Source organism: Sphingomonas sp. (genome assembly GCF_035714405.1).
Taxonomy (GTDB): Bacteria; Pseudomonadota; Alphaproteobacteria; order Sphingomonadales; family Sphingomonadaceae; genus Sphingomonas.
This window is the reverse complement of record NZ_DASTMA010000023.1, coordinates 1-54,744: the sequence shown is the minus strand read 5'-3', so window position 1 is coordinate 54,744 and position 54,744 is coordinate 1. Positions and strand designations below refer to the sequence as shown.

Below are 54,744 nucleotides of genomic sequence, written 5' to 3'. Positions count from 1 at the left end.
CTCGTCGTCCACATCATTTGACAGTCGGTTTTCGCGCCCATACCCAAAGGCGGTGATTGGATGTTCTTCCGTGCCGCGCGGCGGTGCCACCACCTCATGAACCGGATCCGGTTGGGTACTCGCGGGTCTCCGCTCGCGCTCGTGCAGGCGAACATCGTCCGCGACGCCCTGATCGCGGCGCATGCGGTCGACGTCGAGATCGTGGTTATCCGCACCACCGGCGACGTGGTCCAGGACCGGCCGCTGGCGGAGATCGGCGGCAAGGCGCTGTGGACCAAGGAACTCGACCGGGCGCTGCTCGGCGGCGCGATCGACTGCGCGGTCCATTCGATGAAGGACGTGGAGACGATCCGGCCGACGGCGATCGCGATCGTGGCGATGCTGCCGCGCGCCGATGTGCGCGATCGACTGATCGGCGCCGCGTCGATCGCCGACCTGCCGCAAGGTGCAACGGTGGGCACCAGCTCGCCGCGCCGCCGCGCGCAGCTGCTTCGGCTTCGGCCGGACCTGCACGTGGTGTCGTTCCGCGGCAATGTCGACACGCGGCTCGCCCGGCTGGCGGCGGGCGAGGCCGACGCCACCTTGTTGGCTGCGGCCGGCCTCGCGCGGCTGGGACGCCCGGATGTCGGCACGGCAATCGAACTCGACATCATGCTCCCAGCCCCGGCGCAGGGCGCGGTCGGCATTGAGGCCCGGAGCGACGACGCTGGATTTCGCGCGATGCTGGGGGTCCTAGATCACGCGCCCACCCATGCCGCCGTGCTGACGGAGCGAGCGTTGCTGGCCGCCCTCCACGCCGGCTGTCACTCACCGGTCGCGGCGCTGGCGGGCGACGACGGCCTGATCCGCGCCGAGTTGTTCACCGAGGACGGCCGCGATCATGTCGCCGGCACCGGCGACGACCCGGCGGAGCTCGCGCGCGACCTGCTGGCGCGCGCGCCGCATACCGTTCGGGAGTTGTTCGCAGCGTGACCATGCCGCCCTTGGACTCCGAGCAAGCCGCCGCGCGCACCTGGTTCGAACATCTGCGCGACCTGATCTGTGCCGAGTTCGTTGCGATCGAGCGCGAGAACGGCTCGGCCGCCGCGTTCGGCTACACACCCTGGGACCGCACCGACCCGTCCGGAGTCCCCGGCGGCGGCGGGGTGCGCGGGGTGATGAAGGGGCAGGTCTTCGAAAAGGTCGGGGTCAACGTCTCGACGGTCGGCGGCACCTTCGAGGGCGATTTCGCCAAGTCGATCCACGGCGCGGCCGAGGACCCCGGCTTCTTCGCCACCGGCATCAGCCTGGTCGCGCACATGGCCAATCCGCACGTCCCGGCGGTGCACATGAACTGCCGCTTCCTGGTGACGACGAAGCGGTGGTTCGGCGGTGGCGCCGACCTCAACCCGCCGCTGCCGCGCGACGAGGATACCGCCGAGTTCCATGCCCTCCTGAAGGCGACCTGCGACCGCCACGATCCGACCTATCACCCGCGCTTCAAGGCTTGGGCGGACGAGTATTTCTACATCCCGCACCGTCAGGTCCACCGCGGCGTCGGCGGCATCTTCTACGACCACCTCGAGGGCGACTTCGGCGCCAACTTCGCCTTCACCCAGGATGTCGGGCGCGCGTTTCTGGAGGCCTACCCGCGGATCGTCCGCCGTCGCATGCACGAGCCCTTCACCGACGCCGACCGCGCACAGATGCTGTCATGGCGCGGCCGATACGCCGAGTTCAACCTCGTCTATGATCGCGGCACGTTGTTCGGCCTGAAGACCGGCGGCAATATCGACGCGATCCTGATGAGCCTGCCGCCGACCGCCACCTGGGCCTGACCGCCCGGCGCGATCTTACAACTTCGGCGAGTGATCCGGCGCCTTGCGGCCGGCGTCGAGGTCGGCCGCGACGTTGCGCTCCTGCCGTCCGTCCAGGGGATGCCGGTTCGACCGCTTGCGCAGAAAATAGGCAAATCCGATCGCCACGATCGCGGCGACAAGCACCAGCGTCATGAGGTTCTGCGAAGCGAGAAAGCCGGTGGAGGTCATATCGTAACTCTTTCTATCAGAGCCCCGAGCGTTAACCCCTTCAATCGTGCGCTTGTTCCCACCGTTCGCGCGGACCGACCGAACCTAGGCCTTCTCCAGCGTGCATTGCAGCGGATGCTGGTTCTGCCGCGCGAAATCCATGACCTGGCCGACCTTGGTCTCGGCGACTTCGTAAGAAAAGGTGCCGCACACCCCGACGCCCTTCTGATGAACGTGGAGCATCACCCGCGTCGCCGCCTCCATGTCCATGCGGAAGAAGCGCTGGAGGCAGAGCACGACGAACTCCATCGGCGTATAATCGTCGTTGAGCATCAGCACCCGGTACGGCGTCGGCTGCTTGGTCTTGGCGCGCGTCTTGGTGGCGACGTTGAGGCCGGTGCGGCCACCATCGGCGATGTCGCCGTCATCGCCGCCGTTGTCTCCGGACCGACGCTCGGCTGCTGTGATCGGGTCGAACTGCATGCGAGGTCAAAATATGGGAACAGGCGGAGTCGAGGCAAGGGCTTAATGCGAAAAGGGCGGCGATCCGAAGACCGCCGCCCCATGTCGTTCGGCAGGCCGTCACGGAAGTAAATCCCATGACGTCGAAGCTCGGCTGATGCCGAGCCCGGCCGGCCTGGAGGCGCGCGACTCAGCGTGGCTGAGCCGTCTCGCCTCAGGCGGCCTGCTTGATCTTCTCGACGGCGACCGCGACGCGGTTGGAGATCGGCTGCGCGACCTCGCCAGCGAGCTTGAGCACCGCCTCGGTCGAGTGCGAGGTCTGGGCGACCATCGCGTCGAACTGCTGGCGGATATAGTCGCCCTGCAGCTTCACGAACTCGGTCGGCGACTTGACGGTTGCCATGGTGCGTGCGGCCTCGGTCGCGCCTTCGAACTGCTTGCGGACATAGGCGGCCTGCTCCTGCGCCATCGACTGCATACCGGCGAACGCCAGCTTGCCCGACTCGACCAGCGCCTCGACATTGCCCTTGGTGAAGCCGTTCATCTCGGCGAACAGCTTGGTCGACTTCTCCATTGCATCCTTGGCGCGGCCATTCATGTCGCCGAACATCGCCTGGGCGGTGTTGGCGCCCTGCTGCGTGCTGGTGTCGGTCATGTTCTCGATCGTGGTAGCCATGGTGGGTTCCTCATCTACGGTGTCCGCCGGCAGGGCGGAGGTGGGTTGAACGGCGACAGCGGCGTCGGAGAATGTCGCGGGCGCGGCCACGAAACCCTCGTCGTTCTTGTAACCTTTGCCCTTCTTGGGCTTGGGCGCGGCAAGTGCCGCCGGGATCGACTCGGCCGAGCCGAGATCGGTCAAAGTGGGAAGATCCGACATCAACGCTCCTCTGTTGCACTGCAACATAGGGCATTGGACCCTTCGGTCAAGCGAAATGCTGCGATGCAGCAAACGTTAGATACCGGCGAGCACTTTACCTGGCGCGCACATACTCACCTGGCGCTTCCCCCAACGCCGGCAACGCTCCGGCGCCCGGCACCCGTGCGCCGTCTGCCGCGACCTCGTCCGCATCCAGCCCGCGCAGCCACCCGATCCAGTCCGGCCACCAGCTGCCCTTGGTCTCGCTCGCGCCCGCGACGAACTCCGCGAGCGTGTCCGCCCTCGCGTCGTTGGTCCAGTATTGATACTTCCCCGCCGCCGGAGGGTTGACCACGCCCGCGATGTGCCCGGAGCCCGCGAGAACGAACCGAAGCGGCCCGCGAAACAGATGCGTGATCTTCCACACGCTTTCCGCCGGCGCGATATGATCCTCGCGCCCGGCCTGGACATAGGTCGGCGTTTCGACCTTGGTCAGGTCGATCGGCGTGCCGTTCACCGACAGCCGGCCCGGCTCGATCAGCAGGTTGTCGCGGTACAGATCCTTCAAATAGCTCTGGTGCCACGCCGCCGGCAGGTTGGTGGTGTCGCCGTTCCAGTGGAGCAGGTCGAACGCCGGATACTCCTCGCCGAGCAGATAATGGTTGGTGACGTAGTTCCAGATCAGGTCGCGCCCGCGCAGAAGGTTGAAGGTCGCGGCCATCACCCGACCGTCGACATAGCCGTCGGTCGACATCCCCGCGATCAGCTCCATCTGCCGGTCGTCGACGAAATGCTTGAGCTCGCCGGGATCGGAGAAATCGACCTGCGCGGTGAAGAAGGTAGCACTCCTGACCTTCTCCGCCGCGCCCTTGGCCGTCTCCACGGCCAGCGTCGCGGCCAGCGTCGTCCCCGCGACGCAATAGCCGATGGCGTGCGCGGCCGGCACACCCAGCAGGTCGCGCACCGTGTCAATCGCCTCCACCTGCGCGGCGACATAGTCGTCCCACTTCACCTCCTTGTGGCTGGCGTCGGCCGACTTCCACGACACCATGAACACGGTCAGCCCCTGTTCCACCGCCCAGCGGATGAAGCTCTTCTCCGGCGTCAGATCGAGGATGTAGAAGCGGTTGATCCAGGGCGGAAAGATCACCAGCGGCGTCGCCAGGACGCGCTCCGTCGTCGGCGCGTATTGGATCAGCTCGTATAGCGGTGTGCGCTTAACCACCTTGCCCGGCGTCGTCGCGAGGTTGCGGCCGAGCTCGAAGGCATCGGGCGCGGTATGCGTCAGCTGCCCCTTGCCCATGTCGGCGAGCATGTTCTGCATGCCCTTGACCAGGTTCTGCCCCCCCGTCTCGACGGTCCGCTGCAGCACCTGCGGGTTGGTCAAGGGAAAGTTGGACGGACTCATCGCATCGGCCAGCATCCGCGCGGTGAAGCGCAGCCGCTCGCGCTGCGGCTCGTCGACGCCATCCATCTTGTCGATGCTTCCCATCAGCGCCGCGCTTGCCTGATCGTAGGCCTGCCGGATCGCCGCGAAGCCCGGCTGCGACCAGGCCTCGTCCTTGAAGCGCTTGTCCTTGGAAGCGGCGACGGGTTCGGCGGGGGTCAGGAAGCGCTGCCACAGCTGCAATCCGTCGCGCCAGAACTGCCCGACCCGCTCGACCGTCTCCGGATCGTTGACCCCCGCAACGGTGCCGCCCGCCTCCTTCATCGTCGCAATCGCGCGCTCGAGCAGCTTTTCCTGCTCCGCCCCCACGGTCTGCAGCCACTGCATCGGATGGGTCGGGGGTGTCGGTGCGTCGGCCATCTCGGATCCTTCTCGTCACTCTGCCTCGGCCGGGGTGACGTGCGTAGCAGAAACGCTGTAAGCGACGAACATGTCCGACGACTTCTACCGCATCAAGCGGCTGCCGCCCTATGTCATCGCCGAGGTCAATGCGATGCGAGCGCAGGCGCGGGCATCGGGCGAGGACATCATCGACCTCGGCATGGGCAACCCCGACCTGCCGCCGCCGCCGCACGTCATCGCCAAGCTGGTCGAGGTCGCGCAGAAGCCCGACGCGCACGGCTATTCGCAGTCGAAGGGTATTCCGGGCCTCCGTCGCGCCCAGGCCAACTATTATGGCCGCCGCTTCGGCGTCGATCTCGACCCCGAGACCGAGGTCGTGGTGACGATGGGGTCCAAGGAAGGGCTGGCCAGTCTCGCCACCGCGATCACCGCGCCCGGCGACGTCGTGCTCGCGCCCAATCCGTCCTACCCGATTCACACCTTCGGCTTCATCATCGCCGGCGCCACGATCCGTGCGGTGCCGACCACCCCTGACGAGGCCTATTTCGAGAGCTTGGAACGCGCGATGGCGTTCACCGTGCCGCGCCCGTCGGTGCTGGTGGTCAACTATCCGTCCAATCCGACCGCGGAGGCGGTGGACCTCGCCTTCTACGAGCGCCTTGTCGCCTGGGCCCGCGACAACCAGGTTTGGGTGATCTCCGACCTCGCCTATTCCGAGCTTTATTATGATGGCGTGCCCACGCCCTCGATCCTGCAGGTGCGCGGCGCCAAGGACGTGGCGGTCGAGTTCACCTCGCTCAGCAAGACCTATTCGATGGCCGGCTGGCGGATTGGCTTCGCGGTCGGCAACGCCAAACTGATTGCCGCGATGACGCGGGTGAAGTCGTATCTCGATTACGGCGCCTTTACCCCGATCCAGGCCGCCGCCTGCGCCGCGCTGAACGGCCCGCAGGACATCGTCGAGACCAACCGCCAGCTCTATCACAAGCGTCGTGACGTGCTGGTCGAAAGCTTCGCGCGCGCCGGTTGGGACATCCCCAGCCCCCGCGCGTCGATGTTCGCCTGGGCCCCGCTGCCGCCGGCGCTGAAGCACCTGGGCAGCCTCGAATTTTCCAAACAGCTCCTGACCGAAGCCAAAGTCGCGGTCGCGCCGGGCGTCGGCTATGGCGAGAACGGCGAAGGCTTCGTCCGCATCGCGATGGTCGAGAACGAACAGCGCCTGCGCCAGGCGGCGCGCAACGTGAAGCGGTATCTCGCCAGCATGGGGGTGAATACGCCGGCGCAGGGGACGGGGTAGAGATACGGCTCGCCCGATGGCTCATGCAGCCAAAAACCGACCGCTTATGAGACACTCACGTGGCGCCAAAGTCGTCAGTCCGCCTTAACGGCGGCAAGCTCGTTTCCGCTCGGATCACGGAAGTGGAAGCGTCGACCACCTGGAAAGGCAAATATCGGCTTGGTGATGACCCCTCCCGCCTTGCCCACCGCTTCGAGGGAGGCCTCGAGATCATCGACGGCAACGACCGCCAGGGGCGCGGAAGTGGCCTCGCTTGCGTCTGCCTGCAAGCCGATGTCCACGTCACCCGTCATCATGCAGGAGTAGCTTGGGCCGAAATCGGTAAAGGCGAGGCCGAACGCATCGGTGTAGAACGAGCGAGCTGAAGCCAGGTTGGATGCCGGCAATTCTACGAAGCAGATACGAGACATCAGTTGCTCTCCAGAGGTTTTTTGCGTGGCTTCTTGGCCGTCGGTTTCAGGCCTGCTGCACTGCGCGCCATCCACGACCGAAGGCTTCCGGGATCGGCCAGCATCGCCTCCGGCAGCAGGAGGTAACTCTTGCTCGGCGGATCGTCCGGTTGGTACCGTAGCGGCTTCACGTCGGGCACCGCGCTCAACGCCGCGTGATCCGCGCCAGTCATCTTGAGCGCAAGCCCCACATTCGAGAGTGAAGCGAACGCCTGCCCAGCGGCATAGCCGAGAATCCCGCCGAACATAGGGCGGAACCCAAGTTCAAGGTCGCGCGGACTCGCCGCCTCCATTACGGCCTGCAACTCCTTTGGATCGTGCTCCACCCCGCGCCTCACCGTTGTTCAATCAACCCTATGCCTACACGCGGGCTCCTGCCAACGTGGTGTCAGCATGACGCGCCGAGCCGATCGCCTCCTTGCCCTGCTCGAACTGCTCAGGAGCCTTCCGGTTAGCACGGCGGCGAACCTCGCCACGACGCTCGAAGTGTCCATCCGCACGGTATACCGCGACATTGATGCTCTCGTCGCAACAGGCGTTCCGGTGCGCGGCGAAGCAGGCGTGGGCTACATGCTGGAAGCCGGATATCATCTACCCCCGCTGAATCTCACGGCCGAAGAAGCCGAAGCCTTGGCGCTCGGTGCGCGGGTGCTCGCCACCTGGAGCGACGGGGCCGTCGCCGGGCAAGCCGCTGCAGCGCTGGCAAAGGTACGAGCCGTCTTACCCGCGTCGGGTCAGGCGGGGGTCGATCAGGACATATTCTGGGCACCGCAATGGGTGGAACGCCATGCGCCCAGGGTCGACCTGCTCGAACTGAAGCGCGCCGCGCAACGTCGGCGCGTGCTGGTGATCGAATATGAGGCGCTGGACGGCGCTCGCACCACCCGCACCGTTCGCCCGCTCTCCATCAACTTTTTTGGCCCTGTCTGGCTGCTGGCTGCCTGGTGCGAGCTAGCGGGGGACTTCCGGTGTTTTCGGCTCGATCGAATCGATTCCGTGACGCTGACCGGCGCGATATTCCGCGATGAAGACGGCAAGCGACTTGCTGATTTCAAACGGATCAAGGGTGAGGAAGCGCGCGTAGCGGAGTTCGATACCAGCGTCACAACCGAAGGAGGCTGTTGAAAAAGGAGGCGGTCGGCGGCTGGGGCTGCGAGCGATATCGTCGGCATGCGGTTGAGCGAGCCGCCTGGCTCAGGCGGGGGCCGCCCGGCTGGCGAGGAGCTGGAGGTTGTAGGCCGCAGCCGCCATGGTGAACTCCTCGGCGGCTCCGGCGAGGCCTCTTAGCTTCAGTGTTCGCAGTTTCAGGTTGCGTTTGAGGTGCCCGAACACGCGCTCGATGCGCTTTCGCCGTTCTCTGGCGCGGGTGTAGGCGTCGGTTCCGGCGAGCGCGCGGACCTGGTCACGCGCGTCCTCGTCCACGAGGCGGGTGACGGCGCGTCGCTTGGCCGTGGTGCATCGCGGCTTGAGCGGACATCCGGCGCAGTCGGCCGCATGGCTGCGATAACGGCGCACCTGGCTGGCGCGGACCGTGCCGCGGTAGGTGAGGGGCTTGTCGGCGGGGCAGCGGTACGTGTCGGTATCAGGGTCGTAAGTGAACGCGTCTCGGGTGAAGAAGCCGTCGCGTTGGCGGGTGCGGTCGATGACCGGCACGTACGGCGTGATACCCCGGCCGATGAGCCAGCCGAGCAACGGGCCGTTGCCGTAAGCCTTGTCGGCCGCGAGGCTCGTGGGCGCGATGCCGAGCCTGGCCTTAACGCGGTCAACCAGCGCCCGGGTTGCCGCGACCTCGGCCGAGAAGCGCGCGGGCGTCGCCTCGACGTCGAGGATGCAGTCGGTGTCCAGGTCGAGCAGCGGGTTGATCGCGTAGGCGAAGCGCCCCGGGCCGTGCTTGCACGTGAACGCGGCTTGCGGGTCGGTCGGCGACACGTGGGTCGGCTCGATGGGCGCGGGCTCGTCGGGATCGGGTGGCAGCGCCGCGTCCAGCGCGGCCAGGTACTCCGCCACGGGCCGCAACACCGCCTCGCGTGCGCGGAGTGCGTCGGCCGCAGTGGCGCCCGGAAGCTTCTTCTCCCAGCTCGCGTCCGCCTGGATCGTGCTGCCGTCCACCGCCAGCTCGCGGCCCGCGACCAGCCCAGCCGCAGCGCAGCGTGCGACCACCTCCTCAAACAGCAGACGGTGCAGGTCGCACTGGCGGAAGCGGCCGTGCCGGTTCTTGGAGAAGGTCGAGTGGTCGGGCACCCGGTCGCCGAGATCGAGCCGGCAGAACCAGCGGTAGGCGAGGTTGAGGTGTACCTCCTCGCACAAGCGTCGTTCCGAGCGGATGCCGAGCAGATAGCCGACCAGGAGCATCCTGAGCATCAGCTCCGGGTCGACCGACGGGCGCCCGCTCGCGCTGTAGCTGCCGGCCAGCGCCTCGCGTACGAAGCCGAAGTCGAGCAGACCATCGATGCGGCGCAGCAGGTGGTCAGCCGGAACGTGGTCGTCGAGCCGGAACCCGTAGAACAACGACCCTTGCGCGACCTGCCGACCCATCATCGCGCGTGCTCCCCGTCGCCTTACGGCAGGGAATCACGACCGCACACCCACCGCAAGTACGAGTTTTTCAACAGCCTCGAAGGGTTTTAACACCGTTCAGTGGCGCAGCTTGAACAACGCAAGTTGAGCGTGACGGGACAAACCCGCTAATCCGCTGAGGTCGGCTTCGAACCAACCTTCCTCCGAATGCCGCCCGCCTACTCCGCCGCGATCGCCTCATCCGGGTCGCGCGCGATGTCGGCGGGTAGCGCCCAGTGGAGGTCCGACAGCCCGAGGACGCGGCCGTCGTGCGACAGCACAGACACCGGCTGGATCGGCCGCGTGTCGCGCATGTCCACCAGCACCGGGAAAGCGGGCATGCAGGTCTCCCACCGCTCGCCCCATTGCCGCATCGCGATCATCGTCGGCAGCAGCGCCGCGCCCTTTTGCGTGAGGCTATACTGCACCTTGCGCCGGTCGTCGGGCATCGGCTCGCGTTGGAAGATGCCGTACTGGACCAGCTTGGCAAGGCGGTTGGCCAGGATGTTGCGCGCGATGCCCAGCTCCGACTGGAACTCCTCGAAATGGTGCAGCCCGTTGAACGCGGCGCGCAGGATCAGGAACGACCAGCGCTCCCCCACCGCCTCCAGCGCCGCGGGCAGCGAGCATTCGTCCAGCTTTTCCCGGAGCTTGCCCATCAATCCATCCTCTTCCTGCCATAGCGTAACGCAAACGCGACCGAGATGCCGCACGAAAAGTTAGTTTCTCGTTGCAACTAGAAACCTACTCGGATAGGTAGTGATTCGCAACGCATCTAACAGGAGGTTCTCATGCGCCAGGTTCTCGCTCTCGCCGCCGCCGTCCTCGTCGGCTCCACGATGATCGCCGCCACTGCCGATGCGCAGAGTGCCGCTGCTTCACCCGGCGCCTACTACGTCGCGGTCCCCGCCGCGCAGCCCGGCAAAACGACGCTGATCACCCGCTCCACCCCTTGGGCGCTGCGCGGCAACGCCTATGTCGCCGCCCGCGCGCCCGAGCGCGACACGGTGCTGTGTCAGCTCGTCGCGAAGAACACCGGCGCGCTCGCGTCCTTTGCGGCCGGCGGCAAGACCTATGACGCCGACCAACTCGCCAAGTGCAATTCGGTCGCGAAGGGCGGCAACGGCGGAACCGCGATTGTTGCGCGCTAATTCTGTTGCATAGCAGCACGCCGCCCCTGCAAAGAGGCGGTGTGCTGCGGCAATATGAGCTCGTCGATCGCGTCCTCGACTACGATCCACAAGCCGACGAGGCGCTCCTCAACCGCGCCTATGTCTTTTCGATGAAGGCGCACGGGTCGCAGAAGCGCGCGTCCGGCGACCCATATTTCTCGCACCCGATCGAGGTCGCGGGCATCCTCACCGACCTGCGCCTCGACGCCGAGACGATCGCCACCGCCATCCTCCACGACACCGTCGAGGATACGGTGGCAACGCCGGAGGAGATCGAGAAGCTGTTCGGCGCCAACGTCGCGCGGCTGGTCGACGGCGTCACCAAGCTTTCCAAGATCGAGGCGCAGTCGGACAATGAGCGCGCGGCGGAGAACCTGCGCAAGTTCCTGCTTGCCATGTCCGACGACATCCGCGTGCTGCTGGTCAAGCTCGCCGACCGGCTGCACAACATGCGCACACTCCACCACATCGTCAACCCGGACAAGCGCCGCCGCATCGCGCGCGAGACCATGGAAATCTATGCGCCGCTCGCCGAGCGCGTCGGCATGTACGAGTTCATGAAGGAGATGCAGACCCTCGCCTTTCGCGAGCTCGAACCGGAGGCATATGAGTCGATTACCCGCCGGTTGGATCAACTGAAGGAAGGCGGCGGCAATCGCATCGCCAAGATCGCATCCGGCATAAAGCTGCTGCTTTCCCGCACCGGCATCGACGCCGACGTATCGGGTCGCGAGAAGCATCCGTATTCGATCTGGCGCAAGATGGCCGAGCGCCACATCTCCTTCGAGCAGCTGTCCGACATCATGGCCTTCCGGGTCGTCGTGGCGTCCGAGGAGGAATGCTACCGCGCGCTGGGCGCCATCCACCGGCGCTGGCCGATGGTGCCCGGCCGGTTCAAGGACTATCTCTCCACCCCCAAGCGCAACGGCTATCGCTCGCTCCACACGTCGGTCATCCACGCCGAGAACACCCGCGTCGAGATCCAGCTCCGCTCCAAGACGATGCATGCCGAGGCGGAGTACGGGCTCGCCGCGCACTGGGCGTACAAGGAGGGCAAGAGCCGCGCCGACGCGGACCACAGCTGGATCCGCGATCTGGTCGAGATCCTCGACACCGCCGCGACGCCTGAGGAACTGCTCGAGCACACCCGCATGGCGATGTACGCCGACCGCATCTTCGCCTTCACCCCCAAGGGCGAGCTGATCCAGCTGCCCAAGGGCGCGACGCCGATCGACTTCGCCTATGCCGTCCATACCGATTTGGGCGATCAGGCGGTGGGCGCGAAGATCAACGGCCGCGTCGTGCCGCTGTCGACGGTGATCGAGAATGGCGATCAGGTCGCTATCCTCAACTCCAAGGGTCAGTCGCCGCAGCCCGCCTGGCTTGACGTCGCGATCACCGGCAAGGCGCTGGCCGCGATCCGCCGCCACCTGCGCCACGAGGAACGCGACGAGCAGCTGAAACTCGGCCGCAAGCTGCTCGACGACATCATCGGGCGCCTGCCCGCGCCGCTCGCCGCCGATGCGGTGACGCAAGGTCTCAAGCGGCTGAAGCTCCCCGACGAGCCCGCGCTGCTGACCGCGATCGCGCGCCACACGCTCGCCGACGGCGCGGTGATGGAGGCGCTGATGCCCGGTTCGGCCGGCGCGGACGTGGCGATGGTCGCCCCCCAGACCCAGGCGATCTCGATCAAGGGCCTGACGCCCGGCGTCGCCTTCGAGCTGGCGGAATGCTGCCACCCGGTGCCCGGCGACCGCATCGTCGGGCTGCGCCGGCCCGATGCCGGGATCGAGGTCCATGCCATCGAGTGCGGCGTGCTGGCGGAGCTCGCCGAGCGCTCCGCCGAGGAGACCGACTGGATCGATCTCGGCTGGGGCGACAAGGCCGACGGCGCCGTCGCGCAGATTTCGGTGATGGTCAGGAACGAACCCGGCGCGCTCGGCCTTGTCGCCACCATCATCGGCCAGCACAAGGCGAACATCATCAACGTCCGGCTGGATACCCGCGACACCCGCTTCCACACCAACACCATCGACGTCGAGGTCCACGACCTAGCGCAGCTGCTCCGCCTGATGGCGGCGCTGCGCGCGGCGGACGCGGTACACATGGTGGAGCGGATCTAGGAGAGAGAGACATGGATCGCCGTCAATTCATCGCCGGCGGCACCGCCGCCGCCACCGTCGCGCTGCTGCCCGCCACCGCCGCGACCCAAAAGGGCGACGCGGCCCTCACCGCCGCTTTCGACACGATCTTCGCAGACGGCGTCCGTGCAAGTCCCGAAGGCGCTACTTCGCTCGGGCTCGACAAGGGTGCGAACGCCGCCCTGCGCCGCCGGCTCAACGACAATGGTCCAGGCGCGCTGGCGAAGGATCTGGCCATGTCGCGCCGGCATCGCGCTCTGCTCGCCGCGGTCGATCCCGCCACCCTCTCGCCCCAGGCCAGGATCGACCGCGAGGTCGTGCTCTATTCGATCGACCAGCAGATCGTCGGCCCCGAGCGTTTCGGGCTGGGCTCGCCGCAGGGGCCGTATCGGATCACCCAACAGGACGGCGCCTATTTCGGACTGCCCGACTTCCTCGATTCGACGCATCCGGTCGCCGACGCGGCCGATGCGGACGCCTATTTGGAGCGGCTGTCGCAGGTCGGCCGCGCGCTCGACAACGACACCGCCGTACAGCGCGAACAGGCGGCCAAGGGCCGGCTCGCGCCCGACTTTTCGCTCGATCTGGCACTCGCGCAGATGGCCAAGCTCCGCGCGCCCGCCGCGGCCGAGAACGGGCTGACGCGTTCGCTGACCCGTCGCGCGGGCGAGGCGAAGCTGACCGGCGAGTATGGCCCGCGCGCCGTGCGGCTGGTCGAACAGTCCGTCTATCCCGCGCTCGATCGCCAGATGGCCGCCGTGCGGCAGCTCCGCACCCGCGCGCGCAGCGCGGCAGGCGTCGGCGCGATCCCCGGCGGCGAGGCGATCTATGCCGCCGCGCTGGCACAATCCACCACCACCAACTTCTCCCCCGACGAAGTGCACCGCATGGGACTGGCGCAGGTCGCCGATCTGACCGCGCAGCTCGACACCATCCTCAAGGGGCAGGGTTTGACCCAGGGCACGGTCGGCGCGCGGCTGGCGGTGCTCAACAAACTGCCGGCGCAGCTCTATGCCGACACCGACGCCGGCCGCGCCGAACTGTTGCGCGGCCTCAACGAGGGCAATCGCGCCATGCAGGCGCGGCTGGGCAAGGCGTTCAGCAACGCACCCAACGCGCCGCTGGAGATCCGCCGCGTTGCGCCCGAGATCCAGGACGGCGCGCCCAACGGCTATTACTATCGCGCGCCCTTGGACGGGTCACGTCCGGCGATCTACTGGATCAACCTGAAGTCGGTCGGCGACTGGCCGAAATACACCCTGCCCTCGCTGACCTATCACGAAGGTGTGCCGGGTCATCACCTGCAGATCTCCACCGCCCAGCGAGCGCCGACCCATCCGCTGCGCAAGATCGCCTTCTTCAACGCCTATCTGGAAGGCTGGGCGCTGTACGCCGAGCAGCTCGCGGACGAGCTGGGCGGGTATGCCACCCCGGTGGAGCGCGCCGGCTATCTGCAATCCTTCCTGTTCCGCGCCGCGCGCCTGGTGGTCGATACCGCGATCCACACCAAGGGGTGGACCCGGGAGAAGGCGACGGACTATTTCGTGGACACCGTCGGCTTCGCCCGGCCACGCGCGCAACGCGAGATCGAGCGCTATTGCGTGTCGCCGGGTCAGGCCTGTTCATATAAGATCGGCCACGCCGCCTGGCTGCGCGCGCGGGCGGAGGCGCAGCGGATCGCCGGCGATCGCTTTGACCTGAAGCACTTCCACGACATCCTCGAAGCAGGCGCGATGCCGCTCGTCATGCTGGAGCGGCTGACCACCGAGCGCGCGCGTGCGATCTGATCACCGGAGACGTCCCATGCGCCCCACCGCCCTCGCCGCCCTGCTGCTGGTCACGGCGCCCGCCACGCTGCCGGCGCAATCGCGCGGCATTTCGGCATCCGACAAGGCGACGGGCGCGCAGGCGCACCCTCAGCTCCTGGCCCAATATGGCGGCGCCTATCGCGGGCCGCAAAGCGCGCTCGTCGCCCGTGTCGACCAGCGCGTGGCGGTGCAATCCGGACTGTCGAACGCAGGCGGCGACTTCATCGTCACGCTGCTCGACTCACCCGTGGAGAACGCCTTCGCCATCCCCGGCGGCTATGTCTATGTCACCCGCCAGCTGCTGGCGCTGGTCAACTCCGAAGCCGAGCTCGCGTCCGTGCTCGGGCACGAGGTCGGCCATGTCGCCGCGCGGCACGCCGCCAAGCGCAACACCCGCGCGCAGCTCGGCGGGCTAGCGGCGGCGGTGGTTGGCGCGGTCACCGGCAGCGATCTGGCCGGGCGCGCGGCGGGCTATGGCTCGCAGCTTTATACGCTCGGCTTCAGCCGCAAGCAGGAGTATGAAGCCGACGGTCTCGGCGTCCGCTATATCGCGGCGGCCGGCTACACGCCGCATGCCGCCGCCGACATGCTGGCGGAGCTGAACGAGTCGAGCCAGCTGCAGGCGGCGGTCACCGGCCGCGGCATAGGTGGCCTCACCTGGATGTCGACGCATCCCAACGGCGCCGACCGCATCGCGCGCGCGGCCCGGCTCGCCGATGCGACACGCCGCCCGGACACCACCGGAGTTCAGGATACAGGCTTCCTGCGCGCGCTCGACGGCCTGCCTTATGACGACGGCAGCAAGGTGGTGCGCATCCACACCGTCCGTGTCGACGAGACGGCGCGCGGCCTGGCGGCGCGCATGACCTATCCGAGCCATCAGCTCGACCGGTTCAGCGTCCTGAACGCCATTGATCCGGACGCCCCGCTCAGGCCCGGTACGCTGGTCAAGCTGATCGTCGCGCGCTGAGGCTTACCAGAGACGAGGAACCTCGTAGCGGTCGAACTTGTCGTCGATCGACACCAGCGTGAGGCCTTCCACCCGTGCCTGCGCGATGAGCAGGCGATCGAACGGATCGCGATGGTGCATCGGCAGGTCGGCGACCGCGACCGCGTGGCGCATCTCGACCGGCAGCGGAGCAAAGCGCTGCTCCGCCAGCATCCGGTCGAACCCGGCGAGCAGTGGCGCCATACCGCCGAGCTTACCGGTCGCGTGCTTGGTTGCGATCTCGAATGCGGTGACGCTGCTGACCAGCACTGAGCGGGGCGCGGCGCTTGCTATGGCGGCGCGGGCGGCTGAGCTGAGGGCCGGAAGCTCGTCGAACCACCACAGAAGGGCGTGCGTATCGAGAAGCAGCCGCAACTAGAGCAGTCCCCATTCCGCCAGCTCTTCATCAGTAAGAGCATCGAACGCGTCGGGCGCATAGGTGAATTGACCCTTCATGCTCCCCGGCACACGCGGCGGGTGCACCGAAGCATTTTCCACCGGCACCAGCCGCACCTTCGGCACGGTGCCGCGCGCGATCACCACGTCCTCGCCCTCCAGCGCGCGGGCGATCAGCCGAGACAAGTGCGTTTTCGCCTCATGCACCGTGACCGTGGTCGCCATCGCCGGTCTCCTTAGTCAACTCACTTAGCTAAGGCAGCTCCGGCGCTCAAGATCGGCGATGACGCCCGGGACTACGCGCGCTACACCGCACCCATGCGCCGTCCCGCCTTATCCGTCGTGATCCCCTGCTACAACGAGGCGGCCTGTCTCGACATGCTCCACGCGCGGGTCGCGGCTGCGGCGCGCGCGGCGGTGGGCGACGATCACGAGATCGTACTGATCAACGACGGCAGCCGCGACGACAGCTGGGCGGTGATGCGGCGGCTGGCGGCGTTCGACCCGCGGCTGGTGGCGATCAACCTGTCGCGCAACCATGGACATCAGCTGGCGCTGACCGCTGGGCTGGACCTGTGCGCGGGTGAGCAGATCCTGATCATCGACGCCGACCTGCAGGATCCGCCGGAGCTCCTGGTCGGCATGCGCCGGACGATGATCGAGCACGGCGCCGATGTGGTCTATGCGGTGCGTCGCAAGCGGCAGGGCGAGACCTTGTTCAAGAAGGCGACGGCGGCGATCTTCTACCGGCTGCTGGACCGGCTGACCGACACCGAGATCCCGCTCGATACCGGCGATTTCCGGCTGATGAGCCGGCGGGCGCTCGATGCCTTCCTGGCGCTGCCCGAACAGGCCCGCTTCATCCGCGGCATGGTGGCGTGGGTAGGGTTCCGCCAGGTGCCCTTCACCTATGATCGCGCAGAGCGCGCGGCGGGCGAGACCAACTATCCGTTCGCGAAGATGCTGCGGCTCGCCTTCGACGCGGTGACCGGCTTCTCGACCGCGCCGCTGCGCTTCGCCAGCCATGCCGGGCTGGCGCTGACGGGCGTGTCGCTGCTGCTGTTCGTGTATATCGGCATCGGCTGGCTGACCGGTTCGGCGGTCGAGGGATGGACCTCGCTGATGGCCGTTACCGTGTTCATCGGCGCGGTGCAGATGTTCGTGCTCGGCATGATCGGCGAGTATCTGGGCCGCATGTATGTCGAGGTGAAGCGGCGCCCGCTGTACTTGGTCGCCGATATCGCCGGGCCGGTGCAGGGGACGCCCAGCATCGGCTTCGTCGCCGATCAGCCGGGAATGGCGAGCGTGACCAGCGAAACTCCCGGGGTCATGGGCACCCTGCCGACCAGGTGACGCTCGAGCCGGAAGATGCGCTCGAACAGCGCGTTGATCGGCGCGGGCGGCGGTGAGTCGTCGCTGTCCTCCCGTCCCGTCGCCTTGCCCGCCAGCCGGGCGGCGGCGGCGAGGGGAAACAGCAGCGAGTTGAACCAGCGCAGCTTGACCGGCTTCAGCCCCGCCGCGCCGATCGCCGCGCGCAACGTCGCCTTGGTATAGCGGCGGTGATGGTGGTTGACGACATCGTGCGCCGACCACATCCAGGCATGCGCCGGCACCGCGATCAGGATCTTGCCGCCGGGTTTCAGCAGCGTCTTCATCGCCGCTAGTGCTGCGACATCGTCGGCGATGTGCTCGACGACATCGAGGACCGCGACCAGATCATAGGCGCCGCGCTCGACCCCCGGCAGTTCGGGCAAGGGCGCATCGCCGACCGGTCGGCCCAGCCGCTCCCCGGCAATGGCCCGCGCGGCGGGGTCGATCTCGATCGCCTCCACGCTGCCGAAGGCGCTCAGCATCGGCAGATTGTGGCCGGTCCCACAGCCGATCTCCAAAATGCGCGCATCGTTCGGCAACGCGCCGTAGCGGTTCAGGTAATCGCGCAGGATATCGCGGCGCGCGCGATACCACCAATGAGTGGAGTCATGGGCCGCCATGCGGTCATAAACGACGCGGTCCATTCAGGCGTACACCCAGTTGCGCTGCAACCAGAAGGTCGCGAGCGGCGTCACCGCGATCGCCGGCACCAGCGGCCACCAGGTGGGACCACCGACCAGCGGCCCGGTCAGCACCCAGGTGAACAGCGCGTTGAGCCCGAACCCGAACAGCTGCACGCAGAAAAAGCGATGCGCGGTACGCGCGGACCGGGTGCCGTGCCCGCGGAAGCTGATCCGGCTGTGCGCGACATTGCCGACCGCGGTCGCCGACAGGAAGGCGATCACCACCGCGATCAGCGGCCACACCGCACCGCCGCCAAGGTCGACGAGACGGTCGCCGAAGGTCGCGATCGGCCAATAGACCGCTGCATAGAACGCCGTGACGCCGAGCCCCGTCACGCCGAAGCGCAACAGCTGCCCCAGCACCTCATTGTCCCGCAACTGGCGCAACACCGCCGTCACTTGCCCTTCACCCCACCACCGTTAGAGCGGCCGCGTGTAGGGCGGGGACGGGCGTGAGGGAAGCTGCTTCGGATCGTTGGTTGCGGGATCTCGACCGCCATTGGGTGGCGTGGGTGCTGATCGCCTGGGTCGCGTTCGCGGCGTATCAGATCGCCAGCGACTGGAACGCGATCCGCTGGCTCTCGCTCGGCGACACCGACGACAACATGCGGCTGATGCAGGTGCGCGCGCTGCTCGACGGGCAGGGCTGGTACGACCTGCGCCAGTACCGGATGAACCCGCCCGCCGGCTTCGACATCCACTGGAGCCGGCTGGTCGACCTGCCGCTCGCGGGCCTGATCCTGTTCTTCGACCTGTTCACGACGCGGGAGTGGGCGGAGCGGCTGGCCTGCGGGGTCGCGCCGCTGCTGCCGCTTGCCATCGCGCTGCTGGGGCTGGGCGCGACCGTCCGGCGGCTGGTGCATCCGCTCGCCTGGACGCTGGCGACGCTGGTGTTTCTGACCGCCTATATCCCGATGCTGATGTTCGGGCCGATGCGGATCGACCATCATGGCTGGCAGCTGGCGATGCTCAGCCTGACGCTCGCCGGCCTGTCCGATCCGCGCCGGTCGCGCGGCGGCGTACTGGTGGGCATGGCGAGTGCGCTCAGCCTCACGATCGGGCTGGAGATGCTGCCCTATTGCGCGATGGCGGGCGGCATCCTCGCCTTGCGGTGGGTCGCCGACCGCGACGAGGCGACGCGGCTCCAGGCCTATGCGCTGACGCTGGGGGGCGGCAGCGCCGCCGGCTTCGCGCTGTTCGCGTCCAACGCCAACTGGGCGCCGCGCTGCGACGCGCTGACGCCGGTATGGCTGAGCGTCACCGTCGCCGCCGGCGGGCTGCTGTTCGCGCTCGCGCGGCTCAGCCCCGCCACGGCGCGGACGCGGCTGATCCTGGCGCTGCTGGTCGGCGGCGGCATTGCGATCGGCTTTGCCAGCCTGTTTCCGCAATGCCTGACCCGGCCCGAACAGGTCTCGGACGAACTGGCGCGCGAGTGGCTCAACAACGTCAAGGAAGCCAAGCCGATCTGGGGGCACCCGCTCCGCATCGCCTTTCCGATCGCGGCGCTGCCGGTGGTGGGGCTGCTCGGCGCAGGTCTGGCGATCTGGCGCGCCGAAGCGGACCGGCGCGCCGCCTGGTGGCCGGTCGCGCTGTTCAGCGCCTTTGCGGTGTTCATGCTGACCTGGCAGGTCCGCGCCGGACCGGCGGCGCAGCTGCTCGCGGTGCCGGGCGTGACCGCGCTCGGCTGGGTCCTGCTCCCCTGGGCAAGGCGAAGCCGGTCGATGCTGCTGCGTGTGCTCGGCCCGGTGGCGGTGCTGGTTCTCGTCATGGCCGGGCTGTTCGCGTCGACGGCGGTGAACTGGTTTCAGGTCGACCGTCCCAGCCCGAACGCCACGCGCGTCAACACCGCGACGGGCGAGTGCATGCGCACCTCGCGCCTGCTGACGCTCAACCGCTATCCGCGCGCGCGCATCTTCACCTTCGTGGATTTGGGCCCGCGCATCATCACGGTCACCCATCACGACGCGATCGCCGGCCCCTATCATCGCAACGGCGACGCGATCCTCGACGTCAAACACGCCTTCGGCCGCTCGCCGGAGGAAGCACGTGCGATCATCAAGCGCCACGGCGCGACGCTGATGCTGCTGTGTCCCTACATGGCCGAGTCGACGATCTACCGTGCCCGCAACAAGGGCGGCTTCTACGACCGCCTCGCGCGCGGCGAGCGCTTCCCCTGGCTGACGCGGCTGCCAATGCCGCAGCGATCGCCCTATGCGATCTACCGGGTGGACTGAGGAATCGTCACCGCAGCGAGACCTGCAACCCGTCCATCACGAACTGCACCGCCAACGCCGCCAGCAGCACACCCAACAGCCGCGTGATCACCGCCTCGATCCGCGCGCCCAGTCGCCGCATGATCGGCCCCGCCGCGAGCAGCGCCACCAGCGTCAGCAGCAGGATGGTACCGAGTGCCGCCAACACGATCGCGGAATCCCGCAGCCCGTCGTTCCTCGCCATCAGCAGCATCACCGACGCGATCGAGCCCGGCCCCGCGATCATCGGCATCGCCATCGGAAAGATCGACACGTCTTCGACATGCTCGGCCTGCACCTTGGCGGCGCGGTCCTCGCGGCGTTCGGTGCGCTTCTCGAACACCATCTCCAGGGCGATCAGGAACAGCATGATGCCGCCGGCGATGCGAAAGCTGGCGAGGCTGATGCCCAGTCCGCGCAACAGGTCCTCGCCGACCAGCGCGAACACCAGCAGGATCGCCGCCGCGACGCCCACCGCGCGGAACGCCATCGCGCGGCGATGAACGTCCGATGCGCCCGCGGTCAGCCCGGCATAGATCGGCGCGCAGCCGGGCGGATCGATCACCACGAAAAAGGTGATGAGCGAGGAGATGTAGAGCTCGATCACAGCCCCGCCTCCACGCCCTCGCGCCGGCATGCCGACACCAGTGTGTTGCGCAGCAGGCACGCGATCGTCATCGGCCCGACCCCGCCCGGCACCGGCGTGATCGCGCCCGCGACCTCCACCGCGCCCGCGAAGTCGACATCGCCGACCAGTCCCATGTCGGTCCGATTGATGCCGACGTCGATCACGCAAGCCCCCGGCTTCAGCCATTCGCCCCGGATCATCCCCGCCACGCCCACCGCCGCGACGACGATATCGGCACGGGCGAGGTGCGCGGGCAGGTCACGGGTGCGGCTGTGCGCCACGGTCACCGTGCAGCTCTCCGCCGTCAGCAGCGCCGCCATTGGCTTGCCGACGATGTTGGAACGGCCCACCACCACCGCCTCCAGCCCGGCGAGCCGCGGATGCACGTCGTGCAGCAGCAGCAAGCAGCCGTACGGCGTGCACGGCACGAAGCCCGGCAGCCCCGTCGCCAGCCGGCCGGCGCTGACGGGGTGGAAGCCGTCGACATCCTTGTCCGGGTCGATCGCCAGGATCACCGCGTTCGCGTCGATCTGTGGCGGCAGCGGCAGCTGGACGAGAATGCCGTCGACCGCCGGGTCCACGTTCAGCCTTGCGACGAGCGCCAGCAGGTCCGCCTGCGAGGTATCTACGGGCAGGCGGTGCTCGAAGCCCGCCATCCCCGCCTCGCGCGTCGCCCGCCCCTTCGATCGGACGTAGACCGCAGACGCCGGATCCTCGCCGACCAGCACCACGGCCAGCCCCGGCGCGCGACCGCTCGCCGCGCGGAAGCGCGCGACCTCGGCCGCTACGTCCGCGCGGAGGGCGGCGGCGCGCGCCTTGCCGTCGATGATGGTGGCGGTCATGCCTGGGCCTTAGCGGCAAGCGCCCGCGCTCGCCACCCGGGCAACAGACCGGCTAGAGGACTTCCGGCCCCGCAGCCAGCGCCAGATAGGGCAGCGCCCGGCTGCGCAGGAACGACACCACCAGCAGCACCACCAGTGGGGCCAGGTCGATCGCGCCGAAGTCGGGCAGGATGCGGCGAATCGGGCGATAAAGCGGCTCGGTCAGGCGATCGAGCCCCTGCACCAGCCCGCCGACGAACTGGCTGTGCCGGTTGACGACATTGAACGCGAGCAGCCAGCTGAGGATCACCTGCACGAAGATCACGACCTGCAGGATCATCAGCAGATAGTCGGCGAGAAGGAAGATAAGGCCCATAAGGGTGACTTAGGGGGGCAGGCGACGGCGGGCAATGGCGCATCGGGTTCCCTTCCCGCTTGCGGCAGGGGCGTCTGGTCCTCCCCTCCCGCCAGCGGGAGGGGAGCTAGTCCGCCTGCCGCCGCACCAACGTCCCCGCCCCCCGCCGCGTGAAGATCTCCAGCAGGATCCCGTGCGGCACCCGGCCGTCGATGATCACCGCCGCGTCCACCCCCGCCTCGACCGCGGCGACGCAGGTCTCGACCTTGGGAATCATGCCGCCGGTGATGGTGCCGTCCGCGGTCAGCGCCTCGACCCGCGCCGGATCGAGGTCGGTCAGCAGCTCCCCCGCCTTGTCGAGCACGCCGACGACGTCGGTCAGCAGGAAAAACCGCGCCGCTCCCAGCGCCCCTGCGATCGCGCCGGCCATCGTATCGGCGTTGATGTTGTAGGTCTGGCCGTCGGCGCCGATCGCGACCGGTGCGATCACCGGAATGATGCCCGCCGCCGACAGCGTGTCGATGATCGACCGGTCGACTGCGACGGGTTCACCGACAAAGCCCAGGTCGACGTGGCGTTCGATCCCCTGGGTGCGGTCCGCCCCGCGCCGATCACCGACCTTCTCGGCCGTCACCAGGCCTGCGTCCTTGCCAGAGATGCCGACCGCGCGACCGCCCGCCTGGCCGATCCAGCCGACGATTTCCTTGTTGATCGAGCCCGCGAGGACCATCTCGGCAATCCGCGCGGTCTCCGCGTCAGTCACGCGCAGCCCGCCGACGAAGCGCGATTCGACCCCGAGCCGCTTCAGCATCGCGCCGATCTGCGGCCCGCCGCCATGCACCACCACCGGGTTGATGCCGACCGCGCGCAGCAGCACCATGTCCTCGGCGAAGTCGCGCTGACGCTCCGGATCGCCCATCGCGTGGCCGCCATATTTCACCACGAAGGTGGAGCCGGCATAGCGCTGCAGATAGGGCAGCGCCTCGGTCAGCGTCTCCGCCTTTGCAAGCAGGGCGGGATCAGGCGTGTGATCGGTCATGGACATGCCTTTAGGGGGCGGGTCCCGCAGGCCCAACCCCCTCTCGGCCGTCGCGGCGACGCTTACTTCTTGTCGGTCTCGCCCTCGGAGACGCCGATGGTCGGCACGGACACCGTCTCCTTCTCGGTGGTGACCTTCGGCACCTCGACGGTTTCCTGCTTGGTGCCGACCACGACCGACTTGGAGTCGACGTCGACGTTCGGAAGCGCGCCGGCCTTGGCGTCGACCTCGACCTTGGGCATCTCGCCGCCGGTCGCGTTGACGCGCCAGAAGCCGGTCAGGAACAGCAGCGCGGCGATCAGCCCCGCCAACAGCGCCACGATCCCGATGACGCGGCCCGCGCCGCCCCGCTTCTCGACATATACGCGGTCGCCCGCTTCGTTGTTACGATACTCGGCCATTACTTGCCTCCTCCTGAACTACGCGCCTAAACCCACGGTCGGGGCGGCTTGTTCCCGCCGCGAAACGATGACGGCCGCCCGAAGTCAGCGACGCCGTCATCGGTCTTCACCCTCGGTCGAGAGCTCGCCCAAGCGCCACGGCGGCATAGATCAGCGGCGGCACCAGCAGCGCCGACAGCGCCACCTTCGCGATCATCTGTCCGACCAGCAGGTCGCCGATCGGAAACACGCCCAGAAATGCGATCGTCACGAACAGCAGCGTGTCGACGATCTGGCTGAGCACGCCGGCGGTCGCGGAGCGCAGCCACAGCAACTTTGCCCCCTCACGGCCCTTCAACCACGAAAAGATCGTGACGTTCAGCGTCTGCGACACGCCATAGGCGACGATGCCGCCGATCCAGATCCGCCAGGTCGAGAACAGGATGCCCTGCACCGCCGCCAGCGCCTCGGGCCGGCTCTCCCGCATCTCGGCCGAGGCGGGCAGCGCCCAGACCAGCAGCGACAACAGCAGCGAGGCGATCAGGGGCACGAAGCCGAACCGGACCAGGCTGTTGGCGGTCGCCTGCCCATGCAGTTCGGCGACGGCGGAGGACACCACCACCAGCAGCAGAAAGGCAAAGATGCCCGCCTCGATGGTGAGCGGCCCCAAGGCCACCTGCTTGTTGCCGAGCACGCCGGCGATGCACACCATGCCGCCATAGAAGATCGCCAGGACGAAGAGAGAGCGGGACAATGGAACAGGGGGGCTCATGGCGCCGTGCTAGCCGCCTCGCGGGCGCCGGTCCATCGCCGGCGAGGATTGCGCCTGTCCTACAAGGATTTTCATCGGCATAAGAGCGGAGGTACGAAGGCGGGGCGTGGGTGGAGCGATTACGAATGTGTGTTGATCCCGGCAACTTCGACAACTTCGGCGGGCCGCGCGCCTGATGACCAGCCCGCTCATCGGCATCGCCGGCATTCTCGTCATCCTGGCGCTCGCACTGCTACTCTCCACCGATCGCCGCGCCATCCGCCTGCGCGTGGTCGGCGCGGCCTTCGCGCTGCAGGTCGGGATCGCGGTGCTGGTGCTGTATACCAGCTGGGGCCGCGCCGGGATCGAGGCGATGGCGCGCGGCGTGTCGAACCTGCTCGGCTATGCCAACAAGGGCACCGAATTCCTGTTCGGCCCGGCCGCAACCAACCCGCTCGCCAACACCTTCGCACTGGGCGCGCTGCCGGTGATCATCTTCTTCGCGGCATTGGTGTCGATCCTCTACTTCCTCGGCATCATGCAGCGCATCGTGCGCTGGGTGGGGGGCGCGATCGGCTGGATCACCGGCATCAGCCGGGTGGAATCGTTGGGTTCGGCGGCCAACATCTTCGTCGGCCAAAGCGAGTCGCCGCTGGTGGTCCGCCCCTATCTCGCCGCGCTGCCGCCTGCGCAGCTGTTCACGCTGATGGTGGTCGGCATGGCCGGGGTCGCCGGCACGATCCTCGCCGCCTATGCGACGCTGCTCGGCCCGACGGCGTTGCCCTATCTGCTCGCCGCCGCCTTCATGTCCGCTCCCGGCGGCATCCTGATGGCCAAGATCGTCATGCCCGATGCCGCGCCACAGCTCGGCGAGCTACCGCTGGTCGGCGACCAGGGCGAAGGCGCGATCGACGTTGCCGAGACCTTCGAGGAGGGCGAGCGCCCGGCCAACATCATCATGGCCGCCGCGCAAGGGGCGCAGACCGGCGTCAAGCTGGCGGTTGCGGTCGGCGCGATGGTGCTCGCCTTCGTGGCGTTGGTGGCGCTGGCCAACGGCCTGCTGGGCGGCGTCGGCGGCTGGTTCGGTCGGCCGGACCTCAGCTTCCAGCAGGTCGTCGGCTTGGTCTTCCAGCCGCTGATGTTCCTGATCGGCGTGCCCTGGGCCGAGGCGGGCACGGCCGGTGGGCTGTTCGGGACCAAGATCGTGCTGAACGAATTCGTCGCGTTCATCGAACTCGGGCAGATGGCCGCGTTGAGCGAACGCACCCGCATCATCGTCACCTTTGCGCTGTGCGGCTTCGCCAACTTCTCCTCCATCGCGATCCAGATGGCGGTGACCGGCGGCCTGGCGCCCAACCAGCGCCCGGTGATCGCCAGGCTCGGCCTGCGCGCGCTGGCGGCGGGCAGCCTCGCCAATCTGATGTCAGCGGCGCTGGCGGGGCTGCTGATCGGGTGAGCGCGCCGTCGCGGACCTTCACGATCGTGCCAGACGCATCGTTCGAGATCGCCCTGCCCTTTGACCAAAAGACCGTGTTCGGCCGCACCCGCGCCCCCGTCCTGGTAACCATCAACGGCCACAGCTGGCGCAGCACCGTCACCACCATCGGCGGCACCCCCTGGCTCCCCCTCCGCCAGAGCAATCGCGAGGCAGCGGGTGTGCGGGAGGGCGTGGCGATGGAGGTGACGGTGACGCTCGACACCGCACCGCGCAGCGTCGATCCGCCCGAGGACCTGCGCGCCGCGATCGAAGCAGCAGGCGCCTGGCCCGCATGGAAAAAGCTCAGCTTCACCCACCAACGCGAGCATGTGGAGGCGATCGAGGGCGCGAAGAAGCCCGAGACCCGCGCCCGCCGAATAGCGAAATGCGTCGCGATGCTCAGCGCGTAGGCACCGGCTCCGGACCCGAATAGTCGTAGAACCCGCGCCCCGACTTCCGCCCGAACCAGCCTGCCTCGACATACTTCACCAGCAGCGGCGCCGGCCGGAACTTGGGGTCGCCGGTGCCCTCGAACAGCACGCGCGTAATCTCCAGGCAGGTATCGAGCCCGATGAAGTCCGCCAGCGTCAGCGGCCCCATCGGGTGGTTGAGCCCGAGCTGGCAGGCGAGGTCGATGTCACGGATGCTCGCCACGCCCTCGCCTAACGCGAAGCAGGCCTCGTTGAGCATCGGCATCAGCACCCGGTTGACGATGAAGCCGGGCGCGTCGTTGGCGCGCACCACCTGCTTGCCGAGCCGCTGCGCATAGGCCTCCACCGCGGCGACCGTCGCGTCCGACGTCGCCAGCCCGCGGATCAGCTCGATCAGCCCCATCACCGGCACCGGATTGAAGAAGTGGACGCCGACGAACCGCGCCGGATCGGGCGCCGCCTGCGCCAGCCGCGTGATCGGGATCGACGAGGTGTTCGATGCCAGGATTGCCCCCGCGCCCAGCACCGCGCCGACATCGGCGAAGATGCGCCGCTTGATCTCCTCGCGCTCGGTCGCGGCCTCGATCACCAGCGCCGCCGGCGCGAACGCACTTGCCCCGTCGACCGGCTCGATCCGCGCCAGTGCCGCGTCGGCATCCCCGCGCGCGATCTTCTCCTTGGTCACCAGCCGGTCCAGCTGCTTGCCGATCCCCGCCTTGCCCGCCTCCGCCCGGTCGCGCGACACGTCGGCCAGCAGCACGCGATACCCTGCCTGCGCGGACACCTGCGCGATGCCCGCCCCCATCTGCCCCGCCCCGATGACGCCGATCGTATCCATCTCGATTGCTCCTGTGTCCGCCCGCCGCTAGCGATTAAGCGTGATGAGGAAAACCATGCAGCTCAAAGCCCTGTTCGCATCCGTCCTGCTGGCCAGTGCCGCGTCGCTTTCCGCTCAGGCGCTGCCCCCGCCCGTGCCGCTGCCCGGCGACAGCGCAGAGGACACCAAGCTCAAGCGGCTGTTCTACGACAGCGACGAGCGCGACCTCCGCCTCAACCCAATCAGCGCCATCTTTCGCGGCGACCTGCGCTACGCCGACCGGCTCGGCGACTTCTACACGGACGCCAGCGAGGAACGCGACCGCCGCAACACGCTCGCCGATCTCGCCGCGCTGCGTCGGATCGACCGCACCCGCCTCACGGTCGTCGACCAGCTGGCCTATGACGTGTTCGAGCACGGACTGCTGGTGTCGCTCAAATCCTACCGGCCCGAGTTGCTCCGCGTCAGCCGCGCGCTGCCGATCAACCACTTCGGGGGCTTGCAGACCTTCTACCCCGACTTCGCGAGCGGCAAGGGTGCAGCACCCTTCAAGACCGTGCTCGATTATAACAACAACCTGAAGCGCAACGCGCAATATGCGGCCGGCTACGACCGCATCATCGCGCGCTTCCGCGCCGGCATGAAGGCCGGGATCGTCCAGCCGCGCCTGACCGTCGTCAACATGATCGAGCAGTTCGACAACCTGCTCAAGCAGGGCGTCGAGGGCTCCACCTTCTATGCCCCCGTGACCATGTTCCCGGCGACGATCCCCGCCGCCGATCAGGCGCGGCTCAAGGCTGCCTATGCCGCGCAGGTTCGTGACCTCATCAACCCCGCGCATCGCAAGATCCGCGACTTCCTGCGCACCGAATACCTGCCCCGCGCCCGGGCCACCGTCGGCCTGTCGGCGATGCCGGGCGGGGCGGCCTATTACGACTATCGCATCGAGGCGAGCACGACGCTGCCGCTCAAGGCCGCCGACGTTCACGCGCTGGGCTTAAGCGAGGTCGCCCGCATCCGCGCCGAGATGCAGCGCCAGCAGGCCGCAGTCGGCTTCAGGGGCACGCTGGTCCAGTTCTTCGAACATCTGCGCACCGACCCGAAGTTCGCGCCCAAGTCCGCCGCCGCGATCAAGGCGAGCTATGAGAGCATCGCCAAACGCGTCGACGCGCGGGTCCGCGACCAATTCGCGCTGATCCCCAAGGCACCGCTGGAGCTGCGCCCCGTCCCCGCCTTCCGCGAGAAGACCGACGCCGCCGGCTCCTATCAGGAGGGCACCCCCGACGGGACGCGGCCGGGCGTGTTCTACTTCAACACCTATGACCTGCCGACCCGCTACACCTGGGGCGAAGAGACGTTGTACCTGCACGAGGCCGTACCCGGCCATCACTTCCAGATCAGCCTCGCGCAGGAGAACGCGGCACTCCCCGCCTTCATGCGCTTCGGCGGCAACACCGCCTATGTCGAGGGCTGGGCGCTCTATGCCGAGAGCCTGTACCGCGAACTGGGCGTCGAGACCGACCCTTACCAGCGCATGGGCGGGCTGGGCGACGAGATGCTGCGGGCGATGCGGCTGGTGGTCGACACCGGCCTGCATGCGATGGGTTGGAGCCGCGAGCAGGCGATCGACTACATGCTCGCCAACTCGCCCGGCAGCCGCACCGACTATACCGCCGAGGTCGAACGCTACATCGCCAACCCCGGCCAGGCGCTCGCCTACAAGGTCGGTCAGCTCACCATCCTGCGCTTGAAGGCCGACGCAAGGGCAAAGCTCGGCGCGAGGTTCGACCCCCGCGCCTTCCATGCCGCCGTGCTCGACACCGGCTCGCTGCCGATGCCGGTGCTGGAGCGGAAGATCGGGGCGTGGATCAGCCGCCAGCGCGCACGCGAGTAGCGAAGCTATTCGCGAGACGCGCAAGCCTGTCCTGAGCGCCTGCCTTGGCAGGCAGTCGAAGGGGCCGGCCGGCGGGTCGGCTCCAGCCGAACCCGTTCGACGTCACGCGATTCACTCGCGTGACGGGTTCCCGGCGCGCGATCTATCCCGGCTCGGAAATGTCCGCTTTTGGTGGAAAGCGGACGATCAGTGCCGTCGCGACGATGGCTGATTGGTGATCGTTCGCCTTGGGTTTTTCGGCACCGGAAAAAGGCAGTTGGCCCGGTAGACTGTTTTCCATTGGCCTTTATCCAGAAGCTGAAGGGCGCGCCCGCCAAGAGCAGCAAGGACAACGCGTGCTTCGCCTCCCGCCCATGCGTCCAGCAAACGCTCGAACTGAGGAGCGCTTCTTTCAAAGGGAAAGAAGTAGGACCAGAACCCCGCAACGCCGAAGTTCAGTTCGTCGCCGTTCTGAAGCCCGAGGGTAATGGGCAACGATAGACCGTCTTGCGTCGGAAACTCCCAGAGCACTTCGATTGGAGCGTTGGGGTCTACGCTGTAGGCAAGCCGGTGCGCCTCGGCAAAGCGCGTAAAAAGGGCTGTAGCTTCATCGCTATAGTCGACCATCAGTCGCGTTATCTCGCAGCGCGCGAATGTCCGCAACTGGGCGTAAGCAGCCGTTCGGCGGTCAGCCGCACGGAACGCCCGGAGGTGGTGATTAGCTGCCGGCCTTCGGGCGTTGATCGCCGCGCACCTAGTCTACGTCATCTGCCGCTGCACGTGCGCCTCGAAGGCATCGAGGTTGGGAAAGACGGCACCAAGCCCCTGCTGATCTACCGTAAAGGCCGCCTCGACATACCAATGCCCGAACAGCGTCCCATGGAGATCGCCTAAACGCGAGAGAACGGCGAACAGCCGACCGTCGCGCAATGCCAGCACAGCCTCGCTGTCGCCGAATGCAGAGTCCAGCCGGGCCGGCTCAAACGTGATAGCCATGGGGTCAGGCGGCTTGGGCGTGCAGATAGGCAGCGTCGAAGTCCGCTGCTCTGCGCATCCTGTCCCAATCGGCAATCTCGACCTGTCGCTTGTCTCGCGCGATCAGACCTTCCGCAGCCAGCTGCGCAAGCATACGATTGACGTGGACGTTCGTAAGGCCGGTCGCGTCGGCGATGTCCTCTTGCGTCATGGGCAGCTCAAAGGACGTCGGACGGCCAAGACCGGCCGTCTCGCGCCGGGCCGCAAACTCACAAAGCATATGCGCGATCCGCTGTTTGGCGTCGCGCCGGCCCACGTTCAGCACCCACTCTCGAAACACGGATGCATCGATCAGCGTGTCGCGCCAGAGCGCCTCAGCGATCGTTGGATGAGTTTGCGCCACCTTCTTCAGTTCGGCAGCCGGTGTAGCGGCAAACGTTAGATCGCTGATCGCCTGGATGCTGTGATCGGCTCGGGAGAGCAGAAGATGCTGCAGGTCCACGATGTCGCCGGCCATGTGAAAAGACACGATCTGCCGCGAACCCGTTCTGGTGGTCTTGTATCGGCAGGCGTAGCCGCTCAGCAGCATGTAGCAGGTGGTGGACTCTTCGCCTTCGCGCAGAAGGTGCTGCCCAGCAGCCACCCTTTTGCGCGCAAGTGGCAGGTTCTTGAGCGCGTCGCGATCCTGCTCATTGAGCTTTGCGAGTCGCTCCAGCTTCCGCGTCATTGCGCCGAAGCCGTCGTCGTTGAAGTGCATGGTAGTCCGCCGCCGCCGTTCATTCGTTCGTCCGCAGGCTTTCGACATTCTCTATGGAAAATCAACGACGTGCGAGCTGATAGAGTCTTGCTTAACTTAGATTAAGGCCTAAGTTCAAGAGCCAGCCAGCCCGTTACGTTGAATGCGACGGGTGGTCTGCATCATGCAGCACCCCGGCTACAGCGGGACAAGCCTATGGCCTACCAAGCAACACATATCGTGTCAGAGGAACGCCGGCGCGCTGCGGTGATCGGGGAAACCTTGCTTGGCTGTCTCGCTCCCGTGGACGATGACAGGTTTGCGGGCTTGCTGGCCGCCTTGGACCACGTGCCCTTCGCGCTAGACTCACGTCTGTGTGGTCCTGCCGCCAGCGACCAAATTGTAGGCCGGTAGCGCTTCCTTCAGCCCAGCTGAACGTCCGCAATTGGGCGTTAGCGGACATTTGCCGATCCCAATGTCTGCTGATTGGTGGCATCGGCCCCCGACTCCCCTCCGCCTGGAAACATCGAAATAGCTCTGCCCTACAAGCCCGCATTCGTGCCCTAAGCTCCCCGATGGAGCATCACCCTCACCTCGTTCGGTCACCCACGCCCGAGCGCGCCCACTGGACGCCGGCGAAACAGCGCATCTTCCTCGCCGCGTTGGTGGAGACCGGCAGCGTCGCCCGCGCCGCGCGGGCCGCCGGCATGTCGCGGTCTAGCGCGCATCGGCTGCGTCGGCGGCTGGCGGGCACGCCTTTCGATCGCACCTGGACCGCCGCGCTGCAACGCCATGCCGCCGCCCTCGCCGATCCGATCGCCGCGCTCGCCGATGCGTCGCCGGTGCGTGACGGGCGCGTCGCCGATGCCGAGCAGGCGCGTCGGTGAGGCTGGCCCGTGACCTTGGTGTGACCCGGATGTTACCGTGGCGGCGCTGCAGCGGCGCATGGGTGTCGCGCGGCAGGTGCCTCGTCGTCCCGACCGGGCGCTTCGCGGGCGCGATTGGCCCGAAACGCTGTCGGGCGCTCAACATTCTCAACGTTCGCCGGCCTTGGTCCCCGGGCCACCCCGCGATAGGGCCAACGGCATGACCAACCCAACCCCACCGGTCGCCGACCGCCGCCCGCACAGCTTCACCGCGCATGGCCACACGATCGAAGACCCCTATGCCTGGCTGAAGGACCCGAACTATCCGGAGGTCACCGACCCCGACATCCTCGCCTATCTCGAGGCGGAGAACGCCTATTTCGAGGCGGTGATGGCGCCGCACGCGCCGCTGGTCGACACGATCTACGAGGAGATGAAGGCGCGCATCAAGGAGGACGAATCCTCCGTGCCGCAAAAGGACGGCGACTGGCTCTACTGGACCGCGTTCGAGACCGGCGGCCAGTACCGCAAATGGTGGCGCAAGCCTGTTGCCGGTGGCCCCGACGAATTGCTCCTCGACGAACCCTCGCTGGCGGACGGCAAGGAGTATTTCCGCCTCGGCGCGTTCGCGGTGTCGAACGACGGCACCAAGCTGGCCTATGCGATCGACGACAGCGGCGCGGAGCGGTTCGAGGTGCGGGTCAAGGATCTGACGACGGACGAGCATCTGCCCGAGACCATCCCCGGCATGCTCTCCGACATCGTCTGGACCAGCGACGACGCCGGCTTCCTCTACGGCCTCGCCAACGAGCAGTGGCGCACCGACAACGCCCGCTTCCACCGGCTCGGCACCGACCCCGCCGACGACGTCGTGCTCTTCCACGAGGCCGACGAGGGCTTCCGCGTCGCCGTCGCGGAAACCAGCGCGCGCAACTGGATCGTCATCGCGACGGGCGATCACGTCACCAGCGAGGTCTATCTGCTCCCAGCCAACGACCCGCTCGCGAAGCCGATCCTGGTCGCCCCGCGCATCACCGGCCGCGAATACGATGTCGACGAGCATGACGGCGTGCTCTTCATCCACACCAACGACACCGACCCGATGTGGCGGCTGTGCACCGCGCCGGTCGAGCGGCCGGGCGAGTGGACCGAGCTGATCGCGCCGTCGCCACATTTCTACATGACCGGCGTCGAATGCTATCGCGACTTCTTCATCGTCGAGGGCCGCGAGGACGGGCTCGATCAGGTCGCGCTCCACCGCTACGAGGCGCCGACGCAAGGCCGCCGCATCGGCTTTCCGGAGGCGAGCTACGCCGCCGGGCTCGGCGACAATCCCGAATATGCCGTCGACACGCTGCGGCTCGGCTATGAATCGATGGTCACGCCCGGCACTGTCTACGACTATGACGTGGCGACGGGCGCGCTGACGGTGCGCAAGGTGCAGGAGATCCCGTCCGGCTACGACGCCGCCAAATACCGCACCGAGCGCCTCAAGATCGCCGCGCGCGACGGCACGCAGATCCCGGTCTCGATCGTCTATCCCGCTGGTTTCGAGAAGAACGGCACCGCGCCGCTCTTCCTCTACGCCTATGGCGCCTATGGCTACGCCATCCCGCCCGGCTTCTCGACCGGGCGCCTGAGCCTGCTCGATCGCGGCTTCGCCTTCGCCATCGCGCATATCCGCGGCGGCGACGATCTCGGCCAGCAATGGTATCATGACGGCAAGCTGGAGAAGCGCACCAACACCTTCAACGACTTCGTCGATGTCGCGCGCGGGCTGGTGGCGCAGGGTTGGACGAGTGAGGGCAAGATCGCCATCTCCGGCGCCTCGGCGGGCGGCGAGCTGATGGGCGCGGTGGTCAATTCCGACCCGGAATTGTGGGGCGCGGTGGTCGCCGGCGTGCCCTTCGTCGACGTGCTCAACACGATGATGGACCCCGAGCTGCCGCTGACCCCCGGCGAATGGCCGGAATGGGGCAATCCGATCGAGGACGCCGCCGCGTTCGCGTTGATCCGCGGCTACGACCCCTACCAGAATGTCCGCGCCCAGGATTACCCGCCGCTGTTCATCTCCGGTGGCCTCAACGACCCGCGCGTAACCTATTGGGAGCCCGCCAAATGGGCCGCCAAGCTCCGCGCGACCAAGACGGACAACAATGTGCTGCTCTTGAAGACAATCATGGGCGCCGGCCACGGCGGCAAGTCCGGCCGCTTCGACAGCTTGCGCGAGACGGCGGAGGAGCACGCCTTCGTGCTGTGGCAGCTGGGGGTGGAGGGCTAACGTCATGCTGAACGTGTTTCAGCATCCATGCGCGACCGCGCGCCGGTGCCCTTGCGGCCGGCGTCGCGCATGGACCCTGAAACGAGTTCAGGGTGACGGAGCTCTTGGGTGACCCCCTTCACCCTCCCCTTCACCGCCGCCCGCGCCGACATCGACGAACTCGGCCACGTCAACAATGCCGTCTGGGTCAGTTGGGTGCAGACACTGTCGGTCTCCCACTGGGAAGCAGTCGCCCCGCCCGAGCACCAGGCCGCGCATGTCTGGGTCGTGACCCGGCACGAGATCGATTATCGCGGCAACGTTCGCGAGGGCGAGACGGTGACCGGGGAGACCTGGGTCGGTGAACCGAAGGGAGCGCGCTTCGACCGCTTCTTCCGCTTCACCGGTGTGGACGGCCGTGTCCGCGTGGAGGGCCGTTCCACCTGGGCCCTGCTCGACCGCCACACCGGCCGCCTGCTGCGCGTCCGCCCGGAGTTCGCCGCGCCCTTTCTGACCTGACCGACGCCAATTTGTGGCGAACTTTACCATCTTGATGAGTAGCGAATTAGGACTGGAATTCCTAAGTAACTGGAATGACACATTCCCTCGAACTGGCACGGTCCCTGCAGTCATCCTTCGTGAACCGGGCGTCCTCGCCCGAGACATCGAAGGAGCCGACCATGCACACTAACACGCCGCTCTGGGCCCGCGAAGACACGATGCTCGGCGTCTGCCACGGCCTGGGCGAGGAGCTCGGCATTCACGCCAACTGGCTCCGCATCGCGCTGGGCCTGGGCCTGTTCTGGAATCCGGCCGCGGTCGTCGTCGGCTATCTGGCGCTCGGCGTCGCGCTGGCGGTGTTCCGCTGGTTCTTCCCGCTGCGGCCCGCCGTCCCCGCCGAGCCCCGTCAGCCGTTGCGCGGCGACAACGACGATGCGTTGGACGCCCGGGCGCAGGCCGCCTAGCCCGAGTTGCGCAGCGCCGTCGCGATCGCGTTGATCGACAGCAGGATACCCTCGCCGATGCGAGGGTCGTCCTCGCCGGCGCGGTGCCGCTTCATCAGCTCGATCTGGAGCAGGTTGAGCGGCTCCAGATAAGGCAGCCGCAGGCGGATCGAGGCATCGAGCTTGGGGCTGTTCTCCAGCAGCCGCGTCTGGCCGGTAGCCGCGAGCAGCCCGTCATGGGCTTGGCCCCAGCCGTCGCGGATCCGCTCGAAGATCGGCCTAAGGTCGGGCTCGACCAGCTCGGCGTAACGCCCCGCCAGCGCCATGTCCGACTTGGCGAGCACCATCTCCATATTGGCGAGCGTCGACGCGAACAGCGGCCAAGCCTGCGCCATCTCGGCCAGCAGCGCCTTGTCCTCGCACTCGGCGAGCGCCTGCCCGGCCCCGCACCAGCCCGGCAGCATCACCCGCGCTTGCGCCCAGCTGAACACCCAGGGGATGGCGCGCAGATCCTCGATCCGGTCCGACCTGGTTCGCGACGGCGGCCGCGAGCCGATGTTGAGGTTGGCAATCTCCGCGATCGGTGTCAGCTGGCGGAAGAAGCTGCGGAACCCTTCTGTCTCATAGACCAGCCCGCGATAGGCGCGGAACGCGCTGGCGGAGAGCCGGTCCATCGCCGCGGCGAACGTCTTGCTTTCCTCACTGGACAGCCGCGGCGGTTCCAGTGTCGCCAGCAGCGTCGCCGACGCCATCGCCTCCAGATTCGCGATCGCCCCCTCGCGCGTGCCATACTTGCCCGCGATCACCTCGCCCTGTTCAGTGATCCGGATGCGGCCCTCGACGGTGCCGGGCGGCTGCGCGCGGATCGCGGCGAACGACGAACCTCCACCCCGCCCGACCGCGCCGCCGCGGCCGTGGAACAGCTGCAGGCGGACCCCGGCAGCATCGAACACCGGCCGCAGCGCTGCCGACGCTTGCGACAGGCTCCAGGTCGAGGTCAGATAACCGCCGTCCTTGTTGCTGTCGGAATAGCCGATCATCACCTCCTGATGACCCCGCGCCCGCGCGATCGCCGCCACCTCCGGGAGCGCGAACGAGGCTGCCATGATGCCGGGTGCTGCTTCCAGATCCTCGATCGTCTCGAACAATGGCACCGCCATGATCGCGGCTTCACCCGGGCGGTACAGCCCCGCCTCTTTGAGCAGCAGATGCACCTCCAGCAGGTCACTAACCGACTTCGCCATCGACACGATGTACTGGGTGATGCAGGCGGGGCCGTAGCGGGCATGCGCCGCCGCCGCCGCCTCGACGATCGCGAGCTCACCGCATGTTTCGTCGCTGTACTCGGCAAAACGGCTGGTGAGCGGGCGGGTGCTGGCGAGCTCCCGACGCAGCAGCACCACGCGAGCGTCCTCGTTCAAGGCGAGGTAATCCGCCTCGACGCCTGCCACCGCGAACAGCTCGGCGACGACGCGCTCGTGAACCGCCGAGTTCTGGCGCAGGTCGAGCGTGGCGAGATGAAAGCCGAACAGGTCGACCGCACGGATCAGCCGCCCCAGCGCGCCACCGCTTGCCAGGGCTCCGCCGCCGCCCGCCGCCAGTGCGCGGGCGATCGCGACCAAGTCGGCGCGAAAGCTCTGCGAGTCGGGATAGGCCTCGCCGGTCAGCGGGCCGGGGCGCGGCACAGGCGTGCCGGTGAGCGCGAGATGCGTCGCCGCCAGCCGCGCATAGATGCCCGACAGCGCGCGGCGATAGGGTTCGTCCTGGCGCGACGCGGCGGTGTCGCCGCTCCGTGCAGCGAGCACCAGCACCGTTTCGTCAACGGCCGCCTGATTGCTCGAGATCGACAGCTCCGCGCCCAGCGCGTGGACAGCTTCGAGGTAATGGCCGAGCACCGCCTCCGCCGCGTTGGCGAGCGCGGTCCGGAGCGAGTCGGCGGTGACGTACGGGTTGCCGTCCCGGTCGCCGCCGATCCAGCTGCCCGGCTTCAGGAACGATGGCGTTCGCTCGCCCAGCGCGCGATCCCAACGCGCATAGAGCGCAGGCAAGGCGGGCAGGAACACGTCGCGCAGATAGGACAACGCGGTCTCGACCTCGTCGGTGACGTACAGCCGCTCGCGCCGCAGCGCCCGGGTTTGCCAGAGCAGCGCCACCTGACGTCGGATCGCGTCGTCGATCATGTCGCCGTCGACCGTCTCCGCAAGCCCCGCATCCTTGCGCGCCATCAGCTCGGCGATGCGGTTGCGGTGGTCGATCATGCTCTTGCGCCTTACCTCGGTCGGGTGGGCGGTGAGCACGGGCGCGACCAGTGCTCGGGCGAGGAGATCGCGGATGCGCTTGGGCTCCACTCCGTCCGCTTGCAGTCGAGCCAGCGCGGCCGCGAGATCCGCGCCCTGCTCGGCAATGACGCCCTGGCGATCCTCCGCCAGATTGGCGAGCATCGAGAACAGCATGAACCCGCGCACCACCTCCAGTGCCTCGTCGAGATCGAGGTGCGACAGGTCGAGCTGCGCGTCGCCCGAGGACCGGTGACGTTCGACAGACGCACGGCGGATCGTCTCGATCGTCGCGTAGATGCCCTCGCCGGCATAGTCGCGGATGACGTCGCCCAGCATCGCGCCCAGCAGGCGCACATCGGGATTGTTCGCGATCGGAGGAAGGCTGGCCATGTGCCGATGCTGCGCTGCGGCGTAGGGCAGGTCAACCTCGCCGAACCGGCGTCAGGCCTCCAGCTCGATGTCCCAGTACAGCCAGTCCCGCCAAGTCTGGTGGAGATAATTGGGCGGGAAGCTGCGGCCATGTTCCTGCAGCTGCCACGAGGTCGGGCGGATCGGCTCGATATGGAGCGGCATCCGCGCCTGACGCGGCGTGCGCCCGCCCTTCTTGAGGTTGCAGGGGGCGCAGGCGGTGACGACATTCTCCCAGGTGGTCCGCCCGCCCTGGGCGCGAGGGATGACATGGTCGAAGGTCAGGTCGCGGCCATGCCCGCAATATTGGCAGGCGAAGCGGTCGCGCAGGAACAGGTTGAAGCGGGTAAAGGCGGGGAATTGCGACGGCTTGACGAACTGCTTGAGCGCGATGACGCTGGGCAGCTTCAGTGCGACGCTGGCGCTGCGCACCTCGCGCTCGTAGCAGCTGACGACATCGACGCGGTCGAGGAACATCGCCTTGACCGCGGTCTGCCACGGCCAGAGGCTGAGCGGATAATAGGACAGCGGCGTATAATCGGCGTTGAGGACGAGCGCGGGGCAGCCATCGGGGTGGCGGATGAGATCGGGATGAAACACGGCTCCTCCCAGCGCTGCGCCCGTGCCGCATGGAACGCGACGGTGACGCCACCATGACAGCACAGGCGGCGATTCGGGGTCAAGAGGTCGTTACTCGGTTTGCGCCCTCGCCGACCGGGCAGCTCCACCTGGGCCACGGCTATTCGGCGGTGCTGGCGCACGACTTCGCGGTGGCCTACAGCGGGCGGTTCCTGCTGCGGATCGAGGATATCGACGGGACCCGATCGCGACCTGGGCACGTCGAGACGATCCTGGCCGATCTAGCGTGGCTGGGGCTCGCGCACGCGCCGCCGGTGTTCCAGTCGGCGCGACTGAACCTGTATGCAGACGCGCTGGAGCGGCTGAAGGTGGCGGGGCTGGTCTATCCCTGTTTCTGTACCCGGGCGGAGATCGCGGCGGCGAGCCTGAGTGCCCCGCATGGGGTGGAGGCGGTGTATCCCGGAACCTGCCGGGGGATCGCGGCACCGGACCTGGCGAGGCCGCATTGCTGGCGGCTCGATGTGGCGAAGGCGCTCGACAGTTTCTTCCCCGGCGAAGGCCGGGGCCCAGTTGCACCGTCGCCGGTGGGCGAGGACATTACGCTATCACAAGGGACGTCGATCCTGAGCCGCGGCCTTCGCCGAGGAGGAGGCGGTCACCCTATGGAGCTATCCTGGCACGACGCTTCCGCGGGATGGATACAGGCCGACCCACTCGCCCATGGCGACGTCATCCTCGCGCGCAAGGACGCGCCGGCCTCCTATCACCTCGCGGTCACCGTCGACGACGCCGCGCAGGGCGTGACCGACGTGGTGCGCGGGATGGACCTGTTCCGCGCCACCGACGTGCATCGGCTGCTGCAGACGCTGCTCGGGCTGCCCAGCCCGCGCTACCACCATCATCCGCTGCTGACCGGAGCGGACGGCGAGCGGCTGGCGAAGCGGCATGGCAGCCCGACGCTGGCGGCGCTGCGCGAGGCGGGCGAGGACGGGCGCAGCGTGGCACGTGCGTTACGCTTGGGCATTTTGCCCACTGGTTTCGCCGTGGCCGCGCCCTAGATTACCACCATGAACACCTTCCTCGTCATCTTGCTCATCGCCGCCATGCTTGCCACCGTGGTGGCGCTGGTGCGCGGCATCGTCTCCTTCCTGCAGGAAAGTCACGCTCAGGTGCGCGACGGCGAGGGGCCGAGCGCCGCGTCGCTCAAGTCGAACAAGATGATGCAGATGCGCGTCTTCTATCAGGCGCTGGCGATCCTGATCGTGGTGGTTATCCTGTTCGCGGCCGGGCGGACCTGAACTGGTCAAGCTCAATCGCATCTATACGCGGACCGGCGACGACGGCACCACGGGGCTGGTCGACGGGTCGCGCGTTGCCAAGGCTTCGGCGCTGATCGGGGCGATCGGCGAAGTGGACGAGGCGAACTGCGCGATCGGGCTGGCCGTGATCCATGCCGAGGACGGCGACCCGTTGCGACGCATCCAGAACGACCTGTTCGACCTCGGTGCCGATCTGGCCACTCCCCAGGGCATCGAGGGCGCGCTGCGTATCGTGCCCGCGCAGGTCGCGCGGCTGGAGGCGGAGATCGACGCGATGACCGCCCAGCTGCAACCGCTGACCAGCTTCGTGCTGCCGGGCGGCACCCCCGCGGCGGCGGCGCTGCACGTCGCACGGGCAACGACGCGTCGGGCGGAGCGCGCGGCGAGCGCGGCCGCGGTCAGCCCGCTGGCGCTGGCGTATCTCAATCGGCTGTCCGACTGGCTGTTCTGCGCAGCGCGAATGGCGAACGACGCGGGCGCGGGCGACGTGCTGTGGGTGCCGGGTGGCGAGCGTTAGCTGACCAGCTTTTTCGTCTTCCCCGGCGAAGACCGGGAAGATGTAAAGCTCCAACCCGGTCACATCGGCAACGCCCCGGTCAGATACGGATCGACCGGTGGCTCCTCGGGCACATCTAGATCAATCCCCGCCCGCGCGGCGGCGTCCGCGAACCAGCGGTCGCCATTGACCTTGCGCAAGGTCGTATCGGTGCGGCTCGGCACCAGGCCGTAGATCGGACCACGGCGATAGCCCGGCTGCGCGTCCCCGAACGCCCAGGCGAGGTTGCCATAGGTCGACGGGTCGCGGCCATCGAGGCTCAGCCGATCGTTGAGGTAGCACGCGGTCGCCCACCCGGCTTCGGGCGAGGGCGTCATCGCTATCAGCCGCTTCGACCAGTACATGCGCAGATTGTTGTGCATCCAGCCGTCGAGCAGATATTGTTTCTGACACGCGTTCCAGGTCTCGTCCGCGGTTTCGCCCAGCACCAGCGCGCGCAACGTCTCGACCTCCGGACGCGGGTCACCGGCATGTTCGGCAAGCTCGCGTCGCGCCCAGTCCGGCACCCGGTCGTAGCGTTCGGGCACCGGCAGCGAGCGGGCCTTGTAGTGGAACCACTCGCGCCAGGTCAGCAGCTCGTCGAGGAACTTGTCGCGCGTCGCGGCGTCGACGCCGGCCTCTTCGACCACCGCGACGATCTCGCGTGGGGAGACGACGCCGAAATGGAGGTAGGGAGACAGCGTGCTCGCCCCTTCCGGCCGGCGCGCCTCGCGGCGTGCGTCGGCATAGGCGGGCAGCACCTCGGTCCGCAGCCGCTCAAGCCGCAGCGCGACCTCGGCGCGGGTGGCCGGAAACATCGCCGAGGGGGGCAGCGCATGGTCGATCGCGCACTCCGCGACCAGCGCGTCGAGCCGGGCGTCGGTCAGGTCGGCCAGACGGTCGGGCTTGTAGGGGAGCTTGCCCGCATAGGCCGGCCGGTCCGGCTGCTCGTCGGTCCAGCCATACCAGTCGGCCCGCACCTTCTGGTGGCGGCGCCGAAAGGCCGACGTGGTGCGCACGCCCTGCTCCAGCGCCAGTGGCGGCACCGTGCTGGCGGCGTTGACCGCCAGGGCGGCCGCGTCGGTCCTGGCCGCGAACCGCTCCGCCTGCCACTGCGCGACAAAAGCAGGCTGGTCCTCAAGCACCACGGCGGCGGCATCGGCGGCGAGGCGGTAAACGAGGCCCCTCTCGCGCTTGGCCGCACGATCGACGAACTGGACGCAAGCAAGGCCGCGCGCGGTGCAGTCCCGCTCCAGGTCGCGGCTGACGCCGAGAACGAAGCGGTGGAGACGATCCGACGCGTAGGGGTAATCCTCGCGCAGCCCGTGATAGACGAGCACCGGCAGGCCCAGCGCATTGCCGAGCAGCACCGCCGCGTCGATTACCGGATTGTCGGTCGCGCGCAGCGCCTGCTGCAACCAGCACAGGACGTAGTTGCCAGCGCCGAGCGGCCGGTCATTGAGCACGCGGAGGCGAGGAGCCTCGTGCCAGTCGGCGAGGAGTGCGACGGCGTCCGTCATCGGAAGTTGAGGGAAAGTTGAGGCTCGATCATGGTCGGCGCAGCGGTCCGGCGGACTGGAAGTTGAGGGAAAGTTGAGGCGTGAAACGCGGCCGCGCGTTGAGCGGGTCCGTGCCGTCCGTAACCTGCCGCATCGATCCGCATGTTGGTCGGCTTGGCGCGGCGCGGGCTTGTAGGACAGCCCCGATTTGCTGGAGCGCGTATTGCCCGATTTCACCCTTCTCGATGCGATCGGCCTGGTCGGCGTGCTGCTGTTGCTGATCGCCTATGGGCTGACGGTTGGGGGCCGCATCGACCCGCTGCGGCCGGCGGCGCTGTCGCTCAACCTGTTCGGCGCGCTCGGCATCCTGGTCTCTCTATGGGGCGCCTTCAACCTGTCGGCGCTGGTGATCGAAAGCGCCTGGGCGCTGATCGCGCTCGCCGGGCTGGCGCGCTGGTGGTGGCGCCGGCGATCCGCTTAATCGAGCCGTAAGCGGAGCCCCAGCCACAGGGTACGCGGCGTCGCGCGCTCGACCACGTCGGCGCCCGTGACGCCCGCCTCCACCCGCGCGTCCGTCAGGTTCTCCGCTCGCGCTTCGAGGCTGAGCGCGCGGGTCAGCGGCAGGCCGGCAAACGCATCCAGCGTCGTCGCGGGCGCCAGCATGCGGGTGTTGGCGTCATCCTCGAACTGCCGCGCGACATGGCGCAGCGTCGCCGACAGCGTCGTGCCGCCCTGCCGCCGGCCGAGCGTAGCGGAGACGAGATCACGCGGCGTCTGCGCCGGGCGCAGGCCGTCGAGTGCGGCGGCGAGGCCCGACGCCTCGACACGCGGATCGACATGGCTCCACGACGCGCGCGCGAACCAGCGGCCGAGCGTCGCGGCGGCATCGACCTCCAGCCCGGTCGAGCGGATCGCGTCGAGGTTGCGGCGCACCCGGTACACGCCGCCCGCCGCGACGAAGCCGACGCCGGGGAAATTGCCCGGCCCCGCGCCTGCCGTCACATTGGCAATCGCGCCGGTCAGCCGGTTGTGGAACAGCGTCGCCGAGACGGTGACGCCAGCCGCCGGCGCGATCGTCACGCCCGCCTCGGCGCCGTCCAGCCGCTCGGGCGCGAGCGCGGCGTTGGCGGCGACCGCATCCGGTCCGACGCGGAACGGACGGTACAGCTCGTTGAGCGTCGGCAGCCGCCAGCCGCGATACGCGGCCGCGCGGGCCGTGATCGTGGGTGAGGCTCGCCACGCCAGCCCGGCACGCCCGGTCGCCTCGGTCCCCTCGCGCGACGCGAACCGCTGGTCGGTCACCACCCCACCGGTCGCGAGCGCGCGCTCGGCCAGGAAGCCGCCCGCGATCCGCCAGCGATCGACGCGCCCGCCCGCGGTCAGCGTCACCGCGCCGACCTCCACCGCGCCATCGGCGAACAGCCCGATCGTGCGGTTCTCGCCGCCCGCCAGCCGCCGCCGGGTCGGTGCCGCGGCGACGAAGGTGAACAGCTCCTGCGTCCCGCCCCGGACATCGCGCCAGTCGGCGCCGACCCGCACGTCCACGCCCTCGCCCATCGGCGGCCGCAGCTCCAGCCGCGCGCCGAGGCCGGTCGCAGGGGTGTTGTACTGATCGAGCGTCTGCGTCGCCGTCCTCCGGCCAGCGTCGATGCCCGCAAAACTCGACGCGAAGGCGCGCGTCTGCAGATAGGCGAGCGCGCTCCAGCCCCAGCGGCCGCGCCCGACCAGCCGCAGGCTCGCATCCGCGCCCTCGCTGCGGTTGGCGGTGAACGCCGTTCCGCGCTCGCGCCGATCGGAGAAGGCGGAGAGGTTGGCCTGCAACTCGGTGGCGGCCGCGATCTCGACGACGCCGCGTACCGCGACGGATGTCTGCTCGTACGGCGCCGCCCGGTCGGCGGGGCCGCGCCGTTCGGCGACGATGGGTACGAAACCGGCGCCGCGCGCATAGGCTGCGGCGATCGTCGCGAAGCCGCGTCCGCGCTCGAGCGTCGCGCTGGCCTGTGCGTCCACCGCATTGCGGCTGCCGCCGGACAGCGCCGCATCGAGCGCGCCGAGCTGTGCGGGCGTGGCGCTCTCCAGCTCCACCGTGCCGGCGAGCGCGCCCGGGCCGAGATAGCCGCTGCCGCCGCCGCGTGTCACCCGCACCTCGCCGAGCCGGCCGGTCGCATAGGCCGGGAACGCCACCCAGCCGCCGAACGGATCCGCCTGCGGTACGCCGTCGAGCAGCAGCAGCGCGCGGCTGGACGCGTTGCCGCCGATGCCGCGCAACGAGAGGCCCTGGCTGGTCGGATTGGCGCTGCGCGAGTCGGAGCGGCGGAACTGCTGCAGCCCGGCGACGTCGGCGAGCACGCTTTCCAGCCGATTGGCGGCGTTCTGCTCGATCCGCTCGCGGTCGATCCGCACCACGTCGAAGGCGCGGTCACCGAGCCGCGCGTCGAAGCCGCGGCCGGTGACGACGATCTCGGGCACGGGTTCCTGCGCCTGAACGGGCGCGGCGGCGAGAAGGAGGGAGAGGAGAATGGGAGGTCTCTAGCCTACAGATGCGCGCCGCGGCAAAGCCGCGCCGTCGGTCGGAGCTGCGCCCCGCCGGCCGCGCTTGCGCGTCTCAACGCCAGCTTCGCTAGCGCCGTGCGCGCTGCGCGGTGGCAAAAACGGAGGGAGCCACACTTCGATTAGTAACTCATTGATATGGAGTGATAAAGTTTCTGGTCTTGCGATTCCGTGCCCCCAGTTGTGCCCCCGGATATGATACCGATTCTTGGCATGCGCGATCCAAGATGCCTCAACGCCGGCCTAACCAGTACATGTAGCAGCCGCAACGCCCCTCGTCGCGTATTTGCAGCGATCATCGGATTGCCTCGACGAACGACCACCGGAGGTCCGGTGTGCGGCAAGCATCGCTAGCAGCCGTTTCAACGAAGCCATGGATTGCCCGTTGCGCTCGCCTTCCGCCACGCATGCCTCCATCAGTTCGATGTCCTGCTTGCCTACCTTGCCACCGTGATGAAAGGCGTTGAAGGCCTGGAAGTCGAGCGGGCGCGAAGCCTTCTCGATCGACCCCCATATCCTCGTGACCATGCCTCGCGTCAGCACGATGCGGGTGACCCTGCCACGCCAGCCCCGATGCTTCATCCGGACGACTTCCTGGACAGCCTTCACCGTCAAACGCCACAGTGGCTTGTTCTTCGCCAGAGATGCCGCGGACGGCCAGCCCATGAGCTCGCTTGCGGTGAAAATCGCGAACGGCGATTCCGAAATCATGGCAAGGAGATGCGGTTCGATGGCGATGCATTGAGCTACGCCGCACCCATCATAGAGCGCGGCCAAGCGCCGCGCCGCAGCGGGATGGCGGTTTTCAACCATCAGGCCCGCCTTCCCATAATGGCGGTAGGCGATATCGGCCCTGCCGAGCAGCGTGGCATCCGTCGGGGGATGGACCGGAAGGTCCACGCGGTCCACCTGATAGGCCAGACTGCCGAGCGCCGCCATCATGATCCGGTTGTCGGCCAGACCCGTGGCCGCGACATAATGATCGCGAAGGCCAAGGCCGACACCCCCGCCGATCAGGATGGCATCGGTGAAGCGGATCGCCGCTCCTAATTCGCGCAGCAGCGCCGTTCCCTCCGCCGATCGGGTCGATGCGCCATCCAGGGTCACGATGACATAATCGGGCTGCGGGGCGGTCGCCATCTCGATTTCGGCGACGACAGCATAGTCGGAGAAAGACTTCAGCTCCGCATCGTCATACGAATACAGGAGCTGCGGCCGGGAGAGTTCGGCGACCCGACCGGGACGAACGAGGTACGTCACCGATGCAGCAGCCAGGTGAAGGTGATAGCCAAGCGTGAGGCCCATGGCCCCGGCCCCTACGATCAGCACCTTCGGATGAGGGGTTGCGGTGTCGGCCATGATGATCTCCAGTGAAGTGCGGTGACATCGAGCTGTCGCTAAGCAAAAGATGCCACGACATAGGCGCCGACGGTGATGACCACCCCGGCAAATCCTCGCTCGAGCAAACCCTTCCGCGTGCCAAGCAAGCGGCCAAGCGAAATGCCGGCGATCGTGCCCGCCACGCCGCCCGCGATCAGCAGCCCCGCCACTGGCCAGTCCACGAAACCGGATACAGCGTAGGAGGTCGCCGTGGGCAGCCCCAAGGCGCCGACCACGAACAGCGAGGTGCCGATCGCATAGGAAAGCGGCATCGCGGTCGCGAGGATCAGCCCAGACACGATCAGGAAGCCGCCTCCGATACCGAAAAAACCGGCGGCGATGCCGACGCCTAGCCCAATCGGGAGCAGGCGGGGCAGCAGCGTTGCGGCGATTTTACGCGTGAGCCGAACGTCGGGTGCTTCCGCGGTGCGCCGCTTGCGCCGCATCGACATGCCGACCCCGATTCATGTGCCACGACTACAAGGCACCGGCGCGCGACGACTATCGCTGGGAGACGACGGTCGGCGAGCAGCGCCGGGCCAGCGTGCATGTTCATGATGGGGTGAGCGAGGACTCGTTCGTCGCGATGCGCGAGGCTCGGGACGCCACCCTCTCCGTGCCGAAGCTGCTGCTGCCCGCGATGCAGGTAAACATCCGTGCCGGCCACTTCGATGAGGCCGAGGCGAACGGCGTCACCTACTTGCGGATACCCGTGAAATGGCGGGCGTCTGAATGCGGCACATCAGTGTGAGATTTGCGATCGGGGGCAATGCCGCGAATAGCACGGTCTTGGCCGATCAGCGTTCGTACGAATAGTCCGTCCGGTCACGACGGCTGGGCTGAAGATGCGCGAGGTTCAGCCAGCTGCCCTCGATCGTCTCAAGCTTCTCGGAATCGGCAATGACCACACGCTTGCCGATGCGCCATTCGCCGTCGCGTCGTTCCATCCGGTCGATATAGCGAACGTTGACGATGAGATCCGCCGCCGGCTCCGCCGCGGTCGCGCCGCGGCGATGGGAGACGATGGCATAATGTTCAGCCCATGCGATGTCGCCCGTGACTTCGACCAGCTGGTTTCCGGTGAAGTGCGTCGTGCTCTCGAACCTGGGGAGTCCAGCCGAGATCCAGGCGATGAAGCCATCGATGCCGCCGCTGTAGCTGCCATGCTCGTCCGTCGCATCGGGATGATAACAGGAGCGGACGAGGTCCCAGTCGAGTCGATCCACACCGCGGCAATACCGCAAGTGAACGTTGCGGATCAGCGCTTCGTCGATGAAGTTCTGGATGTCCGTCATGGCGTGCTTTCTTCATTGCGACCTCCCTTGGCCGAGCTCGCCATCCTCTCGGTACGTGGCGTAGCCAACCAAGGGGCAGAGCCCCGCGCCTAGGCTGCCAGGTCGGACGCTTCGGAAAAGCGTGTGCGATGCCAAGCAGCGTTTCCATAGGCGAGATCCAGCATCATCTGCCGCTTTAGGTGATGGCTGACGATCAGTTCCGCGCTGACCCCAACCCCACCGTGGAGCTGGACGCACTGGCGTGTGACGAACAGCCCGCACTGCGCGACCCGCGCCTTGGCCGCAGATATTGCCGCCCTGCGTACGGGGGCGGGAGCCCGGAGCCGTGCGGTGGCGTGATAGACCATCGAGCGCGCTTCCTCGCACCGCGTGTCGATGTCGACCATGCGGTGCTGCAGGACCTGAAACGACCCGATCGCCACGCCGAACTGGCGGCGCGTCTTGAGATAGTCGAGCGCGGCCGCGCTCGCCGCGTCCATCGATCCCAGCGCCTCGGCCAGATGCGCGACTATCGCGCGGTCCACCGCCGCTTCGAGCACGGACAGACCCTTGCCCGGTGGAGCGATGCACGCGTGCTCGCTGATCGCTACGTCGTCGAGCCGCAGGCGGGCGTGGCGGTGGCCATCGATGCTACGGAACCGATCGATCGTCAGCCCGGCGGCATCGCGGGGGACCAGGAACAGCGCAATGTCTTGAGAGCCTTGCGTGCGTGCGGGAACGACGAACCACTCGGCATCCGCGCCGTCCTCGACGTGCGACTTCACCCCGGTCAGGCAATGCCCGCCGGTCTGCGTGACGGCCACCGTCTCGACGTGCGAAAGGTCGAACCCCGCTGCCGGTTCGCCGAGCGCGAGCGCCGCCTGAACGCGCCCCGTCGCAATGTCCGCGCGCAGCTCGGCGAGGGCGGGAGCCGACGATGATTCCAGCAGCGCGGGGACGAGGATGCAGCGCGTGACATACGGCTCGAGCATCAAGTGCCGGCCGAAGCCCTGCATCAGCGACATCAGGAACGTGTCGTTTTCCGCCGTGCCGCCCGCCTGACCCAAAGCGAGCCAGCCCAGCTCCGCCATCTCGCGCCATCGCGCCGCCGATGCTTCCGGACCAGCCGCCAGCTGGTGAAGGCGTTCTCCTGGGGGATATTGACGGGCGCCGAACTGGTCGACGCTGTCGGCGATCATCACCTGCTCTTCGCTGGGCTCGAAATTCATGACGCCCCTCCTGCCGCTTGTATTGATCCGATGCGCGGCAGCGGCGCATAGGGGAACGTCGGCACCTATCCGCAACCGGCTATTGCATATGTGCTAGATCGATGGGCATCATGCCTCCGGCTCGACCGGCGAAATCATGTATGAAATGTCATGCCTGTGGCAAACGGCGTCAGACCGGCCGCGAGAGGTGTTGGAGAGGAACCCACGATGCGTAGACCTGTGGTCAAATCCGCGTCCCGTGCGCTTGAGGTGCTCGAACTATTCAACGAACAGCGGCGCCCATTGCGGCTGCAGGAAATCTACGAGCTGCTCGACTATCCACAGTCCAGCGCGACGCACCTGATGAAAAGCATGGTCCACCTGGGCTACGTCAACTACAATCGGGCGTCGCGGGCATACGTGCCGACGTGCAAGGTCCGCGGTCTCGGCAATTGGCTGTCGAGCGCGATGTATGGCCAGACGCGCTTCCACCGGCTGGTCGATCTGCTTCAGCGGCGGACCGACGAAACCGTCGCGCTGTCGATGCAGAACGACCTGTTCATCCAGTATTTCATCATCAAGCCGCCCGGTCACGACTTCAAGATGCCGCCGGACGAGGGCAACATGCGCCTGCTGACCGACTCAACATCGGGCATGGCGCTGCTCAGCCGGATGAGCGCCGCGCAGGTCGATAAGATCTGCCGCCACATCAATTACTACGAGGCCAACGGCGAAGACCGCGTCGAGGTCAACGAGGTGTTGCGCGAATGGCGCTGGGTCAAGCAGGTCGGCTATTGCTACCGCGAGCACCACCCTGATCCGAGCACCTCCTCCATGGCCTTTCCGCTAGAGGAATGCCTTTACGGCATTCCTCTAGCGCTCGGCGTCGGCGGCCTCGCCGATCGGCTGGCGCGCAACAAGATGCGGATCACCCAGATCGTCCGCGAGACGATCGCCGAGTTTCACGACGGTCTGGACGAAGGCGCTGCGCCGCGCCGGGAGCGGGCGCGACTCGCCTGGTCAGGTCAGGACGTCGAGGTCGGCGCGATCGAAGCCGCGTAGGTCGGCGGCCCTGCCGTCGCGGATCTTGGCGACCCACTCAGCGTCCGAGAGAAGGGCGCGGCCGATCGCGACAAGATCGAAATCCCCGCGGGCCAGCATCGCGTCGAGCACGTCGAGCCGTGCGGCGGCGGAGGTCGCTTCCTGGCGGTGGAGGCTGGCGATCATGTCGTTGTCCAGACCGACCGAGCCGACCGCCATCACCGGCTGGCCGCTCAGCCTGCGCGTCCAGCCGGCGAGCCCCATGTCCGAGCCCGCGAACTCGGCGTCCCAGAAGCGGCGGGTCGAGCAGTCGAAAATGTCGACGCCCGCGTCGACCAACGGAACCAGGAATTCCTCCAGCTCCTGCGGCGTGTCGCACAGCCGCGCGTTATACGCCTGCTCCTTGAACTGCGAGAAGCGGAGCATGATCGGGAAGTCCGGCGCCGTCCGGCGGCGGCACTCGCGCACCACTTCACAGGCGAAGCGCGTGCGATCGGCGATCCCGTAGCCGTCGTCGCGGCGATTGGTTTCTGTCCAGAAGAAGCTGTCGAGCAGATAGCCGTGGCCACCATGAATGTTGACGCCGTCGCAGCCGATCTCCCAGGCGACCTGCGCCGCGCGACCATAGGAATCGACCACCTCGTCGATGTCGGCCTGGGTCGCGGGAAGACCCTCGACCTTGCCCGGGTGATAGATGCCCGATGCCGAGATGGTCGCCAGGTGCGCGTTGGGGACGATCGGATATTTGAACCGTGCTCCGCCGATGTGCCAAAGCTGGGGCATGAAGGCCGCACCCGCCGCCTGCACCTCACGCGCGATCCGGCGCCATGCCTCGATCGCTTGCGGATCGTAGATGTTGGGGATGATCGTGTCCTGGATCGCCACCGGGTGATTGATCGCCAGCCCTTCGGTCACGACCATGCCGACTCCGCCCTCGGCCCGGCGCCGGTAATAGCTCGCGACCGCGGCGGTCGGGATGCCCCCGGGCGACTGGCGGCGGGTCATCGGTGCCATGACGGTACGGTTGCGCAAGGACAGCGCGCCGAGGACGAGCGGGTCGAAGAGACTGTTCGGCATCGCGCGAAACCTTCGAAGAGAGCTCAGCCGAGGTGTTCGGCGGCGAGCGCCGCGCCGGCGCGGTAATCGCCCTTGCCGCTGGCGTGCCGGGGGACCGCGTCGACGACGACGATGTGCTTGGGGGTCTTGTAGGCCGCCAGCGTCGATTTGAGACCCGCGCGCACCTCGGCTTCGTCATAGCCGCCGACGGTGTCGATCAGCGCGACCACCGCCTTGCCCCATTGCGCATCGGGAATGCCGAGCACCATCGCGTCGTCGACGCCGGGCTGGAGTTTCAGCGCCTCCTCGACCTCCTCTGGAAACACCTTCTCGCCGCCGGTGTTGATGCACATGTTGCCGCGCCCGATCAGCCGCAGCCGCCCCTCACCATCGCGCGCCGCGAGGTCCCCGGGGATGGCATAGGTCACACCGTCAATCTCGCGAAACGTCGCCGCTGTCTTCGCGGGGTCGCCGTGATAGCCCTGCGCGAACGGCGGACATCGCGCGAGCAGCCCTTCGCCAGGCTCGTCGTCGGTGAGGATGCGGTCGGTCTCTGGATCGATGAGGACGGTGGTTGGCGAGGCCGCGAACCAGCCGGTCGGCGTAGAGCTGGTCGCGGTGGTGATCGCATAGCCTAGCCCCGAGGCTTCGGACGCGCCGAGAATGTCCATCAGCGTCAGATGCGGCAGCGCGGCGATGAGCGCTGCCTTGACCTCCTCGCTCCACATCAGCCCGGCCGACGAGATGAGGCGCAGCGCGGAGAGGTCCCAGCGGCCCGGGTTCGCCAGCAGGCTGCGCGCCATCGGCCGGGCGAAGACGTCGCCGACGATCAGTAACCGGGTCGCGCGGTGGCGAGCGGCTTCACTCCAGAGTTCGTCGGGGTCGAAGCGGTCGGAGGGGAGCAGCAACACGGTGCCGCCATTGACCAGCTCGGCAAGCGAGCTGTTGAGCCCCGCGCCGTGCATCAGCGGGCAGGCGGGGAGGACGCGTCCCGGCGACGGATTGTCACGCACCGCGCGGACGTGATCGTCCATGGTTTCGACACGCGTACGGACCGTCGGGGATTCCAGCTGGATGGCGCGGGCGTCGCCGCTGCGCCAGATCACGCCCTTGGGCCGTCCGGTGGTGCCGCCGGTATAGAGCAGGTAGCCGTCCTCGGGCGATCGCGCGATGCCGAGCGGCGCGGGGTCGCCGCCGACCAGCGCGTCATACTCGCCGCCACCGATCTGCACCGCGAGGGTCAGCGGCGCGCCGAGCGGCGCGACAACGTCTGCGAAGTCGGGCTGGTAGAAGAGTGCCCGCGCGCCGGAATCCTGGAGAACATAGTCGATCTCTGTGGTGGTGTAGCGATAGTTGACGTTGACGGAAGCAAGCCGCGCCTTGAACGCCGCCGCCGCGATCTCGACATATTCGGGGACGTTGCGCGCCAGGATCGCGACCCGGTCGCCGTAATTGAGTCCACGCGCGAGCATCCCACGCGCCAGGCTGTTCGTGCGCGCGTCGAATTCGGACCAGCAGATCGTGCGCGAACCCTGGATCAGTGCGGGGCGATCTCCGGGCACGGCGGCTGCCGTGGCATCGAGCAAGTCTCCGAAATTCCAGTTGGCGACGGTCATGAGCGGTCGGTAGGCGACGGGTAGCGGGGGCGCACGTCCGCGCCGGGATGGCACACGAGAATCGCATATGTGCAGCGTCTTACCTAAGCGCATCCAGTTCGGTGTAGACCGCCGCCTCGAACGCCTCGCGAACTTCGGTCAACGCGGGATCGGCGAAGGGCAGCAGTTGCCCGAGCAGCACCCCGCACACGCCGGCGACCGGGTCGATCCAGAAGAATGTACCTGCCACGCCGACCCAACTCGCGCCCCCGGCGCGTCGACGGCCGCAAATGTCTTCGGGATTGCGTACGCCCAGCAAGCTCCACTCGCCGCGTTGCCCTGGCAACGGGTCGTAGGGCAGGCATAGTGCGGGGATGGCGGTGTCCACCCGGCCCACGGAATGCCCGCCGGCCTGCTCGCGCCACATCGCCTCGACGGTCGCGGCTTGCAGCACCCGGACCCCATCGAGGGCGCCGCCGCCGAGCAGCATGCGCAGCAGGCGGATATAGTCGCCGGCGGTCCCGAACAGCCCCGCGCCGCCGGAGCGGAACTCCCAGTCGCCCGGTTGTCCCATCGGCGAGGGGATCGGCACGACCTGGCCCTCCGGCTGGCGGAGATGAACTGCGGCGCATCGTTCGGAGGGCGCGAAGCCGGTGTCGGTGATGCCCAGCGGTGCGAAGATGTGATCGGCAAAATAGCGGTCAAGCGTCTGGTCTGTGCAACGCTCGATCGCGAGCCCTGCCCAGTCGAGGCCGGTGCCATAGGCCCAGCCCTCGCCTGGGTCGAACAGCAGGGGGCCGCGAAGCGACGCCAATGCCGTCGCGGGCGGCGGCCCGGCGGAGCCGCGCGCGCGCATCAGGCTAGGACTCATGAGGTCGTAACCGAGGCCCGAGCGGTGGGTGAGCAGGTGACGGAGCGTGATCGCCCCGCGCGCGGGGCGCAGGATCGGGCGATCGTCCGCGTCGAAGCCTTCGAGCACCTGCGCGTCGGCCAGCTCGGGCAGCAGCGCGGCGACGGGCTCTTCGAGCGTGAGGCGCCCCGCCTCCACCAGCTGCATCACCGCGACCGTCGTCACCAGCTTGGTCAGCGACGCAAGCCAGAAAACCGTGTCGAGGGTCATGGCCTGCGGTTGTCCGGCGGCGCGGACTCCATGTGCTCCTGCGTAAAGCACGCCCTTCGCGTCGGCGACGACGCCGACCAACCCCGGCGCTACGCCCCGGTCGACGGCGCCGGCAAGGACGTGGTCCAGCGAGGCCTCCCTGCATGTTTCCTGCGCGATCCTTTTGTTCGCGGTGCGGTACAGGCCGGTGAGGAAGTCTCGGATGGGTTCGGGTGGTCCGTCAAGTGTGCCCTCGCTGCGCCAGGCGATTTCGGTAGCCCAATCGGTGCGCCGGGTCAGCCGGACGGTGCAGCGATAGCTGGTGACGCCCGCGAACGGCATGTCGCCGCTGTCGAGGATTTCGTAGCGGAACAGATAGGCGTCGCGATCGCAATCGAGCAGCGCCTCGTGGATGCTGAGCCCGCGCGACGAGGTGACGATGCGGACCGCTCCGGTTGTCTCGGTGCGCAGGATCGTCGGCGCAAGGCGTTCGGGATGCGCCCAGTCGGTCAGGACGCGCCAGACTGCGGGTGCGGGGGCGGGGATGTTCTCGCGGACGGCGGCGAGCTCGATCATTCCGTCACGCGCCGATGAAGATGCCGCCGTCCACCGCCAGCCCCTGGCCGGTGACGTAGGCGGCGTCGTCCGACGCCAAGAACAGTGCGACTCTTGCGACGTCCTGGGGCTCGCCCAGGCGGCCAAGCGGGCTGCGCACGCTCCATGCGGCGGCTCTGGCCGGCTCCATCGCGCCGGTCATGCCGGTCATCACCGGGCCGGGCAGGATAACGTTGGAGGTGATCCCGTAGGGGCCGAACTCCAGCGCCATGTTGCGCGCGAGCGCGATCAATCCGGCCTTGGCCGCCCCATAGGCGGATTGCTGCGGTACCGCGCGCTGCGCCGCCATGCTCGAGGTGGAGATGATCCGCCCCACGGCCGATCGCTTGAGCAGCGGCAGCAGGTCACGGACGATGCGAAAGCCCGCACGCAGCGAGACGTGGAACATCGTGTCCCAGAACTCGTCGCTCATCTCGGCGATCGGCGCGGTGCGCAGGACCGCGGCGTTGTTGACGACAATGTCCACCCCGCCGAGCCGGGCATCGAGCGCTTGTGCGATTCGTCCAGGCGCGTCGTCGGCAGCGACATCGGCCTCGAAGGCGATGATCCGATCGGTCGAGAAAGCGCAGGGAACACCAGGCAGATCGACCGCGAGAACGCGTGCGCCTTCGTATGCGAAAAGCTCGGCGGTCGCGTGGCCGATTCCCGACGCCGCACCGGTGACCAGCGCCACGCGATCCTTTAGGCGATCGGGCATCAGGCGATTCTGTCGCGTTGCAGGCGGCCGCGCGCCGCCCAGAAGCACGCCGCGGCGACCAGTCCGGCGGCAGTCGCGCCCGCCATGCCGACACGCAATCCACCCCCCGTGCCCAGACTCGGCGCAAAGGCATCGCTGAGCAACCCGACGCACAACGGCCCCAGGCCCAGTCCAACGATGTTGAACACGAACAACATCAGCGCTGAGGCGGTCGCGCGCGACCGGGGGGGCGCAAGTCCCAGCGCGGCAGCGTAGGCGGCGCCGTTCCACGCGGAATTGAGCGCGGACGCCATGGCGATCAGCGCAATGGACAGGTACAGGCCGGGCACGAACATCGCCGCGAGTAGCAGCGGGGCGGCAGCGGCAGAGCATAGGGCGGGCAGGAGCACGTAGGCGGAGCCGTTCCGCGCCGCCCAGGCGTCGGCGACGCGTCCGCCGACAACCGCGCCCGCGACCCCGGCCACGCCGCTGCTCAGCCCCAGCGCGAGCCCAAGGAAGCCGATTGGCTCCACTCCCATTCCTGCCGCCGCCTGCGCGAGTTGTCCTGCGTGGTTGCGAAGGAAAAAGGACGCATAGAACGCGCCGAGCCCGTAAAAGACGAACGACGCCGCTGCGCCGCCGCCCGCGACGAGCACGAAGCTGCGATTGGTAAGGAACAGCCGCAGGACTCGCCAGAACGGCTCCGGCTTCTCGCGTGTCACTGCGCTGCGCGTCTGCGAGCGGCGCGGCTCGGGAAGCGTGAGGATGGCGAGCACCGCCAGGAGGACGCCGGGCGCGCCCGCGATGAAGAACACGCTCCGCCACCCCCATTCAGCGGCCGCAAAGCCGCCCATTGCCATGCCGACGAGCTGCCCCATTGGTGCACCCATCGAGTAGAGCGCCAGCGCGCTCGCGCGCTTCGCCTGAGGAACGATGTCGGAGATCAACGAGTGCGCGGGCGGCGTGCAGCCCGCCTCGCCGAGGCCGACGCCGATCCGCGCCAGCACGAACTGGGTGAAGGTCTGGGCGAGGCCGCATAGCGCAGTGAACAG

57 protein-coding genes and 1 pseudogene are annotated in these 54,744 nt (G+C 67.8%); 23 read left to right on the top strand and 35 right to left on the bottom strand.

The genetic code is table 11. The annotated features are described in order from the left end of the window. Window positions 1-60 precede the first annotated feature (60 nt). The gene (gene hemC / locus VFQ64_RS13775) at window positions 61-972 is read left to right on the top strand and encodes a hydroxymethylbilane synthase (protein ID WP_325103915.1); all 912 of its coding nucleotides are present in this window, start codon (window positions 61-63) and stop codon (window positions 970-972) included. Window positions 973-974: 2 nt separating this feature from the next. Continuing rightward, a complete protein-coding gene (hemF, locus tag VFQ64_RS13770; RefSeq protein WP_325104020.1) occupies window positions 975-1,817 on the top strand; it encodes an oxygen-dependent coproporphyrinogen oxidase in 843 nt (280 codons plus the stop codon). Between the two features lie 15 nt (window positions 1,818-1,832). Here the strand turns inward: hemF and VFQ64_RS13765 are convergent, their stop codons facing one another. From VFQ64_RS13765 to VFQ64_RS13750, 4 genes are all read right to left on the bottom strand, one after another. Continuing rightward, window positions 1,833-2,027 carry a hypothetical protein gene (locus VFQ64_RS13765; protein WP_325103914.1) on the bottom strand — a complete coding sequence of 65 codons (195 nt, stop codon included), beginning with the start codon at window positions 2,025-2,027 and terminating at the stop codon, window positions 1,833-1,835. A gap of 84 nt (window positions 2,028-2,111) precedes the next feature. Next, window positions 2,112-2,489, bottom strand: a complete 378-nt coding sequence (gene clpS, locus VFQ64_RS13760; RefSeq protein WP_325103913.1) for an ATP-dependent Clp protease adapter ClpS — start codon at window positions 2,487-2,489, stop codon at window positions 2,112-2,114. A 193-nt stretch (window positions 2,490-2,682) separates the two neighbouring features. Next, the gene (locus VFQ64_RS13755; protein WP_325103912.1) at window positions 2,683-3,345 is read right to left on the bottom strand and encodes a phasin family protein; all 663 of its coding nucleotides are present in this window, start codon (window positions 3,343-3,345) and stop codon (window positions 2,683-2,685) included. Between the two features lie 94 nt (window positions 3,346-3,439). Next, on the bottom strand, window positions 3,440-5,131 hold the full coding sequence (locus VFQ64_RS13750; protein WP_325103911.1) for a class I poly(R)-hydroxyalkanoic acid synthase: 1,692 nt from the start codon (window positions 5,129-5,131) through the stop codon (window positions 3,440-3,442). Between the two features lie 70 nt (window positions 5,132-5,201). Here VFQ64_RS13750 and VFQ64_RS13745 point away from each other — a divergent pair, with 70 nt between their 5' ends. Then, window positions 5,202-6,410 (top strand): LL-diaminopimelate aminotransferase, encoded by a 1,209-nt coding sequence (locus VFQ64_RS13745; protein WP_325103910.1) that lies wholly within the window; start codon window positions 5,202-5,204, stop codon window positions 6,408-6,410. Between the two features lie 74 nt (window positions 6,411-6,484). Here the strand turns inward: VFQ64_RS13745 and VFQ64_RS13740 are convergent, their stop codons facing one another. After that, window positions 6,485-6,820 carry a VOC family protein gene (locus tag VFQ64_RS13740; protein ID WP_325103909.1) on the bottom strand — a complete coding sequence of 112 codons (336 nt, stop codon included), beginning with the start codon at window positions 6,818-6,820 and terminating at the stop codon, window positions 6,485-6,487. Next, complete coding sequence (locus VFQ64_RS13735; protein WP_325103908.1) at window positions 6,820-7,185, bottom strand: TfoX/Sxy family protein; 366 nt, start codon at window positions 7,183-7,185, stop codon at window positions 6,820-6,822. Before VFQ64_RS13735 ends, VFQ64_RS13740 begins: the two co-directional genes overlap by 1 nt. A gap of 67 nt (window positions 7,186-7,252) precedes the next feature. Here VFQ64_RS13735 and VFQ64_RS13730 point away from each other — a divergent pair, with 67 nt between their 5' ends. Then, a complete protein-coding gene (locus tag VFQ64_RS13730; protein ID WP_325103907.1) occupies window positions 7,253-7,984 on the top strand; it encodes a YafY family protein in 732 nt (243 codons plus the stop codon). Between the two features lie 69 nt (window positions 7,985-8,053). Here VFQ64_RS13730 and VFQ64_RS13725 read toward each other — a convergent pair whose 3' ends face one another. Both VFQ64_RS13725 and VFQ64_RS13720 read right to left on the bottom strand, forming a co-directional pair. Next, a complete protein-coding gene (locus VFQ64_RS13725) occupies window positions 8,054-9,397 on the bottom strand; it encodes an IS1182 family transposase (protein WP_325103906.1) in 1,344 nt (447 codons plus the stop codon). A gap of 197 nt (window positions 9,398-9,594) precedes the next feature. After that, window positions 9,595-10,074, bottom strand: coding sequence for a helix-turn-helix domain-containing protein (locus VFQ64_RS13720; protein ID WP_325103905.1), 480 nt, complete (start codon window positions 10,072-10,074; stop codon window positions 9,595-9,597). Window positions 10,075-10,206: 132 nt separating this feature from the next. On the opposite strand from VFQ64_RS13720, the gene VFQ64_RS13715 reads away from it, so the two are divergent. From VFQ64_RS13715 to VFQ64_RS13700, 4 genes are read left to right on the top strand one after another with little or no spacing between them, the layout of a single operon-like run. Continuing rightward, the gene (locus VFQ64_RS13715; protein WP_325103904.1) at window positions 10,207-10,566 is read left to right on the top strand and encodes a CC_3452 family protein; all 360 of its coding nucleotides are present in this window, start codon (window positions 10,207-10,209) and stop codon (window positions 10,564-10,566) included. A gap of 41 nt (window positions 10,567-10,607) precedes the next feature. Continuing rightward, window positions 10,608-12,710 (top strand): bifunctional (p)ppGpp synthetase/guanosine-3',5'-bis(diphosphate) 3'-pyrophosphohydrolase, encoded by a 2,103-nt coding sequence (locus VFQ64_RS13710; protein ID WP_325103903.1) that lies wholly within the window; start codon window positions 10,608-10,610, stop codon window positions 12,708-12,710. Between the two features lie 11 nt (window positions 12,711-12,721). Then, complete coding sequence (locus tag VFQ64_RS13705) at window positions 12,722-14,515, top strand: DUF885 domain-containing protein (RefSeq protein ID WP_325103902.1); 1,794 nt, start codon at window positions 12,722-12,724, stop codon at window positions 14,513-14,515. A gap of 16 nt (window positions 14,516-14,531) precedes the next feature. Next, window positions 14,532-15,506, top strand: a complete 975-nt coding sequence (locus tag VFQ64_RS13700; protein WP_325103901.1) for a M48 family metalloprotease — start codon at window positions 14,532-14,534, stop codon at window positions 15,504-15,506. Window positions 15,507-15,509: 3 nt separating this feature from the next. Here the strand turns inward: VFQ64_RS13700 and VFQ64_RS13695 are convergent, their stop codons facing one another. Together VFQ64_RS13695 and VFQ64_RS13690 are read right to left on the bottom strand one after the other, a co-directional pair. Next, window positions 15,510-15,899, bottom strand: a complete 390-nt coding sequence (locus VFQ64_RS13695) for a type II toxin-antitoxin system VapC family toxin (RefSeq protein WP_325103900.1) — start codon at window positions 15,897-15,899, stop codon at window positions 15,510-15,512. Continuing rightward, window positions 15,900-16,145 (bottom strand): type II toxin-antitoxin system prevent-host-death family antitoxin, encoded by a 246-nt coding sequence (locus tag VFQ64_RS13690; RefSeq protein WP_325103899.1) that lies wholly within the window; start codon window positions 16,143-16,145, stop codon window positions 15,900-15,902. Window positions 16,146-16,238: 93 nt separating this feature from the next. On the opposite strand from VFQ64_RS13690, the gene VFQ64_RS13685 reads away from it, so the two are divergent. Further along, window positions 16,239-17,273 (top strand): glycosyltransferase family 2 protein, encoded by a 1,035-nt coding sequence (locus VFQ64_RS13685; RefSeq protein WP_325103898.1) that lies wholly within the window; start codon window positions 16,239-16,241, stop codon window positions 17,271-17,273. On the opposite strand, the gene VFQ64_RS13680 is transcribed toward VFQ64_RS13685, so the two are convergent. After that, a complete protein-coding gene (locus tag VFQ64_RS13680; protein WP_325103897.1) occupies window positions 17,207-17,935 on the bottom strand; it encodes a class I SAM-dependent methyltransferase in 729 nt (242 codons plus the stop codon). The genes VFQ64_RS13685 and VFQ64_RS13680 overlap by 67 nt on opposite strands. Continuing rightward, window positions 17,936-18,373 carry a GtrA family protein gene (locus tag VFQ64_RS13675; RefSeq protein ID WP_325103896.1) on the bottom strand — a complete coding sequence of 146 codons (438 nt, stop codon included), beginning with the start codon at window positions 18,371-18,373 and terminating at the stop codon, window positions 17,936-17,938. It lies immediately after the preceding gene. Window positions 18,374-18,453: 80 nt separating this feature from the next. On the opposite strand from VFQ64_RS13675, the gene VFQ64_RS13670 reads away from it, so the two are divergent. Then, window positions 18,454-20,208 (top strand): AcrB/AcrD/AcrF family protein, encoded by a 1,755-nt coding sequence (locus VFQ64_RS13670; RefSeq protein WP_325103895.1) that lies wholly within the window; start codon window positions 18,454-18,456, stop codon window positions 20,206-20,208. A gap of 7 nt (window positions 20,209-20,215) precedes the next feature. Here VFQ64_RS13670 and VFQ64_RS13665 read toward each other — a convergent pair whose 3' ends face one another. The 6 genes from VFQ64_RS13665 to VFQ64_RS13640 form a co-directional block, all read right to left on the bottom strand. Beyond that, window positions 20,216-20,833, bottom strand: a complete 618-nt coding sequence (locus VFQ64_RS13665) for a MarC family protein (protein ID WP_325103894.1) — start codon at window positions 20,831-20,833, stop codon at window positions 20,216-20,218. After that, window positions 20,830-21,696: a bifunctional methylenetetrahydrofolate dehydrogenase/methenyltetrahydrofolate cyclohydrolase FolD gene (gene folD, locus VFQ64_RS13660; RefSeq protein ID WP_325103893.1), complete on the bottom strand. Its 867-nt coding sequence runs from the start codon at window positions 21,694-21,696 to the stop codon at window positions 20,830-20,832. Before folD ends, VFQ64_RS13665 begins: the two co-directional genes overlap by 4 nt. A 52-nt stretch (window positions 21,697-21,748) precedes the next feature. Continuing rightward, window positions 21,749-22,051: a YggT family protein gene (locus tag VFQ64_RS13655; RefSeq protein ID WP_325103892.1), complete on the bottom strand. Its 303-nt coding sequence runs from the start codon at window positions 22,049-22,051 to the stop codon at window positions 21,749-21,751. 106 nt (window positions 22,052-22,157) lie between these two features. Continuing rightward, the gene (argB, locus tag VFQ64_RS13650) at window positions 22,158-23,069 is read right to left on the bottom strand and encodes an acetylglutamate kinase (RefSeq protein ID WP_325103891.1); all 912 of its coding nucleotides are present in this window, start codon (window positions 23,067-23,069) and stop codon (window positions 22,158-22,160) included. A gap of 62 nt (window positions 23,070-23,131) precedes the next feature. After that, window positions 23,132-23,470: a hypothetical protein gene (locus VFQ64_RS13645; protein ID WP_325103890.1), complete on the bottom strand. Its 339-nt coding sequence runs from the start codon at window positions 23,468-23,470 to the stop codon at window positions 23,132-23,134. Between the two features lie 106 nt (window positions 23,471-23,576). Beyond that, window positions 23,577-24,221, bottom strand: a complete 645-nt coding sequence (locus VFQ64_RS13640) for a queuosine precursor transporter (RefSeq protein ID WP_325103889.1) — start codon at window positions 24,219-24,221, stop codon at window positions 23,577-23,579. Between the two features lie 175 nt (window positions 24,222-24,396). Here VFQ64_RS13640 and VFQ64_RS13635 point away from each other — a divergent pair, with 175 nt between their 5' ends. Both VFQ64_RS13635 and VFQ64_RS13630 read left to right on the top strand, forming a co-directional pair. After that, a complete protein-coding gene (locus tag VFQ64_RS13635; RefSeq protein ID WP_325103888.1) occupies window positions 24,397-25,656 on the top strand; it encodes a NupC/NupG family nucleoside CNT transporter in 1,260 nt (419 codons plus the stop codon). 26 nt (window positions 25,657-25,682) lie between these two features. After that, window positions 25,683-26,087: a YdeI/OmpD-associated family protein gene (locus VFQ64_RS13630; protein ID WP_325103887.1), complete on the top strand. Its 405-nt coding sequence runs from the start codon at window positions 25,683-25,685 to the stop codon at window positions 26,085-26,087. On the opposite strand, the gene VFQ64_RS13625 is transcribed toward VFQ64_RS13630, so the two are convergent. Continuing rightward, window positions 26,077-26,946 (bottom strand): 3-hydroxyacyl-CoA dehydrogenase NAD-binding domain-containing protein, encoded by an 870-nt coding sequence (locus VFQ64_RS13625; RefSeq protein ID WP_325103886.1) that lies wholly within the window; start codon window positions 26,944-26,946, stop codon window positions 26,077-26,079. The two genes, VFQ64_RS13630 and VFQ64_RS13625, sit on opposite strands and share 11 nt — an antisense overlap. A gap of 55 nt (window positions 26,947-27,001) precedes the next feature. Between VFQ64_RS13625 and VFQ64_RS13620 the strand changes: the two genes are divergently transcribed. Then, complete coding sequence (locus tag VFQ64_RS13620; protein WP_325103885.1) at window positions 27,002-28,819, top strand: DUF885 domain-containing protein; 1,818 nt, start codon at window positions 27,002-27,004, stop codon at window positions 28,817-28,819. Between the two features lie 186 nt (window positions 28,820-29,005). Here the strand turns inward: VFQ64_RS13620 and VFQ64_RS13615 are convergent, their stop codons facing one another. The 3 genes from VFQ64_RS13615 to VFQ64_RS13605 all read right to left on the bottom strand — a co-directional run bounded on the left by VFQ64_RS13615 (window position 29,006) and on the right by VFQ64_RS13605 (window position 30,530). Beyond that, entirely contained in the window at window positions 29,006-29,425 is a 420-nt protein-coding gene (locus VFQ64_RS13615) for a hypothetical protein (RefSeq protein WP_325103884.1), read from the bottom strand. Window positions 29,426-29,557: 132 nt separating this feature from the next. Continuing rightward, window positions 29,558-29,794, bottom strand: a complete 237-nt coding sequence (locus tag VFQ64_RS13610; RefSeq protein WP_325103883.1) for a hypothetical protein — start codon at window positions 29,792-29,794, stop codon at window positions 29,558-29,560. 4 nt (window positions 29,795-29,798) lie between these two features. Then, on the bottom strand, window positions 29,799-30,530 hold the full coding sequence (locus VFQ64_RS13605) for a Crp/Fnr family transcriptional regulator (protein ID WP_325103882.1): 732 nt from the start codon (window positions 30,528-30,530) through the stop codon (window positions 29,799-29,801). A gap of 554 nt (window positions 30,531-31,084) precedes the next feature. On the opposite strand from VFQ64_RS13605, the gene VFQ64_RS13600 reads away from it, so the two are divergent. From VFQ64_RS13600 to VFQ64_RS13585, 4 genes are all read left to right on the top strand, one after another. Beyond that, window positions 31,085-31,396 carry a LysR family transcriptional regulator gene (locus tag VFQ64_RS13600; RefSeq protein WP_325103881.1) on the top strand — a complete coding sequence of 104 codons (312 nt, stop codon included), beginning with the start codon at window positions 31,085-31,087 and terminating at the stop codon, window positions 31,394-31,396. 199 nt (window positions 31,397-31,595) lie between these two features. Then, the gene (locus VFQ64_RS13595; RefSeq protein WP_325103880.1) at window positions 31,596-33,656 is read left to right on the top strand and encodes a S9 family peptidase; all 2,061 of its coding nucleotides are present in this window, start codon (window positions 31,596-31,598) and stop codon (window positions 33,654-33,656) included. Between the two features lie 108 nt (window positions 33,657-33,764). Then, window positions 33,765-34,154 (top strand): acyl-CoA thioesterase, encoded by a 390-nt coding sequence (locus VFQ64_RS13590; RefSeq protein ID WP_325103879.1) that lies wholly within the window; start codon window positions 33,765-33,767, stop codon window positions 34,152-34,154. Between the two features lie 161 nt (window positions 34,155-34,315). Further along, on the top strand, window positions 34,316-34,600 hold the full coding sequence (locus tag VFQ64_RS13585) for a PspC domain-containing protein (protein WP_325103878.1): 285 nt from the start codon (window positions 34,316-34,318) through the stop codon (window positions 34,598-34,600). Here VFQ64_RS13585 and ppc read toward each other — a convergent pair. Both ppc and VFQ64_RS13575 read right to left on the bottom strand, forming a co-directional pair. After that, entirely contained in the window at window positions 34,597-37,248 is a 2,652-nt protein-coding gene (ppc, locus tag VFQ64_RS13580) for a phosphoenolpyruvate carboxylase (RefSeq protein WP_325103877.1), read from the bottom strand. The genes VFQ64_RS13585 and ppc overlap by 4 nt on opposite strands. Before the next feature lie 51 nt (window positions 37,249-37,299). Then, entirely contained in the window at window positions 37,300-37,866 is a 567-nt protein-coding gene (locus tag VFQ64_RS13575; protein ID WP_325103876.1) for an HNH endonuclease, read from the bottom strand. Between the two features lie 53 nt (window positions 37,867-37,919). Between VFQ64_RS13575 and VFQ64_RS13570 the strand changes: the two genes are divergently transcribed. Genes VFQ64_RS13570 through VFQ64_RS13560 form a run of 3 tightly spaced genes read left to right on the top strand, consistent with a single transcriptional unit; the run spans window position 37,920 to window position 39,681 of the window. Next, on the top strand, window positions 37,920-38,903 hold the full coding sequence (locus VFQ64_RS13570) for a glutamyl-Q tRNA(Asp) synthetase (protein WP_325103875.1): 984 nt from the start codon (window positions 37,920-37,922) through the stop codon (window positions 38,901-38,903). A 9-nt stretch (window positions 38,904-38,912) separates the two neighbouring features. Beyond that, window positions 38,913-39,143 (top strand): twin transmembrane helix small protein, encoded by a 231-nt coding sequence (locus tag VFQ64_RS13565; RefSeq protein ID WP_325103874.1) that lies wholly within the window; start codon window positions 38,913-38,915, stop codon window positions 39,141-39,143. Window position 39,144: 1 nt separating this feature from the next. Next, a complete protein-coding gene (locus VFQ64_RS13560; protein ID WP_325104019.1) occupies window positions 39,145-39,681 on the top strand; it encodes a cob(I)yrinic acid a,c-diamide adenosyltransferase in 537 nt (178 codons plus the stop codon). Between the two features lie 59 nt (window positions 39,682-39,740). On the opposite strand, the gene VFQ64_RS13555 is transcribed toward VFQ64_RS13560, so the two are convergent. After that, complete coding sequence (locus tag VFQ64_RS13555) at window positions 39,741-41,219, bottom strand: DNA photolyase (RefSeq protein WP_325103873.1); 1,479 nt, start codon at window positions 41,217-41,219, stop codon at window positions 39,741-39,743. 202 nt (window positions 41,220-41,421) lie between these two features. Between VFQ64_RS13555 and VFQ64_RS13550 the strand changes: the two genes are divergently transcribed. Further along, entirely contained in the window at window positions 41,422-41,679 is a 258-nt protein-coding gene (locus VFQ64_RS13550) for a CBU_0592 family membrane protein (RefSeq protein ID WP_325103872.1), read from the top strand. Here the strand turns inward: VFQ64_RS13550 and VFQ64_RS13545 are convergent. From VFQ64_RS13545 to VFQ64_RS13535, 3 genes are all read right to left on the bottom strand, one after another. Continuing rightward, window positions 41,676-43,667 (bottom strand): TonB-dependent receptor, encoded by a 1,992-nt coding sequence (locus tag VFQ64_RS13545; protein ID WP_325103871.1) that lies wholly within the window; start codon window positions 43,665-43,667, stop codon window positions 41,676-41,678. The two genes, VFQ64_RS13550 and VFQ64_RS13545, sit on opposite strands and share 4 nt — an antisense overlap. 324 nt (window positions 43,668-43,991) lie before the next feature. Continuing rightward, entirely contained in the window at window positions 43,992-45,107 is a 1,116-nt protein-coding gene (locus VFQ64_RS13540) for a 2-dehydropantoate 2-reductase N-terminal domain-containing protein (RefSeq protein ID WP_325103870.1), read from the bottom strand. A 38-nt stretch (window positions 45,108-45,145) separates the two neighbouring features. Continuing rightward, window positions 45,146-45,580, bottom strand: a complete 435-nt coding sequence (locus VFQ64_RS13535; protein ID WP_325103869.1) for a sulfite exporter TauE/SafE family protein — start codon at window positions 45,578-45,580, stop codon at window positions 45,146-45,148. Window positions 45,581-45,591: 11 nt separating this feature from the next. Between VFQ64_RS13535 and VFQ64_RS13530 the strand changes: the two are divergent. Continuing rightward, window positions 45,592-45,879: pseudogene (locus tag VFQ64_RS13530) on the top strand (MBL fold metallo-hydrolase); the annotation flags it as partial. Between the two features lie 46 nt (window positions 45,880-45,925). Here the strand turns inward: VFQ64_RS13530 and VFQ64_RS13525 are convergent. Further along, window positions 45,926-46,423 (bottom strand): nuclear transport factor 2 family protein, encoded by a 498-nt coding sequence (locus VFQ64_RS13525; RefSeq protein WP_325103868.1) that lies wholly within the window; start codon window positions 46,421-46,423, stop codon window positions 45,926-45,928. Between the two features lie 89 nt (window positions 46,424-46,512). Next, entirely contained in the window at window positions 46,513-47,631 is a 1,119-nt protein-coding gene (locus VFQ64_RS13520) for an acyl-CoA dehydrogenase (RefSeq protein WP_325103867.1), read from the bottom strand. A 207-nt stretch (window positions 47,632-47,838) separates the two neighbouring features. Between VFQ64_RS13520 and VFQ64_RS13515 the strand changes: the two genes are divergently transcribed. Continuing rightward, window positions 47,839-48,672, top strand: a complete 834-nt coding sequence (locus tag VFQ64_RS13515) for an IclR family transcriptional regulator (RefSeq protein WP_325103866.1) — start codon at window positions 47,839-47,841, stop codon at window positions 48,670-48,672. Here the strand turns inward: VFQ64_RS13515 and VFQ64_RS13510 are convergent. The 5 genes from VFQ64_RS13510 to VFQ64_RS13490 all read right to left on the bottom strand — a co-directional run. Further along, window positions 48,631-49,728 (bottom strand): NADH:flavin oxidoreductase, encoded by a 1,098-nt coding sequence (locus tag VFQ64_RS13510; protein WP_325103865.1) that lies wholly within the window; start codon window positions 49,726-49,728, stop codon window positions 48,631-48,633. The two genes, VFQ64_RS13515 and VFQ64_RS13510, sit on opposite strands and share 42 nt — an antisense overlap. A 23-nt stretch (window positions 49,729-49,751) precedes the next feature. Continuing rightward, window positions 49,752-51,323, bottom strand: a complete 1,572-nt coding sequence (locus VFQ64_RS13505; RefSeq protein WP_325103864.1) for an AMP-binding protein — start codon at window positions 51,321-51,323, stop codon at window positions 49,752-49,754. A 79-nt stretch (window positions 51,324-51,402) separates the two neighbouring features. After that, on the bottom strand, window positions 51,403-52,977 hold the full coding sequence (locus tag VFQ64_RS13500) for a serine hydrolase (protein WP_325103863.1): 1,575 nt from the start codon (window positions 52,975-52,977) through the stop codon (window positions 51,403-51,405). Between the two features lie 4 nt (window positions 52,978-52,981). Next, complete coding sequence (locus VFQ64_RS13495; protein WP_325103862.1) at window positions 52,982-53,713, bottom strand: SDR family oxidoreductase; 732 nt, start codon at window positions 53,711-53,713, stop codon at window positions 52,982-52,984. Beyond that, window positions 53,713-54,744: MFS transporter (locus VFQ64_RS13490; RefSeq protein ID WP_325103861.1), on the bottom strand; the 1,032-nt coding region annotated here is incomplete at its 5' end. The genes VFQ64_RS13490 and VFQ64_RS13495, both read right to left, overlap by 1 nt.

Excerpts from the sequence above, each read along its gene's own strand:
- hemC (WP_325103915.1), top strand. The coding sequence starts at position 61 with ATGTTCTTCCGTGCCGCGCGGCGGTGCCACCACCTCATGAACCGGATC.
- hemF (WP_325104020.1), top strand. The coding sequence starts at position 975 with ATGCCGCCCTTGGACTCCGAGCAAGCCGCCGCGCGCACCTGGTTCGAA.
- VFQ64_RS13765 (WP_325103914.1), bottom strand. The coding sequence starts at position 2,027 with ATGACCTCCACCGGCTTTCTCGCTTCGCAGAACCTCATGACGCTGGTG.
- clpS (WP_325103913.1), bottom strand. The coding sequence starts at position 2,489 with ATGCAGTTCGACCCGATCACAGCAGCCGAGCGTCGGTCCGGAGACAAC.
- VFQ64_RS13755 (WP_325103912.1), bottom strand. The coding sequence starts at position 3,345 with ATGTCGGATCTTCCCACTTTGACCGATCTCGGCTCGGCCGAGTCGATC.
- VFQ64_RS13750 (WP_325103911.1), bottom strand. The coding sequence starts at position 5,131 with ATGGCCGACGCACCGACACCCCCGACCCATCCGATGCAGTGGCTGCAG.
- VFQ64_RS13745 (WP_325103910.1), top strand. The coding sequence starts at position 5,202 with ATGTCCGACGACTTCTACCGCATCAAGCGGCTGCCGCCCTATGTCATC.
- VFQ64_RS13740 (WP_325103909.1), bottom strand. The coding sequence starts at position 6,820 with ATGTCTCGTATCTGCTTCGTAGAATTGCCGGCATCCAACCTGGCTTCA.
- VFQ64_RS13730 (WP_325103907.1), top strand. The coding sequence starts at position 7,253 with ATGACGCGCCGAGCCGATCGCCTCCTTGCCCTGCTCGAACTGCTCAGG.
- VFQ64_RS13725 (WP_325103906.1), bottom strand. The coding sequence starts at position 9,397 with ATGATGGGTCGGCAGGTCGCGCAAGGGTCGTTGTTCTACGGGTTCCGG.
- VFQ64_RS13720 (WP_325103905.1), bottom strand. The coding sequence starts at position 10,074 with ATGGGCAAGCTCCGGGAAAAGCTGGACGAATGCTCGCTGCCCGCGGCG.
- VFQ64_RS13715 (WP_325103904.1), top strand. The coding sequence starts at position 10,207 with ATGCGCCAGGTTCTCGCTCTCGCCGCCGCCGTCCTCGTCGGCTCCACG.
- VFQ64_RS13705 (WP_325103902.1), top strand. The coding sequence starts at position 12,722 with ATGGATCGCCGTCAATTCATCGCCGGCGGCACCGCCGCCGCCACCGTC.
- VFQ64_RS13700 (WP_325103901.1), top strand. The coding sequence starts at position 14,532 with ATGCGCCCCACCGCCCTCGCCGCCCTGCTGCTGGTCACGGCGCCCGCC.
- VFQ64_RS13690 (WP_325103899.1), bottom strand. The coding sequence starts at position 16,145 with ATGGCGACCACGGTCACGGTGCATGAGGCGAAAACGCACTTGTCTCGG.
- VFQ64_RS13685 (WP_325103898.1), top strand. The coding sequence starts at position 16,239 with ATGCGCCGTCCCGCCTTATCCGTCGTGATCCCCTGCTACAACGAGGCG.
- VFQ64_RS13680 (WP_325103897.1), bottom strand. The coding sequence starts at position 17,935 with ATGGACCGCGTCGTTTATGACCGCATGGCGGCCCATGACTCCACTCAT.
- folD (WP_325103893.1), bottom strand. The coding sequence starts at position 21,696 with ATGACCGCCACCATCATCGACGGCAAGGCGCGCGCCGCCGCCCTCCGC.
- VFQ64_RS13655 (WP_325103892.1), bottom strand. The coding sequence starts at position 22,051 with ATGGGCCTTATCTTCCTTCTCGCCGACTATCTGCTGATGATCCTGCAG.
- argB (WP_325103891.1), bottom strand. The coding sequence starts at position 23,069 with ATGACCGATCACACGCCTGATCCCGCCCTGCTTGCAAAGGCGGAGACG.
- VFQ64_RS13645 (WP_325103890.1), bottom strand. The coding sequence starts at position 23,470 with ATGGCCGAGTATCGTAACAACGAAGCGGGCGACCGCGTATATGTCGAG.
- VFQ64_RS13640 (WP_325103889.1), bottom strand. The coding sequence starts at position 24,221 with ATGAGCCCCCCTGTTCCATTGTCCCGCTCTCTCTTCGTCCTGGCGATC.
- VFQ64_RS13635 (WP_325103888.1), top strand. The coding sequence starts at position 24,397 with ATGACCAGCCCGCTCATCGGCATCGCCGGCATTCTCGTCATCCTGGCG.
- VFQ64_RS13625 (WP_325103886.1), bottom strand. The coding sequence starts at position 26,946 with ATGGATACGATCGGCGTCATCGGGGCGGGGCAGATGGGGGCGGGCATC.
- VFQ64_RS13620 (WP_325103885.1), top strand. The coding sequence starts at position 27,002 with ATGCAGCTCAAAGCCCTGTTCGCATCCGTCCTGCTGGCCAGTGCCGCG.
- VFQ64_RS13615 (WP_325103884.1), bottom strand. The coding sequence starts at position 29,425 with ATGGTCGACTATAGCGATGAAGCTACAGCCCTTTTTACGCGCTTTGCC.
- VFQ64_RS13610 (WP_325103883.1), bottom strand. The coding sequence starts at position 29,794 with ATGGCTATCACGTTTGAGCCGGCCCGGCTGGACTCTGCATTCGGCGAC.
- VFQ64_RS13605 (WP_325103882.1), bottom strand. The coding sequence starts at position 30,530 with ATGCACTTCAACGACGACGGCTTCGGCGCAATGACGCGGAAGCTGGAG.
- VFQ64_RS13600 (WP_325103881.1), top strand. The coding sequence starts at position 31,085 with ATGGAGCATCACCCTCACCTCGTTCGGTCACCCACGCCCGAGCGCGCC.
- VFQ64_RS13595 (WP_325103880.1), top strand. The coding sequence starts at position 31,596 with ATGACCAACCCAACCCCACCGGTCGCCGACCGCCGCCCGCACAGCTTC.
- VFQ64_RS13585 (WP_325103878.1), top strand. The coding sequence starts at position 34,316 with ATGCACACTAACACGCCGCTCTGGGCCCGCGAAGACACGATGCTCGGC.
- ppc (WP_325103877.1), bottom strand. The coding sequence starts at position 37,248 with ATGGCCAGCCTTCCTCCGATCGCGAACAATCCCGATGTGCGCCTGCTG.
- VFQ64_RS13570 (WP_325103875.1), top strand. The coding sequence starts at position 37,920 with ATGACAGCACAGGCGGCGATTCGGGGTCAAGAGGTCGTTACTCGGTTT.
- VFQ64_RS13565 (WP_325103874.1), top strand. The coding sequence starts at position 38,913 with ATGAACACCTTCCTCGTCATCTTGCTCATCGCCGCCATGCTTGCCACC.
- VFQ64_RS13555 (WP_325103873.1), bottom strand. The coding sequence starts at position 41,219 with ATGACGGACGCCGTCGCACTCCTCGCCGACTGGCACGAGGCTCCTCGC.
- VFQ64_RS13540 (WP_325103870.1), bottom strand. The coding sequence starts at position 45,107 with ATGGCCGACACCGCAACCCCTCATCCGAAGGTGCTGATCGTAGGGGCC.
- VFQ64_RS13535 (WP_325103869.1), bottom strand. The coding sequence starts at position 45,580 with ATGTCGATGCGGCGCAAGCGGCGCACCGCGGAAGCACCCGACGTTCGG.
- VFQ64_RS13525 (WP_325103868.1), bottom strand. The coding sequence starts at position 46,423 with ATGACGGACATCCAGAACTTCATCGACGAAGCGCTGATCCGCAACGTT.
- VFQ64_RS13520 (WP_325103867.1), bottom strand. The coding sequence starts at position 47,631 with ATGAATTTCGAGCCCAGCGAAGAGCAGGTGATGATCGCCGACAGCGTC.
- VFQ64_RS13515 (WP_325103866.1), top strand. The coding sequence starts at position 47,839 with ATGCGTAGACCTGTGGTCAAATCCGCGTCCCGTGCGCTTGAGGTGCTC.
- VFQ64_RS13510 (WP_325103865.1), bottom strand. The coding sequence starts at position 49,728 with ATGCCGAACAGTCTCTTCGACCCGCTCGTCCTCGGCGCGCTGTCCTTG.
- VFQ64_RS13505 (WP_325103864.1), bottom strand. The coding sequence starts at position 51,323 with ATGACCGTCGCCAACTGGAATTTCGGAGACTTGCTCGATGCCACGGCA.
- VFQ64_RS13500 (WP_325103863.1), bottom strand. The coding sequence starts at position 52,977 with ATGATCGAGCTCGCCGCCGTCCGCGAGAACATCCCCGCCCCCGCACCC.
- VFQ64_RS13495 (WP_325103862.1), bottom strand. The coding sequence starts at position 53,713 with ATGCCCGATCGCCTAAAGGATCGCGTGGCGCTGGTCACCGGTGCGGCG.